General features: G+C 62.4%; 57 protein-coding genes (2 of these 57 cut by a window edge). 30 read left to right on the top strand and 27 right to left on the bottom strand.

Annotated features, from left to right (window positions below):
- A protein-coding gene (fusA, locus tag AC1RBA_RS03435; protein ID WP_230503051.1) for an elongation factor G crosses the window boundary here: on the bottom strand, positions 1 to 680 show its 5' portion. It extends 1,429 nt beyond the left edge of the window; 680 of the gene's 2,109 nt are visible here — the first part of the coding sequence; the start codon lies at positions 678 to 680; its stop codon lies beyond the left edge, outside the window.
- A gap of 286 nt (positions 681 to 966) precedes the next feature.
- Between fusA and AC1RBA_RS03430 the strand changes: the two genes are divergently transcribed.
- Positions 967 to 2,085 (top strand): phospholipase A, encoded by a 1,119-nt coding sequence (locus AC1RBA_RS03430; RefSeq protein WP_070311856.1) that lies wholly within the window; start codon positions 967 to 969, stop codon positions 2,083 to 2,085.
- 56 nt (positions 2,086 to 2,141) lie between these two features.
- On the opposite strand, the gene AC1RBA_RS03425 is transcribed toward AC1RBA_RS03430, so the two are convergent.
- The 10 genes from AC1RBA_RS03425 to mltG form a co-directional block, all read right to left on the bottom strand.
- Positions 2,142 to 2,339, bottom strand: a complete 198-nt coding sequence (locus AC1RBA_RS03425) for a hypothetical protein (protein WP_070218341.1) — start codon at positions 2,337 to 2,339, stop codon at positions 2,142 to 2,144.
- A gap of 152 nt (positions 2,340 to 2,491) precedes the next feature.
- On the bottom strand, positions 2,492 to 2,740 hold the full coding sequence (locus AC1RBA_RS03420) for a hypothetical protein (protein WP_070218342.1): 249 nt from the start codon (positions 2,738 to 2,740) through the stop codon (positions 2,492 to 2,494).
- Between the two features lie 99 nt (positions 2,741 to 2,839).
- A complete protein-coding gene (locus tag AC1RBA_RS03415) occupies positions 2,840 to 3,763 on the bottom strand; it encodes a class I SAM-dependent methyltransferase (protein WP_492416582.1) in 924 nt (307 codons plus the stop codon).
- 254 nt (positions 3,764 to 4,017) lie between these two features.
- Positions 4,018 to 4,668 carry an ankyrin repeat domain-containing protein gene (locus AC1RBA_RS03410; protein ID WP_492416580.1) on the bottom strand — a complete coding sequence of 217 codons (651 nt, stop codon included), beginning with the start codon at positions 4,666 to 4,668 and terminating at the stop codon, positions 4,018 to 4,020.
- Between the two features lie 16 nt (positions 4,669 to 4,684).
- Positions 4,685 to 5,464 (bottom strand): TatD family hydrolase, encoded by a 780-nt coding sequence (locus AC1RBA_RS03405; RefSeq protein WP_230503047.1) that lies wholly within the window; start codon positions 5,462 to 5,464, stop codon positions 4,685 to 4,687.
- Between the two features lie 92 nt (positions 5,465 to 5,556).
- Positions 5,557 to 6,189: a carbonic anhydrase gene (locus tag AC1RBA_RS03400; RefSeq protein WP_034756156.1), complete on the bottom strand. Its 633-nt coding sequence runs from the start codon at positions 6,187 to 6,189 to the stop codon at positions 5,557 to 5,559.
- A gap of 68 nt (positions 6,190 to 6,257) precedes the next feature.
- Positions 6,258 to 6,644, bottom strand: a complete 387-nt coding sequence (locus tag AC1RBA_RS03395) for a VOC family protein (RefSeq protein ID WP_492416578.1) — start codon at positions 6,642 to 6,644, stop codon at positions 6,258 to 6,260.
- A 106-nt stretch (positions 6,645 to 6,750) separates the two neighbouring features.
- Positions 6,751 to 7,779 carry a DNA polymerase III subunit delta' gene (locus tag AC1RBA_RS03390; protein ID WP_070302470.1) on the bottom strand — a complete coding sequence of 343 codons (1,029 nt, stop codon included), beginning with the start codon at positions 7,777 to 7,779 and terminating at the stop codon, positions 6,751 to 6,753.
- 16 nt (positions 7,780 to 7,795) lie between these two features.
- Positions 7,796 to 8,437: a dTMP kinase gene (gene tmk / locus AC1RBA_RS03385; RefSeq protein WP_492416575.1), complete on the bottom strand. Its 642-nt coding sequence runs from the start codon at positions 8,435 to 8,437 to the stop codon at positions 7,796 to 7,798.
- 24 nt (positions 8,438 to 8,461) lie between these two features.
- Positions 8,462 to 9,448, bottom strand: a complete 987-nt coding sequence (gene mltG / locus AC1RBA_RS03380) for an endolytic transglycosylase MltG (RefSeq protein WP_070288479.1) — start codon at positions 9,446 to 9,448, stop codon at positions 8,462 to 8,464.
- Between the two features lie 176 nt (positions 9,449 to 9,624).
- On the opposite strand from mltG, the gene ygfZ reads away from it, so the two are divergent.
- The 9 genes from ygfZ (at position 9,625) to AC1RBA_RS03335 (ending at position 19,453) form a co-directional block, all read left to right on the top strand.
- A complete protein-coding gene (gene ygfZ / locus AC1RBA_RS03375) occupies positions 9,625 to 10,740 on the top strand; it encodes a CAF17-like 4Fe-4S cluster assembly/insertion protein YgfZ (RefSeq protein WP_492416573.1) in 1,116 nt (371 codons plus the stop codon).
- Positions 10,741 to 10,747: 7 nt separating this feature from the next.
- Entirely contained in the window at positions 10,748 to 11,038 is a 291-nt protein-coding gene (locus tag AC1RBA_RS03370) for a DUF4936 family protein (protein ID WP_492416571.1), read from the top strand.
- The gene (locus AC1RBA_RS03365; RefSeq protein WP_492416570.1) at positions 11,029 to 11,766 is read left to right on the top strand and encodes an NRDE family protein; all 738 of its coding nucleotides are present in this window, start codon (positions 11,029 to 11,031) and stop codon (positions 11,764 to 11,766) included. Before AC1RBA_RS03370 ends, AC1RBA_RS03365 begins: the two co-directional genes overlap by 10 nt.
- 448 nt (positions 11,767 to 12,214) lie before the next feature.
- A complete protein-coding gene (locus tag AC1RBA_RS03360; RefSeq protein WP_492416568.1) occupies positions 12,215 to 13,222 on the top strand; it encodes a LacI family DNA-binding transcriptional regulator in 1,008 nt (335 codons plus the stop codon).
- 31 nt (positions 13,223 to 13,253) lie between these two features.
- Positions 13,254 to 14,738 (top strand): xylulokinase, encoded by a 1,485-nt coding sequence (xylB, locus tag AC1RBA_RS03355; protein WP_492417163.1) that lies wholly within the window; start codon positions 13,254 to 13,256, stop codon positions 14,736 to 14,738.
- A gap of 2 nt (positions 14,739 to 14,740) precedes the next feature.
- Positions 14,741 to 15,691 carry a transaldolase gene (gene tal / locus AC1RBA_RS03350; protein WP_409028676.1) on the top strand — a complete coding sequence of 317 codons (951 nt, stop codon included), beginning with the start codon at positions 14,741 to 14,743 and terminating at the stop codon, positions 15,689 to 15,691.
- A 65-nt stretch (positions 15,692 to 15,756) separates the two neighbouring features.
- Complete coding sequence (locus AC1RBA_RS03345; RefSeq protein ID WP_121669532.1) at positions 15,757 to 16,692, top strand: ABC transporter substrate-binding protein; 936 nt, start codon at positions 15,757 to 15,759, stop codon at positions 16,690 to 16,692.
- Between the two features lie 77 nt (positions 16,693 to 16,769).
- Positions 16,770 to 18,269: a sugar ABC transporter ATP-binding protein gene (locus AC1RBA_RS03340; protein ID WP_492416566.1), complete on the top strand. Its 1,500-nt coding sequence runs from the start codon at positions 16,770 to 16,772 to the stop codon at positions 18,267 to 18,269.
- 173 nt (positions 18,270 to 18,442) lie between these two features.
- Positions 18,443 to 19,453, top strand: a complete 1,011-nt coding sequence (locus AC1RBA_RS03335) for an ABC transporter permease subunit (RefSeq protein ID WP_070218357.1) — start codon at positions 18,443 to 18,445, stop codon at positions 19,451 to 19,453.
- Between the two features lie 349 nt (positions 19,454 to 19,802).
- On the opposite strand, the gene AC1RBA_RS03330 is transcribed toward AC1RBA_RS03335, so the two are convergent.
- From AC1RBA_RS03330 to AC1RBA_RS03315, 4 genes are all read right to left on the bottom strand, one after another.
- On the bottom strand, positions 19,803 to 20,228 hold the full coding sequence (locus AC1RBA_RS03330; protein ID WP_492416564.1) for a GNAT family N-acetyltransferase: 426 nt from the start codon (positions 20,226 to 20,228) through the stop codon (positions 19,803 to 19,805).
- A 60-nt stretch (positions 20,229 to 20,288) separates the two neighbouring features.
- Entirely contained in the window at positions 20,289 to 21,284 is a 996-nt protein-coding gene (locus tag AC1RBA_RS03325) for an NADP-dependent oxidoreductase (protein ID WP_492416562.1), read from the bottom strand.
- Between the two features lie 84 nt (positions 21,285 to 21,368).
- Entirely contained in the window at positions 21,369 to 21,671 is a 303-nt protein-coding gene (locus tag AC1RBA_RS03320; protein ID WP_070311871.1) for a Dabb family protein, read from the bottom strand.
- A 126-nt stretch (positions 21,672 to 21,797) separates the two neighbouring features.
- A complete protein-coding gene (locus AC1RBA_RS03315; protein WP_492416560.1) occupies positions 21,798 to 22,976 on the bottom strand; it encodes an acetyl-CoA C-acyltransferase in 1,179 nt (392 codons plus the stop codon).
- A 228-nt stretch (positions 22,977 to 23,204) separates the two neighbouring features.
- Here AC1RBA_RS03315 and AC1RBA_RS03310 point away from each other — a divergent pair, with 228 nt between their 5' ends.
- Positions 23,205 to 24,905 (top strand): MFS transporter, encoded by a 1,701-nt coding sequence (locus AC1RBA_RS03310; RefSeq protein ID WP_070218362.1) that lies wholly within the window; start codon positions 23,205 to 23,207, stop codon positions 24,903 to 24,905.
- 110 nt (positions 24,906 to 25,015) lie between these two features.
- Here the strand turns inward: AC1RBA_RS03310 and AC1RBA_RS03305 are convergent, their stop codons facing one another.
- Both AC1RBA_RS03305 and AC1RBA_RS03300 read right to left on the bottom strand, forming a co-directional pair.
- Positions 25,016 to 25,219: a hypothetical protein gene (locus AC1RBA_RS03305; protein WP_070218363.1), complete on the bottom strand. Its 204-nt coding sequence runs from the start codon at positions 25,217 to 25,219 to the stop codon at positions 25,016 to 25,018.
- A 115-nt stretch (positions 25,220 to 25,334) separates the two neighbouring features.
- Complete coding sequence (locus AC1RBA_RS03300; RefSeq protein WP_492416558.1) at positions 25,335 to 26,288, bottom strand: LysR family transcriptional regulator; 954 nt, start codon at positions 26,286 to 26,288, stop codon at positions 25,335 to 25,337.
- Positions 26,289 to 26,398: 110 nt separating this feature from the next.
- On the opposite strand from AC1RBA_RS03300, the gene AC1RBA_RS03295 reads away from it, so the two are divergent.
- The 3 genes from AC1RBA_RS03295 to AC1RBA_RS03285 all read left to right on the top strand — a co-directional run bounded on the left by AC1RBA_RS03295 (position 26,399) and on the right by AC1RBA_RS03285 (position 28,087).
- Entirely contained in the window at positions 26,399 to 26,638 is a 240-nt protein-coding gene (locus tag AC1RBA_RS03295; RefSeq protein ID WP_070288493.1) for a DUF2798 domain-containing protein, read from the top strand.
- Between the two features lie 101 nt (positions 26,639 to 26,739).
- The gene (locus AC1RBA_RS03290; protein ID WP_070288494.1) at positions 26,740 to 27,138 is read left to right on the top strand and encodes a VOC family protein; all 399 of its coding nucleotides are present in this window, start codon (positions 26,740 to 26,742) and stop codon (positions 27,136 to 27,138) included.
- 100 nt (positions 27,139 to 27,238) lie between these two features.
- Positions 27,239 to 28,087: an alpha/beta fold hydrolase gene (locus AC1RBA_RS03285; RefSeq protein WP_230503029.1), complete on the top strand. Its 849-nt coding sequence runs from the start codon at positions 27,239 to 27,241 to the stop codon at positions 28,085 to 28,087.
- Between the two features lie 147 nt (positions 28,088 to 28,234).
- Here the strand turns inward: AC1RBA_RS03285 and AC1RBA_RS03280 are convergent, their stop codons facing one another.
- Positions 28,235 to 30,322 (bottom strand): 3-hydroxyacyl-CoA dehydrogenase NAD-binding domain-containing protein, encoded by a 2,088-nt coding sequence (locus tag AC1RBA_RS03280; protein ID WP_492416555.1) that lies wholly within the window; start codon positions 30,320 to 30,322, stop codon positions 28,235 to 28,237.
- Between the two features lie 554 nt (positions 30,323 to 30,876).
- On the opposite strand from AC1RBA_RS03280, the gene AC1RBA_RS03275 reads away from it, so the two are divergent.
- Genes AC1RBA_RS03275 through AC1RBA_RS03260 form a run of 4 tightly spaced genes read left to right on the top strand, consistent with a single transcriptional unit; the run spans position 30,877 to position 35,814 of the window.
- Positions 30,877 to 32,940 (top strand): methyl-accepting chemotaxis protein, encoded by a 2,064-nt coding sequence (locus AC1RBA_RS03275; protein ID WP_492416553.1) that lies wholly within the window; start codon positions 30,877 to 30,879, stop codon positions 32,938 to 32,940.
- Positions 32,941 to 32,943: 3 nt separating this feature from the next.
- Complete coding sequence (locus tag AC1RBA_RS03270) at positions 32,944 to 33,768, top strand: CheR family methyltransferase (RefSeq protein ID WP_492416551.1); 825 nt, start codon at positions 32,944 to 32,946, stop codon at positions 33,766 to 33,768.
- Positions 33,765 to 34,295 (top strand): chemotaxis protein CheD, encoded by a 531-nt coding sequence (locus AC1RBA_RS03265; protein ID WP_492416550.1) that lies wholly within the window; start codon positions 33,765 to 33,767, stop codon positions 34,293 to 34,295. The genes AC1RBA_RS03270 and AC1RBA_RS03265 overlap by 4 nt, the downstream gene beginning before the upstream one ends.
- A complete protein-coding gene (locus AC1RBA_RS03260; RefSeq protein ID WP_492416548.1) occupies positions 34,282 to 35,814 on the top strand; it encodes a chemotaxis protein CheW in 1,533 nt (510 codons plus the stop codon). The genes AC1RBA_RS03265 and AC1RBA_RS03260 overlap by 14 nt, the downstream gene beginning before the upstream one ends.
- Before the next feature lie 6 nt (positions 35,815 to 35,820).
- Here AC1RBA_RS03260 and AC1RBA_RS03255 read toward each other — a convergent pair whose 3' ends face one another.
- A complete protein-coding gene (locus AC1RBA_RS03255) occupies positions 35,821 to 37,473 on the bottom strand; it encodes a 3-(methylthio)propionyl-CoA ligase (RefSeq protein ID WP_492401257.1) in 1,653 nt (550 codons plus the stop codon).
- 136 nt (positions 37,474 to 37,609) lie between these two features.
- On the opposite strand from AC1RBA_RS03255, the gene AC1RBA_RS03250 reads away from it, so the two are divergent.
- From AC1RBA_RS03250 to AC1RBA_RS03220, 7 genes are all read left to right on the top strand, one after another.
- Positions 37,610 to 39,166 (top strand): protein adenylyltransferase SelO, encoded by a 1,557-nt coding sequence (locus AC1RBA_RS03250; protein ID WP_083293576.1) that lies wholly within the window; start codon positions 37,610 to 37,612, stop codon positions 39,164 to 39,166.
- A gap of 9 nt (positions 39,167 to 39,175) precedes the next feature.
- Positions 39,176 to 39,577, top strand: a complete 402-nt coding sequence (gene msrB / locus AC1RBA_RS03245; RefSeq protein ID WP_070288499.1) for a peptide-methionine (R)-S-oxide reductase MsrB — start codon at positions 39,176 to 39,178, stop codon at positions 39,575 to 39,577.
- A gap of 74 nt (positions 39,578 to 39,651) precedes the next feature.
- Positions 39,652 to 40,281, top strand: coding sequence for a septation protein A (locus tag AC1RBA_RS03240; protein WP_230503023.1), 630 nt, complete (start codon positions 39,652 to 39,654; stop codon positions 40,279 to 40,281).
- Positions 40,278 to 40,580, top strand: a complete 303-nt coding sequence (locus tag AC1RBA_RS03235) for a BolA family protein (RefSeq protein ID WP_225317325.1) — start codon at positions 40,278 to 40,280, stop codon at positions 40,578 to 40,580. Before AC1RBA_RS03240 ends, AC1RBA_RS03235 begins: the two co-directional genes overlap by 4 nt.
- A 113-nt stretch (positions 40,581 to 40,693) precedes the next feature.
- Positions 40,694 to 41,473 carry a peptidylprolyl isomerase gene (locus tag AC1RBA_RS03230; protein WP_070218374.1) on the top strand — a complete coding sequence of 260 codons (780 nt, stop codon included), beginning with the start codon at positions 40,694 to 40,696 and terminating at the stop codon, positions 41,471 to 41,473.
- Between the two features lie 111 nt (positions 41,474 to 41,584).
- Complete coding sequence (locus AC1RBA_RS03225; RefSeq protein WP_070288500.1) at positions 41,585 to 42,361, top strand: peptidylprolyl isomerase; 777 nt, start codon at positions 41,585 to 41,587, stop codon at positions 42,359 to 42,361.
- A 68-nt stretch (positions 42,362 to 42,429) separates the two neighbouring features.
- Positions 42,430 to 43,110 carry a DNA alkylation repair protein gene (locus tag AC1RBA_RS03220; protein ID WP_492416545.1) on the top strand — a complete coding sequence of 227 codons (681 nt, stop codon included), beginning with the start codon at positions 42,430 to 42,432 and terminating at the stop codon, positions 43,108 to 43,110.
- Here the strand turns inward: AC1RBA_RS03220 and AC1RBA_RS03215 are convergent.
- On the bottom strand, positions 43,073 to 43,768 hold the full coding sequence (locus tag AC1RBA_RS03215; protein ID WP_492416543.1) for a TetR/AcrR family transcriptional regulator: 696 nt from the start codon (positions 43,766 to 43,768) through the stop codon (positions 43,073 to 43,075). The genes AC1RBA_RS03220 and AC1RBA_RS03215 overlap by 38 nt on opposite strands.
- Before the next feature lie 107 nt (positions 43,769 to 43,875).
- Here AC1RBA_RS03215 and AC1RBA_RS03210 point away from each other — a divergent pair, with 107 nt between their 5' ends.
- Positions 43,876 to 44,580, top strand: a complete 705-nt coding sequence (locus AC1RBA_RS03210; RefSeq protein WP_492416541.1) for a DAPG hydrolase family protein — start codon at positions 43,876 to 43,878, stop codon at positions 44,578 to 44,580.
- Between the two features lie 6 nt (positions 44,581 to 44,586).
- Here AC1RBA_RS03210 and AC1RBA_RS03205 read toward each other — a convergent pair whose 3' ends face one another.
- On the bottom strand, positions 44,587 to 45,480 hold the full coding sequence (locus AC1RBA_RS03205) for a GNAT family N-acetyltransferase (protein ID WP_492416539.1): 894 nt from the start codon (positions 45,478 to 45,480) through the stop codon (positions 44,587 to 44,589).
- A gap of 167 nt (positions 45,481 to 45,647) precedes the next feature.
- On the opposite strand from AC1RBA_RS03205, the gene ypfJ reads away from it, so the two are divergent.
- Positions 45,648 to 46,541: a KPN_02809 family neutral zinc metallopeptidase gene (gene ypfJ / locus AC1RBA_RS03200; RefSeq protein WP_121669549.1), complete on the top strand. Its 894-nt coding sequence runs from the start codon at positions 45,648 to 45,650 to the stop codon at positions 46,539 to 46,541.
- Between the two features lie 44 nt (positions 46,542 to 46,585).
- On the opposite strand, the gene AC1RBA_RS03195 is transcribed toward ypfJ, so the two are convergent.
- The 5 genes from AC1RBA_RS03195 to AC1RBA_RS03175 form a co-directional block, all read right to left on the bottom strand.
- A complete protein-coding gene (locus tag AC1RBA_RS03195) occupies positions 46,586 to 47,665 on the bottom strand; it encodes a TIGR03118 family protein (protein ID WP_492416538.1) in 1,080 nt (359 codons plus the stop codon).
- 107 nt (positions 47,666 to 47,772) lie between these two features.
- Positions 47,773 to 48,537 carry a substrate-binding periplasmic protein gene (locus AC1RBA_RS03190; protein WP_070292299.1) on the bottom strand — a complete coding sequence of 255 codons (765 nt, stop codon included), beginning with the start codon at positions 48,535 to 48,537 and terminating at the stop codon, positions 47,773 to 47,775.
- Positions 48,537 to 49,403 (bottom strand): carboxylating nicotinate-nucleotide diphosphorylase, encoded by an 867-nt coding sequence (gene nadC / locus AC1RBA_RS03185; protein WP_070218382.1) that lies wholly within the window; start codon positions 49,401 to 49,403, stop codon positions 48,537 to 48,539. The genes AC1RBA_RS03190 and nadC overlap by 1 nt, the downstream gene beginning before the upstream one ends.
- Positions 49,400 to 50,533 carry a quinolinate synthase NadA gene (gene nadA, locus AC1RBA_RS03180; protein WP_070218383.1) on the bottom strand — a complete coding sequence of 378 codons (1,134 nt, stop codon included), beginning with the start codon at positions 50,531 to 50,533 and terminating at the stop codon, positions 49,400 to 49,402. Before nadA ends, nadC begins: the two co-directional genes overlap by 4 nt.
- Positions 50,534 to 50,743: 210 nt before the next feature.
- On the bottom strand, positions 50,744 to 52,342 hold the full coding sequence (locus AC1RBA_RS03175; RefSeq protein ID WP_034756044.1) for an ABC-F family ATPase: 1,599 nt from the start codon (positions 52,340 to 52,342) through the stop codon (positions 50,744 to 50,746).
- A 210-nt stretch (positions 52,343 to 52,552) separates the two neighbouring features.
- Between AC1RBA_RS03175 and AC1RBA_RS03170 the strand changes: the two genes are divergently transcribed.
- The 3 genes from AC1RBA_RS03170 to AC1RBA_RS03160 all read left to right on the top strand — a co-directional run bounded on the left by AC1RBA_RS03170 (position 52,553) and on the right by AC1RBA_RS03160 (position 54,342).
- Complete coding sequence (locus AC1RBA_RS03170) at positions 52,553 to 53,101, top strand: DUF2939 domain-containing protein (protein WP_492416535.1); 549 nt, start codon at positions 52,553 to 52,555, stop codon at positions 53,099 to 53,101.
- Positions 53,102 to 53,175: 74 nt separating this feature from the next.
- Complete coding sequence (locus AC1RBA_RS03165) at positions 53,176 to 53,847, top strand: hypothetical protein (RefSeq protein WP_492416533.1); 672 nt, start codon at positions 53,176 to 53,178, stop codon at positions 53,845 to 53,847.
- Between the two features lie 48 nt (positions 53,848 to 53,895).
- Positions 53,896 to 54,342: a GNAT family N-acetyltransferase gene (locus AC1RBA_RS03160; protein ID WP_492416531.1), complete on the top strand. Its 447-nt coding sequence runs from the start codon at positions 53,896 to 53,898 to the stop codon at positions 54,340 to 54,342.
- 59 nt (positions 54,343 to 54,401) lie between these two features.
- Here AC1RBA_RS03160 and AC1RBA_RS03155 read toward each other — a convergent pair whose 3' ends face one another.
- Positions 54,402 to 54,797: the 3' portion of a DUF3334 family protein gene (locus tag AC1RBA_RS03155; RefSeq protein ID WP_070218387.1), read on the bottom strand. 297 nt of this gene lie beyond the right edge of the window; the window shows 396 of its 693 coding nt (coding positions 298–693); its start codon lies off the right edge, out of view — the gene reads right to left on this strand; the stop codon is at positions 54,402 to 54,404.

The raw sequence follows: 54,797 nt of genomic DNA, 5'->3' as shown, positions 1-54,797 counted from the left end.
GCAGCGTGCTCGACCAGGTGCTCGTGCCACTCCCGCGCCTGCGCCAGCAGCTCGGCGGGAATCTCTCCATAGCTGAACTGCACTCCCTGGCTGGCGTCGTCCCAGGTGATGGCGCGCATTTTCAGCAAGTCGATGACGCCCGTGAAATGCTCTTCGGCGCCGATGGGCAGCTGGATGGGCACCGCCACGCCCTTCAGGCGCTCGGCGATCTGCTTGCGCACGCGCAAGAAATCGGCCCCCACCCGGTCCATCTTGTTGATGAAGGCGATGCGCGGCACATGGTATTTGTTGGCCTGGCGCCAGACGGTTTCCGATTGCGGCTGCACGCCGCCGACGGCGTCGTAGACCATCACGGCGCCGTCGAGCACGCGCATCGAACGCTCGACCTCGATCGTGAAATCCACGTGGCCGGGCGTATCGATGATGTTGATGCGGTGTTCGGGGAAGTTGCCGGCCATGCCTTTCCAGAACGCCGTGGTGGCGGCCGAGGTGATGGTGATGCCCCGTTCCTGCTCCTGCTCCATCCAGTCCATGGTGGCGGCGCCATTGTGCACTTCACCGATCTTGTGATTGACCCCCGTATAAAACAGGATGCGCTCGGTGGTGGTGGTCTTGCCGGCGTCGATATGGGCGCTGATGCCGATGTTGCGGTAGCGCTCGATAGGTGTTTTGCGGGTCATCACAATCTCCATGGCTAGCCCCGGCACGACTGTGTTTGCGCCGGTTTTCCAGTGTAGCAGACATCGATTTTGGCGGTAGCGGGTAACCGATTTTTACCATGCGCGCAACACTGACATTAACGCGCACGCGCGTTGCACAGGACAAATAAGAGTTTCGGCTATACTTTCAACTTTATTAATCCAGCAAAGATTAATCAAAATCAATACGCACGGTGAATTACCGTGCAAGGCGACGCCGCCGGCATGCAGCCCAGGTGCGCACCGAATGACATGCCCCACTCAGCCTATGACCATCCAACTAAGAAAAATAATCCTCTCCTCCCTGCTGGCGTCGCCGGCGCTGGCCATGGCCGGCGAACTGGAACAGCAAATGCAGCGTTGCGCCGTGCTTGGTGACGCCAGCGCCCGCCTGGGCTGCTTCGACACCCTGGCCAAGGCGGCGGAAAAAGCCACCATCGCCGCCGGCGGCGATCCTGCCACCGCTGCCGTGGCCCTGGCAGCGGCTGCCGAGGTCGCTCCCATCACGCCCGTCAGCCCGCCGGGCGTGGCCACGCCGGACGCCGTCAACGCCGCCATCCCCGCCATCGCGCAGGCTGGCGCGGCGCCGCCGGAAGCACCGATTTCGCGCACCCAGCAATCGTGGGAACTGAACGACGCTTCGAAGCGGGGCCTGTTCAACTTCCGCCCGCACCGCGACACTTATCTGTTGCTGGCCAATTACAGCGACGCCTCGAACGACGAACCGTTCCAGGATTTCACGCCGGCCGGCATCAAGAGCCAGCACGTGGAATTGACCTTCCAGCTGAGTTTCAAGATGAAACTGCTGGAAGACATCGCCGGCACGCCCATCGACATGTGGTTCGGCTACACGCAGCAAAGTTTCTGGCAAGCGTATAACCGCAAGGCTTCGAGCCCTTTCCGCGAGACCAATTACCAGCCGGAGCTGATGCTGATCTTGCCGATCAACAAGAATTTCGCGGGCCTGGAATTCAATTACCTGAACCTGGGCCTCGTGCACCAGTCGAATGGACAGACCTCGACTCTGTCGCGCAGCTGGAACCGCGTGTATGCCGAGCTGGGCGTGGAAAAAGACAACCTGGCCGTCACGGGCCGCATCTGGCACCGCCTCGACAACAGCGCGACGGACAATGACAATATCGACATCACCGATTACATGGGGCATGGCGACTTGCGCGTGAGCTACCGCAACAAGGGCCATGAATACGCCGTGACGGCGCGCCGCAATTTCAGCAAGAAGCATGGCTCGATGCAGGCCAGCTGGGCTTTCCCATTGAAAGCCAACCTGAAAGGCTATCTGCAGCTGTTCTCCGGCTATGGCCAGAGCCTGATCGACTATAACTATTCGCAGAAATCGATCGGCGCCGGTTTCATGGTCGACCTGTAAGCAGTACACGCATAAAAAATGGCGCCGACGGCGCCATTTTTTATGGGGAATCCAGTTTAATGCCGCCCGCCACCGAGCACGCGTGCCGGCAGCATGACGATGGCGCGCAGCAATTCGAACACGCCTTCCACGCCGATGCCGATCAGGCGAAATGGCAGCAACAGCAGCCAGGCCAGCGGATACAGCACGAGAGCCAGCAAGGCCAGGGGCCAGCACACCAGCAAGAGCAGCAGCCACAGCACGAATCCCAGCATCGCGTTCCCCTCGAATGAAATGTGCGGAGCAAGCCGTGCTTGCCCCGCTACCGTGACGGCACTATAGCCAAGCGCCGCAGGGGCGGCAACGGCCGTGCGACGAACTGCGTGCTACGGGGATGAACGGTGCAAAAACGGGAATGAACGGGGGCTTACTGGCCGACGCAAATCACTTTCGTGATGTACTCGTGCGCGTTCGGCTTCTTGCTGGCGGCCCATTTGATGGCCTGGTTGGCCTCTTCGATGGTCAGGATGGAAGCCTTGTCCTTCGACTTGATGAAGGACACGCCTTCAAACACGCCTTCCTTGCTGCGCATTACCTTGGCAAACACGGGCGGTTTGGTCTCGCCGTCGCTGATTTTGTTCTGTTGCACGAGGTAACGCTGATCGATCTGTTCCATGATAATAAAGCTGTCCAGTGGTAATAGACGGAATATACCCTGAATGGACAAACGCCGCAGGATGAAATCGCTGCGGCGTTATCTTTAAATCAATGATACTCAGGCGTAGACGGCGTTCTGTGTGGCAGGCTGCAGATTCACGTCATAGATCACCTGCGCGCGGATCGACGTTTCCAGCGAGGGGATCGAGCCGCCCGCGCGGTACTGGAAGCTCACCTGCAGCACGTCGCCCGCCTTCACGGCCACCGGCGCGGCCAGCGGCAGGCACATGTAGTGGTTCAGCCAGTCGATGGTGGTCGAGCGCTCGGGCACGACGGCCAGGATATTCTTGGTGACGAAACGCAAGGCGTTCAAGGTGCCGCTGCGCTCGACGACGAACTTGCCGTCGAAACCGAACACGCTGTCCGTCGGCTGGCTGAAGTCGATGATGCTGTAGACGGACGGCGGCGCCAGTTCCAGCACGCCCGGGTGGATGGCCGTGGTTTCCTGGAATTGCACGATGGGCGCATAAAACCCCTCGAAATCGTATTCCTGCTGCATCGGCTGCACGGCCATGATGACGGCCTCGGGCAGGAAGATGGGCAGCGGGCCGCCGAAGCGGGCCAGGTAGCGGCGCTTGAACGATTCGATCACTTCCACCTGCTTTTCGCGCAGCATGCCCACATGGATCATTTCGCAGATGACCACATCGACGTGCTCGGGCGGCAGGTATTCGAAGGCGTCCGCATGGACGACTTCGACTTTTTCACCGTTCGGGTTGAGCGCCAGCATCTTGCGCGCTTCCTGGACCATGTCGGGATTGAACTCCACGCACCAGACCTTGTCGGCGCGCGCGGCCGCAAACCACGACAGCACGCCCGTGCCGCCTCCCAGTTCCAGCACCTTCATGCCGGGTTTCACCGCGTAATCGATCGCCGACTTAAACCCGTGCATGCGGTTCTGGTCCATCAACATATTGTGGTGGTAATGGACGGGGATAAATTGCCCCAGGTAACAACTCTCGATTTCTCGTTCATTCAGCATGTCTGTCCTCTTGGAGTCTGGCTCCGATGGCCGATCGGTTTTGTCATTCCAGAAAGCAGTGATATCGCACGGGCTGCGCGAGGGGCGGCGACAATACAGCCGGCGCCTGACGGTGGTGTGATGGCCCATGCGAACAATCTCCTGATTAATGCGACACGATCATTATCGTTAATCGCCAGGGAGAACAAAGGGCTGAGGTGAGAGGCAATTCCATGCCAGTTTCAGCGCTGGCATGGAAAATATTATCAGAACAACTATTTACGGGCAGCGCGCGCCTTCTGGGCCGCTTCGATGATGGCGACCACGCCCGGCTTGTCGCCGGCCTGGGCGAACTGCACGGCCGTCCAGCCATGGTCGCTCTTCAGGGTGGCGTCCGCGCCCCAGGACAACAGCAGCTTGACGGCGCCCTCCTGTCCTTCGCGGGCGGCAAACATCAGCGGCGTGATATTGGCAGGCGCGCGCGCATCAACGACGGCGTCGCGGTCGAGCAATATCTTCATGATGGGCAAGTCGCCCGCCGAGGCCGCATAGTGGAGCGCCGTCCAGCCGCTCTGGTTGACCTTGGCACCCTTGGCCAGCAAGGCGTTCACCGCGTCCAGCTTGTGCTTGTAGGCGGCCATCATCAGCGCCGTGTTGCCGTTGGCCGAACGGGCCTCGATATCGATGCCGGGTGCGTCGAGCAGCAGCTTGAACACCTTGTCCGCATCATCGCGCAGGGCCAGCACGAGCGGAATGTCGCCCCGCTGCGCGTCAGGCTGGTTCGGATTCATGCCGTCAGCCAGCATGCCGCGCACGCCGCTGTCGTTGTTGACGGAGACGGCGCGGAAGAAGGCATCCGGTTCCGGCGCCGCCTGGCCGGTCGCCGCCCAGCACAGCAGCATCGCCGCAGCGAGTTTTTTCATCATGTCGGACCTTAAAAAGTTACGGCAACTGATTGAATAGCTTGAAGAAATTGTCCGTCGTCTGTTTCGCCACCTGGTCCAGGGGAATGCCTTTCAGGGTCGACAGGTACTCGGCCACGTGGGCCACGTAGCCCGGTTCGTTCATGCGGCCGCGGAACGGCACGGGCGCCAGATACGGCGAATCCGTCTCGATCAGGATACGCTCGAGCGGCACTTCCAGCGCCACGGCCTGCAAATCCTTGGCGCTCTTGAACGTGACGATGCCGGAAAACGAGATATAGAAACCCATATCGATGGCGGCGCGCGCCACTTCCAGCGATTCCGTAAAGCAATGCATGACGCCGGCCACGCCGCCGTCGGCCACGCCCGCGCCCTCTTCGCGCATGATGCGTATCGTGTCTTCGCTGGCCGCTCTTGTGTGAATAATCAAGGGTTTACGGGTGATTCTTGAAGCTTTGATGTGAGTGCGGAAACGCTCGCGCTGCCACTCGAGGTCACCCGTCAGGCGGAAATAATCGAGGCCCGTCTCGCCGATGGCGATGATCTTCGGATGGTCGGCCAGGCGCACCAGGTCGTCCACGGACGGTTCAGGCGTGTCCTCGTAATCGGGATGCACGCCAACGGAGGCAAAGATATGCGGATACTGCTCGGCCAGGGCCAGCACCTGCGGAAAGTCCGGCAAGTCGACGGACACGCACAGCGCGTGCGTCACCTTGTTCTCGGCCATCTTGGCGAGGATCTCGGGCATGCGAGCGGCCAGCTCGGGGAAATTGATATGGCAATGGGAATCGATATACATAAGGCGGGATTGTACCGGAGGGAGCAAAAACTGGCAGGGGAACGGCGGCGGCGCGCATCCCCTGCCGGGGCGGTTCGGATGCTGGCAGCCGATTACATCTGCGAGGCCGGATGTTCGGCCAGTGGAACGAAGTTGCCGGTCGATTCGTCGAGCGCGTCGAGCGAGCCGTTCTCGATGTCGTACACCCAGCCATGCAGGGTCAGGCGATGCTGCGCCATGGCCAGCGCCACCGAGGGATGCGTGCGCAGGTTATTCAGTTGCGCGACCACGTTGGCGCGCACCATGCCGTCGATGCGCGACTGCTCCGTCGGATGGTCGACCGATTCGTTGATCATGCGCGCAGCATCCGCATGGTGCAGCCAGCTGCGCACGGCCGGCATGTGATCGAGGCAGGCGCAGGTGGCGATTGCCTTCATCGCGCCGCAATCGGAATGGCCGCAAATGACGATGTCGCTCACGTTCAGGGCGGACACGGCAAACTCCACCGTGGCGCTGACGCCGCCCGGCTCCGGGCCGTACGAAGGCACGATGTTGCCCGCGTTGCGGATCACGAAGAGTTCGCCCGGCTCGCGCTGCGTCACCAGTTCGGGCACCATGCGGCTGTCCGAGCAGGAAATGAACAGGGCCTTCGGGGTTTGTCCTGTGGCCAGGGTCTTGAACAACTCGCGGCGCTCAGGAAAAACCTCTTTTTGGAAACGTAGGAATCCAGCAATAATGTCGCGCATAATCAATAGGGATCGTTATCTGAGCCGGTATTATCGCTGAATGGCGCAGGTTTCGCCTATTGCCCCGCCTACTGCCCTTCTGGCGGCTGCCACAGTTCCACCTTGTTGCCCTCGGGATCGATGACCCAGCCGAACTGGCCGTATTCCGAGTCGGGCGCCTTGTCCAGCACCGTGCAGCCTTCGTCGCGCAGCGCTTGCAGCAGCGCGTCGAGGTCGTCGACCCGGTAATTGATCATGAAGGACGCCTTGCCGGGCGCGAACTGCTCGCTGTCCTTGGCCGCCACGGACCAGATGGTGGTGCCGCCAGTGGACTGGCCAGCGGCGTCCGTCCAGGTGAAGGCGGCGCCGCCCCAGGGCTGCACGTCCAGGCCCAGGTGGCGCTGGTACCAGGCGCGCAGCGCGGCCGGGTCTTGCGCCTGGAAAAAGATGCCGCCGATGCCAGTGACTCGTTGCATGCACGCCTCCGTTGCTGTTCAGTGCCTTGACTGTAACACCGGGGGTCAAGCGTGGCAAACGGCGCAGAGATAATTTACATTAACTCAGTAACGCAAACTCTTGATTTCATTGGCAACTTGACGCGTAGTCTAGCAGCATGTCTTCGAGGAACAGCTTGGGCGACAAAGGGTGTTCGGCAATCGCGCGGCGCTCATTCGCCGCCTTGATGGCGGCCATCAGGCGGCTGACGTTGATGCGCCCGGCCAGCGCTTCCAGTTCGCGCCGGTGGCGCGGGTAGTAGCGGATGGTGCCGGACAATTTAACGGAAAACACGTCGTACAGCCAGCGCTGGAGCGATGCCACGAGCGGCGCCAGCGGCGCCTTCTGCAGTTTGTCGGCCGCCTTCAGGGCCGCTTCCACGCCGGGATTGGCCAGCACTTGCAGCAACTGTTCCGTTTCCTCGCGACCACCCGATTCGGACTGGGCCAGCGCCGCCAGTGGCGCGCCGCCCTGCTCGCGCAGCCAGCTGTCCGCATCGTTCAAGCCTTGTTGCTTGAGCCACGTCAAGGCTTGCTCGTGGCTGGGCATGGGCAAGGCAAATTTCCTGCAGCGCGACAAGATCGTCGGCAGCAGGCGGTCCAGGCTGTTCGAGGCCAGCAGGAACAAGGTGCCCGGCGGCGGCTCTTCCAGGGTCTTCAGCAAGGCGTTCGAGGCGGGCGTGTTGAGCGCCTCGGCCGGGTACAGCACCACCACGCGCAAGCCTTGCCGGTGCGTGGAAATGTTCATGAAGTCGGCCAGGTTGCGGATCTGTTCGATCTTGATGTCTTTCGACGGCGTCTTGGTCTTGGCGCTTTTCTTCGCGCCCTCGCCCTCTTCGCCGTCGTCGGCCACCTCGTCTTCCAGCGCTTCCGGACGCACGCGGCGGTAATCGGGATGGTTGCCCTGGCTAAACCAGCCGCACGAGGCGCAGGCGCCGCAGGCATGGCCGTCGGCGCGCACGTCTTCGCACAGCAGCGCTTGCGCAAAATGCTCGATGAAGTCGGCCTTGCCGATGCCTTGCGCGCCATGGAACAGGATGGCGTGCGGCATGCGCGGGCGCAAGGCTTGCAATTGCTGCCACGCGTCCTGTTGCCACGGATACAGAGAACTGGTCATATCTTCTTCTTTTAAATCAGCGCGTTACAATGCTTTGTGCAAGCAATACATCAAGCAATTGCGCGAGCTGCACCTGGATGTCGGCAATGCTTTGCGTGGAATCGATGATGCGGAAACGCTGCGGGAACTGGGCCGCACGGCGCAAATACTCATTGCGCGTGGCGGCAAAGAAATCCGATCGCTCCTGCTCGAATTTATCCAGTGCGCGCGTCGCATCCAGGCGGGCTCTAGCCACGGCCAGCGGCACATCGAACAGGAATGTGATGTCCGGCTGCAAATGCGGGTGCACCCACGCTTCCAGCTGCTCCATCTTGCGCAAGTCCATGCCCCGGCCGCCGCCCTGGTAGGCGAAGCTGGCATCGGTAAAGCGGTCGGAAATGACCCACTCGCCCCGTTCCAGGGCGGGCGCGATGACTTGCGCGATGTGTTCGCGGCGGCTGGCGAACATCAGCAAGGCTTCCGTTTCCAGGTGCATCTTTTCATGCAGCAGCAGTTCGCGCAGCTTTTCGCCCAGGCTGGTGCCGCCCGGTTCGCGCGACGAGACGAGGCTCACGCCCCGCTGCCGCAGGTAATCGGCAACAAAGCCGATATGCGTCGACTTGCCCGCGCCGTCGATGCCTTCGAAGGTGATGAAGCGCGGTTGATAGTGTTGTGTCATGAAGCTCTTGATTTGATAAGGATATTAGCGCTGGTACTGGTTCACGGCGCGGTTATGGTCGGGCAAGTTGGCCGAGAACTGGCTGGTGCCGTCGCCGCGCGCGACGAAATACAGCGCCTGCGTGCGGGCCGGCGCCAGCGCCGCCGTCAGCGATTGCGCGCCAGCCAGGGCGATCGGCGTGGGCGGCAAGCCGCCGCGCGTGTAGGTATTGTACGGGGTGTCCGCTTCCAGGTCGCGTTTGCGGATCTTGCCCTGGTAGTTGTCGCCCATGCCATAGATCACGGTGGGGTCCGTCTGCAGCAGCATGCCCGTCTTCAGGCGGTTGACGAAGACGCCGGCGATCATGGCGCGCTCGGACTTTTGGCCCGTTTCCTTTTCCACGATGGACGCCATGATCAGCGCCTCGTACGGGTTTTTATATGGCAAGGCCGGATCGCGCTTGTCCCACGCTTCGGACAGGCGGCCTATCATGGCCGCGTGCGCCTGCTTGAAAATCTGCATTTCGCTGGCGCCCTTGGCGAACAGATACGTGTCTGGGAAGAACAAGCCTTCCGGCAGCACATATTCGGGGCTGATCTTCGCCATCAGTTCCTTGTCGGACAGGCCCACGGTATCGTGCTTGAGACCAGGATGGCTGGCCATGGCCATGCGCATCTGCCTGAAGGTCCAGCCTTCGATGATGGTCAAGGATTCCTGCGCGAACTCGCCGCGCGCCAGTTGCGTGATCAGACGCTGCGGCGTCGTGCCCGGCTTCAGCTCGTAGGAACCGGCCTTGATCTTCGAGGTCTTGCCTTCGATGCGCGCCAGCATGTTGAACAGGATGGGCACGATGGGCACGCCCGCGTCCGCGATCTGCTGGCCGGCCGCATGCGCACCGCTGCCGGGTGCAATCGTAAACGGAATCGCTTCGCCGTCCGTGGTGATGGGCTGCTGCGCCCAGTACACAAAAGTACCGCCCACGCCGATGGCGGCGATGACTGAACTGACTACAAGTTTTTTAAAGAAAGCCATTGTTCCGATTCTTGTGATGCACTCGCTGGCGGGCAGCGCGCGCTTGTTATGATCGTTCATTTGTGAAGCAAGTACGCGCAAAGCGGCGCCAACACTGGCAATCTTGCCGCTGCCGACGCAATCTGCGCGACATCACTATAATGAACCCGTAATGATAATGCTTAATCGCTGATCTAATGGAAATTATGAATAACTGGAATCAATTTTTAACTGCCCAAGGCGCCCGCCCCGCTGCCACCGATGGCGCGCCTGACGGCACCGCTCCCATCGCCGCCGCCCCTATCGCCGATTTTGGCCAGTCCCTGACAGTGTCCCAGCTGCAAGAAGGTTTTGTCGCGGCCATCACGGACCAGGGCTTGATCGGCTTGAACGGCGACGAGGCAGCCAGTTTCCTGCACGGCCAGCTGACCAATGACGTGGAACACCTGAACCAGGAGCAAGTGCGCCTGGCCGGCTACTGCACGCCGAAAGGCCGCCTGCTGGCCAGTTTCCTGATGTGGCGCAACGCCACCACCATTTATCTGCAATTGCCACGCGCCATACAGCCCGCCATCCAGAAGCGCCTGCAGATGTTCGTGCTGCGCGCCAAGGCCAAGCTGCACGATGCATCGTTTGATGAAGCCAATCAAGTTATCCTGGGCCTCGGCGGCACGCAAGCCGGCGCGGCCCTGTCCGCACTGTTTGCCACCCTGCCCGCCGCGCCGTTCAGCAAGGTGGACCACGCGCTGGGCACCCTGCTGCGCGTGGCCGATGCCTTCGGCAGCGCCCGCTATGAATGGCTGACGTCGGCCGCCACAGCGCGCGACGTGTGGCCGCAGCTGGCTGAGAAACTGGCCAAGGGCGGCAATGACGCCTGGCAATTGTCGGACATCCATGCGGGCATCCCGCAGATCACGGCCGCCACGCAAGAGCAATTCGTGCCGCAGATGGTCAATTTCGAGCTGCTGGGCGGCGTCAATTTTAAGAAAGGCTGCTACCCGGGCCAGGAAATCGTCGCGCGCAGCCAATACCTGGGCAAGCTCAAACGCCGCACCACCCTCGTGACCGTCGCTGACGCAAGCGTCGTGGCCGGTGGCGAACTGTTTGCCGTCAGCGACCCCGAGCAACCTTGCGGCATGGTCGTCAACGCGGCGCCCAACGGCAGCGGCGGCATCGACGCCCTCGTTGAAATGAAACTGGGGGCAATCGAAGAAGGTTCAAGCGCCGCCGGCGCCGTGCGCTACGGCTCGGCCCAGGGTGCGGCCGTGCATTTCCTGCCCATGCCTTACGTGCTTGACGCACTCGACTTGTGAGAATGCCATGAAAGATTTGTACATTTATTATCAGGTCAAGGAAGAGCACGCCCAGGCGCTGGAAGCCAGGGTCCGCGCCTTGCAGACGAAATTGGCGGCCGCGTCCGGCGTAGCGCCGCAACTGAAGCGCCGCCCCGAAGCCAAGGATGGCTTGCAGACGTGGATGGAAATCTATCCCGTCGTCGGCGAAGGCTTTGCGGACTTGCTGGCCGCTGCCGCCGAGGAGGCGGGCTTGCTGGCCCTGACGGCCGGCGCGCGCCATACGGAAGTGTTCATGGATTTGCCCCCATGTGCCTGATCGTTTTTGCCTGGAAAGTCAATCCGCACATCCCGCTGATTGCCGCCGCCAACCGCGACGAATTCTATGAACGCGCCAGCGCCCCCGCCGGCGCCTGGCCCGAACACCCGCAAGTGTATGCGGGCCGCGACCTGCAAGCGGGCGGCAGCTGGATGGGCATCACCCAGGCCGGCAGCGGCAGCTCGCGCTTTGCCGCCATCACGAACATTCGCAGCCCGCAAGACCGCAACCCGGACGCTCCCTCGCGCGGCGCCCTGGTGGCGGACTATTTGGCCGGCAACATGTCGCCGCAAGACTATATCGCGCAAATCCGCACCGGCTGCAAAGCCTACAACGGTTTTAACCTGGTGCTGGGCGATGCCACTACGCTGATCTGGTTTTCCAACCGCGGCGATGGCGATGCGCGCAATGGCCAGCCTTTGGAGCCAGGCATCTACGGCCTGTCGAACGCTCTGCTCGACGCGCCGTGGCCGAAGGTCCTGAAGACCAAGGCCCAGTTCGCCAGCCTGCTGTGCCAGGGCGCCCCCGACGAGGCCTACTTCGACATGCTGGCCGACACCACGCGCGCCCCGGACTTCCGTTTGCCCGACACGGGCGTGCCGCTCGACCTCGAGCGCGTGCTGTCCGCCGTCTGCATCGACACGCCGGGCTACGGCACGCGCACGTCCACCGTCGTCAAACTGTTCCCGGACTCGCCCGGCGAATTGCATGAGCTGGTGATCCAGTAGGTCGGGTTAGCGCGCAAGCGCGTAACCCGACACCACCAGCGCCCTCAACTGGCATCACCACCGTCCCCGATGTCGGATTACGCGCTCCTCCGGCGCGCTAATCCGACCTACGCAAGCTTTCCCTATCCTCATCGAAAACCCATCCATCATCGCCGCGCAGAAAAAAGAAAACGCTTGCATTAGCGCGCAAGCGCGTAACCCGACAACACCAGCGCCCTCAACCGGCATCACCACCGTCCCCGATGTCGGATTACGCGCTTCTCCGGCGCGCTAATCCGACCTACGCAAGCTTTCCCTATCCTCATCGAAAACTCACCATCCACCCATCCGCACAAAAAAAGAAAGCGCTTGCGCAAGCGCTTTCTTTTGTTTACGATAGATTCCAACGCGGCGACACAGCCGCACACTATCGCAGCACACAATAAGAATAAAACCATCAGGAGACACCATGGCCACCATGGAAGATGTAGCGCGGGCGGCGGACGTATCGTTGTCGACCGTTTCGCACGTACTCAACGGCACCCGCAAGGTCAGCCCGAAAACCGTCGCCGCCGTCAACGCGGCCATGCAGCAGATCGGCTATGTGCCGAACATGCTGGCGCGTGCCCTGGCCGGCTCCTCGTCGGGCACCATCGGCGTGGCCATTTCCGCTTTCACCAATCATTACTTCAGTGAAACCGTGCGCGCCATCGAGGCCGCTTGCACGCGCCACGGCTTGATGATGCTGTTTTCCGATACGCATGACGATCCCGAGCAGGAACTCAAGGTGGTGCAGAACCTGCACCAGCGCCGGGTCGACGGCATCGTGCTGGCGCCTTCGGGCGACTCGCACCATCGCACGCTCGACTATTTAAACAGCAACAAGATCGCTTCCGTGCTGGTCGACCGCATGTCGCCCCAGCCGTTCGACCAGGTGGGCGTGGAAAACATCGAGGCGACGGCGCAGCTGGTCAGTCACCTGATCGCGGCCCACGGCCACCGCCGCATCGGCTTCATCGCGGGCGCACCCGGCCTGTCCACGACGCACGAGCGTATCGACGGCTACCGCCTGGCCTTGCAGCGCGCCGATATCGTTTTTGACCCCGCACTGCTGCGCTCGGGCGACTCGAATCTGGAGCGCAGCGGCGCGGCCACGCGCGAACTGCTGGCCCTGCCTGCTGGACAGCGCCCGACGGCCATCGTGGCCGGCAATAACCTGATGACCATCGGCACCATGCACGCCTTGCGCGACGCACAGATTGCGGTACCACAAGACGTCGCGCTGGCCGGCTTCGATGATTTCGACTGGGCCGATTACTTCAGCCCCCGCCTGACCGTGATGGCGCAGCCGCTCGAAGAGCTGGGCGCCATGGCCGTCGACCTGTTGATCGACCGTATCGCCAACCCGGGCCGCGCCCAGCATGTGCAGCGTTTGTCGCCGACCTTGCGCGTACGCAACTCCTGCGGCTGCCCCTGACCTTTCACTGTAAATCAACATGCATCCAGCGATTTCCCTCGGTATCGACCTCGGTACCTCCGAACTGAAAACCGTGCTGATGGACGGCACGGGCGCCGTGCGCGGCCAGGCCTCCGTGCGCATCGATACCAGCCGCCCACAGCCGGGCTGGTCCGAACAGTCGCCGCAGGACTGGTGGGCCGCCTGCGTCAACGCGCTGGGCCAGCTGCGCACCGGCTGGCCGCAGGACTACGCACGCATCGCCTGCATCGGCCTGTCGGGCCAGATGCATGGCGCCGTGCTGCTCGACAGCAACGACAAGGTGATCCGTCCCGCCATCCTGTGGAACGACGCGCGCGCCGAAGCCGAAGCGGCCAGCCTGGCACGCGACTATCCCGCCTACGCGGACGTAACGGGCAGCCTGCCCATGGCGGGCCTGACGGCGCCGAAACTGCTGTGGCTGCAAACGCACGAGCCTGACGCGTTCGCCGCCATCGCCTGCCTGCTGTCGCCCAAGGATTATCTGCGCCTGCGCTTGACGGGCAACAAGGTCACCGACATGTCCGACGCGGCCGGCACCCTGTGGCTGGACGAGGCCAACCGTGCCTGGTTCGCCCCCATGCTGGCCGCTTGCGGCCTGGTGCCCGAACAGATGCCGGCGCTGGCCGAAGGCGACGCAGCCACGGGCACCGTGCCGGCCGCCGTCGCCGACCAGCTGGGCTTGCGGATGGACGTGGTGGTGGCCGGTGGCGGCGGCGACAACCCCGTCTCGGCCGTGGGCATCGGCGCCGTCAACGGCGGCGACAGTTTCATTTCGCTGGGTACCAGCGCCGCCATCGTCTCCGTCACCGAGCAGCCGCTGGGCAACCCGGCCGGCGGCGTGCACAGCTTTTGCCACGCCCTGCCCGGCCGCTGGTATGCGATGGGGGCGATCCTGTCCGGCGCCAGCTGTTTGCGCTGGGCCACTGGCGTGCTGGGCCAGCCCGACGAGGCGGCCCTGCTGGCGCTGGTGGAAAGCGCCGTGCCGCTCAACACGGCCATCGCGCCATCCGCCCCCCTGTTCCTGCCCTATCTATCGGGCGAGCGCACGCCGCACAACGACCCGCAGGTGCGCGGCGCCTTCCTGCAGCTGGGCCACGACAGCACGCCGGCGCAGCTCGGCTACGCCGTGCTCGAAGGCGTGGCGTTCGCCTTGCGCGACGCCATGGCGGCCGTCACCTCGACCGGTGCCGTGGTGCCACACTGCATGCTCGTGGGCGGCGGCGCGCGCAGCCAGTACTGGGCGCAGCTGCTGGCCAATGTGCTGGGACGCGACATGCGCACCTTGCACAACAGCGAACTGTCGGCCAGCCTCGGTGCGGCCAAGCTGGGCTTTGCCGCCATCGGCGACGCCAGCCTGCTGACGCAGGGCTTGCCCATCAAAAACACTTTCCTGCCCGATGCCGCGCACAGCGCAGCCTTGAGCATCCGCTACGGCCGCTACCGTAGCCTGTTTCCCGCCGTACAAGCTCTGCACCAACTCAGTGATAAGGAATAGCAATGAATCAGCTGCAACAATTGAAGCAACACAGCACCGTCGTCGCCGACACGGGCGACTTTTTGCAACTGGCCCGTTTCGCGCCGCAAGACGCCACCACCAATCCGTCGCTGATTTTAAAAGCCGTGCTGCAGCCCGATTACGCGCCCTTGCTGGAAAGCACGGTCGCAGCCCACAAGCATGCCTCGCTCGACGACATCGTCGATCAGGTGCTCGTGCGCTTCGGCCTGGAAATTTTAAAGGTCGTGCCGGGCCGCGTGTCGACGGAAGTCGATGCCCGTTTGAGCTTTGACCGCGATGCCACCGTGGCCCGCGGGCGCCGCCTGATCGCCCTGTACGAGCAAGCCGGCATTGGCCGCGAGCGCGTGCTGATCAAGGTCGCCGCCACCTGGGAAGGTATCCAGGCCGCGCGCGAACTGGAAAAAGATGGCATCTTTTGCAACCTGACCCTGCTGTTCGCATTTTGCCAGGCCGTCGCCTGCGCCGACGCGAAGGTGCGGCTGATTTCGCCGTTCGTGGGCCGCATCTACGACTGGCATAAAAAATCGCTGGGCGCGGCATGGGACGAAGCGGCGCGCAGCCTGTCCAACGATCCAGGCGTGCAATCGGTCACGCGCATCTTTAATTACTACAAGCAACATGGCATCGCCACGCAAGTGATGGGCGCCAGCTTCCGCAACGTGGGACAGATCACGGCCCTGTCCGGCTGCGACTTGCTGACCATCAGCCCTGACTTGCTGGCCAAGCTCGAAGCGTCCAACGAACCGTTCGAGCGCGCGCTGGGCGCCGACCTGGGCGCGGCGCAGCCGGCCGTCACCTACGACGAGGCGGCCTTCCGCTACGCCCTGAACGACGATGCGATGGCCACCGAGAAGCTGGCCGAAGGCATCCGCGGCTTTGCCGTCGATGCGGGCAAGCTCGATGCCATGATCGAGAAATTACGCAGCCAATAAGTTTGCACCCGGTTTTTCACCCGTAGCACCGTTTGTTTTTACAATAAAAACCCTTGGAGATCCTCATGAAAAAAGTCATTACCGCCACCCTGCTGCTGTCCGCCGCCTGTGGCGCCTTCGCCGCCGACAAACCGCTGAAATCGATCGGCGTGAGCGTGGGCGACCTGGCCAACCCGTTTTTTGTCGCGATTGGCCGCGGCGCGGAAGAAAGCGCGAAAAAGCTGGGCGGGCCCGGCGTGAAAGTCACCACGGTGTCCAGCAAGTATGACCTGAACACCCAGGTGGACCAGATCGAAAACTTTATCGCCAACAAGACCGACATCATCATCCTGAACGCCGTCGATTCCAAAGGCATCGCCCCGGCCATCAAGAAAGCGCGCAATGCGGGCGTGGTCGTGATCGCCGTCGACGTGGGCGCCGTGGGCGCTTCGGCCACCGTGATGTCCGACAACACCATGGCCGGCGACGTGTCGTGCGCCTACCTGGCCAAGCAGATCGGCGGCAAGGGCAATGTGGTGATCCTCAACGGCCCGCCCGTCACCTCCGTGATCGACCGCGTCAATGGCTGCAAGAAAACCCTGGCCGCGTTCAAGGATATCAAGATCCTGTCCGACAACCAGAACGCGGGCGGCAGCCGCGACGGCGGCATGACCGTGATGTCGAACCTGCTGACGGCCCATCCGAAGATCGACGGCGTGTTCGCCATCAACGATCCGACGGGCATCGGCGCCGAACTGGCAATCAAGCAATCGAAACGTACGGACGTGAAACTGATCACGGCCGTCGATGGCGCGCCCGATGGCCAGAACGCCCTGAAAAACAAGGCCGGCCTGTTTGCCGCCACCTCGGCGCAAAATCCGTACCGCATGGCGACCGATGCCGTGCAGATGGGCTACGACATCATGAACGGCCGTACGCCGAAGCAGACCATGGTGCTGTTGCCGACCCCGGCCATCACCAAGGAAAACGTCGCCACCTACACGGGCTGGGTAAAGAACTGATCTGCCTGACCTGAACCACGTGGCGCCGCCGGCCAGTTCGCGGGCGGCGCCAGTTTCACCAGCAAGGAAGGACAGTCATGAGCGACAATATTATTTTTGAAATGCGCGGCATCGAGAAGCGCTTCGGCGCCACGCGCGCGCTGCGCGGCGTGCACCTGACGGTGCGCAGCGGCGAAATCCATGCCGTGATGGGAGAGAATGGCGCCGGCAAGAGCACCCTGATGAAGATTTTATCGGGCGTGTACACCCCCGATGCGGGTGAAATCCTTCTCGACGGCAAGCCGATCAAGATCCGCAACCCGGGCGAGGCCCGCGCCTTGGGCATCAACCTGATTTACCAGGAACTGAGCGTGGCCAAGAACATGACGGTGGCGCAGAACGTCTTCATGGGCAGCGAGCCGCAAGGACCGTTCTGGACCGTCAAGGGCGGCGAGATGCGCGCGCGCACGAACGCCATCCTGGCCGACCTCGGTTCCCGTTTCGACGCCGACACCATGGTCTCGACCCTGTCGATCGCCGAGCAGCAGCAGGTGGAAATCGCCCGCGCCCTCGTGCACGAAAGCCGCATCCTGATCATGGACGAGCCCACTGCCGCCCTGTCCGACCGGGAAACAGAACAATTGTTCCGCATCATCGAAGAACAGCGCGACAAGGGCCTGGCCGTGCTCTACATCAGCCACCGCATGGCCGAGGTGGAACGCCTGGCGCGCCGCATCACGGTGCTGCGCGACGGCGCCTATGTGGGCGAACTGGGCAAGGATGAGCTGGATCAAAAGAAAGTCGTGCAAATGATGGTGGGCCGCCCCGCCGACGACTTCTATGCGCACCAGCGCCGCACCACGCGGGGCGCCGAGCGCTTGCGCGTGGAAAACGTGGGCGGCGGCAAGGTCAAGCCCGCCTCGTTCGCCCTGCATGCGGGTGAAGTGACGGGACTTGCCGGCCTGGTCGGTGCGGGCCGCACGGAACTGGCGCGGCTGATCTTTGGCGCGGACAAGAAACAATCGGGGCAAGTGTGGCTCGACGGCCAGGAAGTGCACATCCACCGGCCGCTGGCGGCGATTCGCCACGGCATCGGCTACCTGCCGGAAGACCGCAAGAGCCTGGGCTTGTTCATGCAGTTGTCGGCCATGGAAAACATGTCGATGAATATCCTGTCCAAGCATGCGACGGCGGGCGTGGTCAACCGTGGCGCCCTGACCCAGCTCACGCGCGAGGCGATTGCCAACCTGAACGTCAAGGTCTCGGGCCCGGACGGCATCGTTGGAGGCTTGTCTGGCGGCAACCAGCAGAAAGTCTTGCTGGCGCGCTGGCTGGCCATCGCCCCCAAGGTGCTGATCCTCGACGAACCGACGCGGGGCGTGGACGTGGGCGCGAAGAGCGAAATCTACAAGATCATCCACCAGCTGGCGGACGCGGGCACGGCCGTCCTGTGCATTTCCAGCGAACTGGCCGAGCTGGTCGGCATCTGCGACCGCGTGATGGTGATGTGCGAAGGACGGCTGACGGGCGAAGTGACGGGCGACGATATCACGCAGGAAAACATCCTCGCTTACGCTACCCAACTGGAAGCGGCATAAAAACACCTATCAAAACCTACTGCGCATCGCGGGTCGCGGTTTCCGATGCTCACTGACTCGGCGTCCCCGTGCTTCGCACAGTTCCGCGTCTCAACCACAACCCACTTCCGCTCGCTACGGTTTTGTTAGGCGTTTTAAGAATACGCCTTAAATAATCATTCAGGAGATAGACCATGACAACGAGTACCACCCGCGGCGCGGCACGCGCCGGCGAACCCTTCAATGCCTCGAACCTGATGCGCCGCCTGGGCATGCTGCCCGTGCTGGTCGTGCTGTACCTGGCCATGTATGGCCTGACCGTGTATTTCTCGGCCGACGGCACGTCCACGTTCATGACCAGCAACAACACCATGAACATCTTCCGCCAGGTATCGATCAACATCGTGCTGGCCTCGGGCATGACTTTCGTCATCCTGACCAGCGGCATCGATTTATCGGTCGGCTCCGTGCTGGCCGTCTCGGCCGTGGCAGGCATGCTGATGTCCTTGTCTGCCCAGTTCGCCGGCTTTTCGATTCCCGCGTTTCTGATCGTCGGCTTGCTGCTGGGCGCGCTGAACGGCGTGCTGGTCGCCCTCGTCGGCCTGAACCCGTTTGTCGTGACCCTGGGTACCATGACGGCCCTGCGCGGCGCAGCCTATCTGCTGGCCGACGGCACCAGCGTGCTGAACACGGAAATCCCGAGCTTTGAATGGATGGGCAACGGCAGCTTCCTGGCCGTGCCCTGGCTGATCTGGCTGGCCGCGGCCGTCGTGCTGCTGACCTGGTTTATTTTGCGCAAGACCACATTGGGCCTGCATATCTACGCCGTCGGCGGCAATATCCAGGCGGCACGCTTGACGGGCATCAAGGTCGGCCTCGTGCTGATGTTTGTCTACACCATCAGCGGCCTGTTCGCGGGCCTGGGCGGCGCCATGTCGGCCAGCCGTCTGTATGCGGCCAACGGCAACTGGGGCACGGGTTATGAGCTGGACGCCATCGCGGCCGTCGTGCTCGGCGGCACGAGCCTGATGGGCGGCGTCGGTTCCGTCTGGGGCACCGTCATCGGCGCGCTGATCATCGGCGTGATGAACAACGGCTTGACGATCCTGGGGCTGTCGTCGTTCTGGCAGTATGTGGCGAAAGGTGTCGTGATCGTGCTAGCCGTGATCCTCGACAAATGGCGTCAGAGCCACGCGCAGAACTGATGGTGCTGGTGGTGTCGCGTTACGCGCTTCGCGCTAACCCGACCTACCATAGCCGCCATAGGCCGGCGTAGGTCGGATTAGGCCGCAGGCCGTAATCCGACAACACCTGATGATGCTGGTGGTGTCGCGTTACGCGCTTCGCGCTAACCCGACCTGCCATGGCCGCCACAGGCCGGCGTAGGTCGGATTAGGACCGAAGGGCCGTAATCCGACAACACCTGATGGTGCTGGTGGTGTCGGGTTACACGCTTCGCGCTAACCCGACCTGCCATGGCCGCCACAGGCCGGCGTAGGTCGGCGTAGGTCGGATTAGGCCGCAGGCCGTAATCCGACAACACCGGAAGCACCGTTAAAACACCAGCCGCATCTCCACATGCGCAATCCCCGCCTCTTCAAATTGTTCCCCCTGCTGCACGAAACCGTGGCGCGCATAGAATGGCGCGGCCACGGTTTGCGCGTTCAGCACCACCGCCGCATCGCCGCGTTCGCGCGCCTTGTCCATCAGCAAGGTCAAAATGGCGCCGCCCACGCCGGTGCCGCGGCCCGGCTGGCGCACGGCCATGCGGCCGATGTGGCCATCGGGCAATAGCCGGCCCGTGCCGACGGCATTGCCCGCGTCGTCATAGGCCACGGCATGCAGGCAGACGGCGTCCATGTCGTCGAGTTCGATCTCGGCCGGCACTTTCTGTTCATCGACGAAGACTTCAAAACGGATGGCGGTGGCATCAAGGCCCAGGGTGGCCCAGTCGCCGAGGCGGATGGTGTGCTTGGTCATGGTGTAATGTAGAAAGAAACAGGCCGTTATTGTCGCACGGCCTGCCTTTCGAGAGGGAGATCAGCTGAGCTTGACCAGCTGCTTGCCGAAGTTACGGCCTTTCAACAGGCCGATGAAGGCTTCGGGCGCGCTGGCCAGGCCCTCGGCCACGGATTCGCGGAATTTCAGCTTGCCCGTCGCCACCAGGGTACCCAGCTCCGCCAAGCCTTGCGGCCAGAATTCCGGCTGCTCGGAAACGATGAAACCGCGCATGGTGAGGCGGTTGGTGAGGATGAAGCGCGCATTGTTGAGCGGCGTCGGTTCGCCGTTGTAGCCGGCTATCCAGCCGCACAGGGCCACGCGGCCAAACGCGTTGGTGCGCGCCAGGGCCGCGTCGAATACGGCGCCGCCCACGTTTTCAAAGATGGCGTCGATGCCGTCCGGCGTGGCAGCCGCCAGGTCGGCTTCCAAGTTGCCCGCCTTGTAATCGACGCAGGCATCAAAACCCAGCTCGTCGACGACATACGCGCACTTCTCCGCCCCGCCCGCGATGCCGACGACCCTGCAACCTTTCAATTTCGCCAGCTGGCCCACGACGCTGCCCACGGCGCCGCTGGCGGCCGATACCACCACCGTTTCGCCCGCTTTCGGCGCCATGATCTGGTTCAAGCCATACCATGCCGTCATGCCCGGCATGCCGACGGCGCCCAGGTAGGCCGACGCGGGGATGTGCGTCGTATCGACCTTGCGCAGCATCGTGCCGTCCGACACGGCCACTTCCGTCCAGCCCAGGGTCCCCACCACCGTGTCGCCGACGGCGAACTTTGGATGCTTCGACTCGAGCACCACGCCCACCGTGCCGCCGATCATGGTTTCATCGAGCGCTTGCGGCGCCGCATAGCTTTTATTCGTGCTCATGCGCCCGCGCATGTAGGGGTCCAAGGACAGATACTGGTTACGCACCAGCAATTCACCCTCCTTAATGGCGGGAATGTCTTTGGTTTCCAGGCGGAAGTTATCCGGCTGCACTTCTCCCGTGGGACGCGAGGCGAGGACGATGCGTTGGTAGGTGGTCATAAGGGTTCCTGTTTGTGGGGTGAATTCAGAATTTAGCCCGTAACGCAAGAGCTGGGGTCAGACCCGGCGGGTCTGACCCCGGATTTACACTTCGTAATCCATGCATTGCCGTGCTTCGCGCACCGCCCCAAAAAACGGCTTGATTTTCACGTGCTCGGGATGGTTCTGGTAGGCATCGAGCGCTTCGCGGCTGGCGAACTCGCTGTACAGGACGATGTCGTAGGTCGCTTCCAGGCCCGGCTGGGCCACGGCTGCCTCGAATTTCACAATGCCGGGGACCAAATCCGAACAGGAATCGAGCAGGGCTTTCAGTTTCAGGGCATTCGTGGCGCGGTCGGCGCCTTCGGCGTGGTCTTTGAGTTTCCAGAAAACGATGTGCTTGAGCATGGTGGCAGCTGCTTGTTTATTAATGAACCATTACTGTACCCGCTATCGGCGCGCCTTGCAGAAAGTGAGCGGCAAAAGAAAACGGGCGGCACTCAGGCCGCCCGCAGACTGGCTGTCAAGCAAGCATCACAGCACTTCGAACAGCCCCGCCGCGCCCTGCCCGCCGCCGATGCACATGGTCACCACCACGTATTTGACGCCGCGGCGCTTGCCTTCGATCAAAGCGTGGCCCGTCAGGCGCGCGCCCGACACGCCGTACGGGTGGCCGACGGCAATCGCGCCTCCGTTCACGTTCAGGCGGTCCATGGGGATGCCCAGGGTGTCGGCGCAATACAGCACTTGCACGGCAAACGCTTCGTTGAGTTCCCACAGGCCGATGTCGGCCACCGTCAAGCCCGCCTTTTTCAGCAGTTTCGGAATCGCGTACACGGGACCGATGCCCATTTCATCGGGTTCGCAGCCGGCCACGGCAAAGCCGCGGAAGATGCCCAGCGGCTGCAGGCCTTTCGCTTCGGCCACTTTCGCGTTCATCACGATGGCCATGGACGCGCCGTCGGAAAACTGGCTGGCATTGCCGGCGCTGATGACGCCGCCGGGCATGGCGGGGCGGATCTTCGCCACGCCGTCATACGTCGTATCGGCACGGATGCCTTCGTCGGCGGCAATCGTCACTTCGCGCGACACCAGCATGCCGCTGGCCTTGTCGGCCACGCCCATGACGGTGGTCATCGGCACGATTTCCGCGTCGAACAGGCCGGCCGCCAGGGCGCTTGCTGCGCGCTGCTGGCTTTGCGCACCGTAGGCATCCTGGCGCTCGCGCGAAATCTGATAGCGCTTGGCCACGGTTTCGGCCGTCTGCAGCATGGGCCAGTACACTTCCGGCTTGTGCTGCTGCAGCCAGACTTCCCTGTACATATGCGTGTTCATTTCATTTTGCACGCAGGAAATCGATTCCACGCCGCCGGCCGCATAGATATCGCCTTCGCCCGCGATGATGCGCTGCGCCGCCAGGGCGATGGCCTGCAAGCCCGAGGAACAGAAGCGGTTGACGGTCATGCCGGCCGTGGTGACGGGGCAGCCGCCGCGCAAGGCCACCTGGCGCGCGATATTGCCGCCCGTGGCGCCTTCGGGGAAGGCGCAGCCGACCAGCACGTCTTCCACTTCTTCCGCCTCGATGCGCGCGCGCTCGACGGCGGCCGCCAGCACATGGCCGCCCAGGGTGGCGCCATGCGTCATGTTGAACGCGCCCTTCCAGGACTTGGCCAGGCCCGTGCGGGCGGTCGATACGATGACGGCTTCATTCATGCTGTGTCTCCTTGTGGGGATATTATTGGGTGGGGTGTCTGCGGAATGAGAATAGCACATTTAAGTACGGTCGTTCGCAAAGTTGGAATGATCGGCAATTTGTAAGCTTGGTGTAAGTTTCAAGCAAGCATGACGTAAGGTTCGGAGAACACACTCGCCCCAAGCTGTTGCAAGAATGGTCAAAAAGACCTCGGCACCAGTTCACTATAAAACATAGGGAGACAAACCATGGCATCACCATCCGGCTCGGCCGACGTACGGAAAATGTCCACCAAGGGAACGCCGATTACGCCCGAGGAACGCAAGGTCATCTTTGCATCCTCGCTCGGCACCGTTTTTGAATGGTACGATTTTTACCTGTACGGTTCGCTGGCATCCATCATCGCCAAGCAATTCTTCATCGGCGACCCCACCACCACCTTCATTTTCGCGCTGCTGGCCTTTGCCGCCGGCTTCATCGTGCGTCCGTTCGGCGCGCTGGTCTTCGGCCGCCTGGGCGACATGATCGGCCGCAAGTACACTTTCCTGATCACGATTCTGATCATGGGCGGCTCCACCTTCATCGTCGGCTTGCTGCCGGGCCATGCGTCCATCGGCATCGCCGCACCGATCATCCTCGTCATCCTGCGCATCCTGCAAGGCCTGGCGCTGGGCGGCGAATACGGCGGCGCAGCCACCTATGTGGCCGAGCACGCGCCTGAAGGCAAGCGCGGCGCGTTCACGGCGTGGATACAGACGACGGCAACGCTGGGCTTCTTCCTGTCGCTGATGGTCATCCTGGGCACCCGCCTGGCGACCGGCGAGAAGGATTTCGAGGCGTGGGGCTGGCGCATTCCCTTCCTCGTTTCCGTCATCCTGCTCGGTATTTCCGTGTGGATCCGCTTGGCCATGAATGAATCGCCGGCATTTGCCAAGATGAAAGCCGAGGGCAAGACCTCGAAGGCGCCGCTGACGGAAGCGTTCGGCAAGTGGAAAAACCTGAAGATCGTCATCCTGGCCCTGATCGGCCTGACCGCCGGCCAGGCCGTCGTCTGGTACACGGGCCAGTTCTACGCCCTGTTCTTCATGATCCAGACCCTGAAAGTGGACCTGGCCACGGCCAACGTGCTCGTCGCCATCGCCCTGCTGCTGGCCACGCCGTTCTTCCTGTTCTTCGGCAGCCTGTCGGACCGCATCGGCCGCAAGTACATCATCCTCGGCGGCTGCCTGATCGCCGCCCTGACCTACTTCCCGATCTTCAACGGCCTGACCCACTTCGCCAATCCGCAGCTGGAAGCTGCACTGAAGAACTCGCCAGTGGTGGTGGTGGCCGATCCCGCTTCCTGCCACTTCCAGTTCAACATGACCGGTACCAAGAAGTTCCCGTCGTCGTGCGACATCGCCACCGGCTTCCTGTCGAACAGCTCGGTGAACTACACGAAGGAAGACGCGCCAGCGGGCAGCATCGCCAAGGTACGCATCGGTGCGAAGGAATTTACCTCGTTTAACGCCGTCATGACGCCGGACGGCCTGAACTTCGATGCCGAGAGCAAGGCCCATGAAGCAGCGCTGAAGAAAGAAATCGGCGCCGGCATCAAGGAAGCGGGCTACCCTGCGAAAGCCGATCCGGACCAGATCAACAAGCCGATGGTCGTCTTGCTGCTGTTCATCCTGGTGCTGTACGTGACCATGGTGTATGGCCCGATCGCCGCCATGCTGGTGGAAATGTTCCCGACGCGTATACGTTACACCTCGATGTCGCTGCCCTACCATATCGGTAACGGCTGGTTCGGCGGCTTGCTGCCGACCACGGCCTTCGCGCTGGTGGCCTTCAAGGGCGATATCTATTACGGCCTGTGGTATCCGATCGTCGTCGCCCTGGCGACTGTCGTGATCGGCACCCTGTTCGTCAAGGAAACCAAGGACAACAATATCTACGCCGACGACTGATCCGATGCAAGCCCCGGCCGCCAGGCCGGGGCCCGCAAAGCAAAACGCCGCTGACTCGTCAGCGGCGTTTGTTTTTTTAAGCAGCGTATGCGGCGCAGGCGGCGGCAAGCCTATTTTTCGCTCTTGCCCTTTTTCAGCTGGTCGCGCTGCTGCACGTATTCCTGGTAGCTGGTCTGGTTGCGCTTGCGGCAGGCGTTGCGGTCGTCGAAATTATTAAGGCTGTTGCAATACTCGCCGATCTTGTCCCGGTTCGCGTCATACAGTACTTCGCAGCCAGTGATGGCCAGCAAGAAGGGAACGATCAGATATTTCATTGCTACTCTCATGGATAGGGACGGATTGCGCGAAAAAACACCAGATTGCCCGCTGGATAAGCGTGCAGCTTTATCTTAACGCGATCCTGGCGAAAAGTACAAGCGCTCGGTATTACTAAATAGAAAGGATTCCCGGCGTGCCGCGCGCCAGGGCAGCCACCTCATCGGCACCGGCATCCTCATTCAACAGCGGGTTGGCCGCCGCAAACGCCGCCAGGTGCTCGAGCAGCACGCGCACGCGGGCCGGCAGGTAGCGCCGCTGCGTCCACACGGCATACACATGGCGCGGCTGCGGCATCCAGTCGGGCAGCACGCGCACGAGCGAACCACGCGCCACCTCGTCGCGGCACTGCAAAAGCGGGCACAGCAAGATGCCGATGCCTGCATCGGCCATCTCCACGGCCAGGCGCATTTCGTTGACGCGCAGGCGCGCCTGCGGCTCGATCAGCATTTCGGCGCCGTCGCCGGGCCGCCGCAAGCGCCAGCTGCGCAGCGGTTCGGCCACGATCAGCTCGTGCTTTTCCAGTTCCTGCAAGTCGCGCGGCACGCCCGCGCGCGCCAGGTAGCCGGGCGCGGCCACCATCACCAGCGCGGCGCTGCCCAGGCGGCGCTGCATCAGCGAGGAATCGTCGAGCGCGCCCACGCGGATGGCCAGGTCGGCGCCGCTGCCCACGAGGTCTTGCAGCAGGTTCGACAGTTCCAGTTCCAGGCGGATGTCCGGGTATTTCTGCATGAAGCTGACCCAGGCCGGCGTCAGCAAGCCGCTGGCAAAGTTGACGGGCGCCAGCACGCGGATACTGCCCGAAACGGCCGACAGGCTGGCGTCGAGCTGCTGCGTCGCCTGCCGCAAGGCATGCACCAAAGGACGGCACTGCTCGTAGTATTGCCAGCCTTCCGCCGTCGGCTGCAGGCGGCGCGCGCTGCGGTTCAGCAAACGGTAACCGAGCTGGCTTTCCAGCTTCTGCAGCCGGCGCGTGACGGTGGCGGCGGGCAAGTCTTCCTTGACGGCCGCCGCATGCAGGCTGCCCGCCTCGACGATGGCGACAAACAGGGCTAGGTCATCGAGCATGATTCGTCAAGCATGATTGCATTTTCGGAATTTGAAATTAAAAATATGGCTCTAGTATAGATTGCTGCAAGTTGTTACGCTGCATATCTTCACCATTTTGAAAGTGTCCCATGTCCGACGCCCTGCGCCTGCGCTGCGTATTTGCCTTCCTGATGTCGCTGCTCATGACCCTGCTGATGAGCGCCTGGGTCACCTGGCTCAATATCGGCTTGCAGGCGGACTTCCTGCCCCGCTGGCGCCATGCCTTCTTTGCCGCCTGGCCCGTGGCCTTCTGCGCCGTGATGCTGTTCGCGCCCCGCGTGCAGCTGATGAGCCGCAACATCGTGGCGCGGCTCGCCCGCCACCCTTAACCGGCAGTCAACCAGCAACGGTATCACTCGGTCACTGCCGCCCACGGCCGCCCTGATCCGGGCTATGCTATGGCCGTCCTGTTTTTTACAGCGGAGTGCCCATGCTCGATCACGTATCCCTCACCGTCAGCGACCTGGAACGCGCCGAGCGCTTCTATGACGCCGTCTTTGCCGCGCTCGACGTGCCCAAGGTAGGCAGCGACCATGCCAACGCCTGGATAGGCTACGGCGAGCGCAGCGATGCACAGCACCCCGAGCGCAGCTACTTTTCCGTGCGCCTGGGCCCGCAGCCCGACGACGCGCCGCGCCGCCACTGCTGCTTCAAGGCCCCCTCGCGCGCGGCCGTGGAAGCGTTTTGGCAGGCCGGACTGGCGCATGGCGGCATCGACCTGGGCGCGCCCGGCCTGCGCCACTATCACGCCAGCTATTACGCGGCCTTTCTGTTCGATCCGGACGGCAACCGGATCGAAGCCGTCTGCCACCGCGCCGAGGCCGGCTGACAGGTGGGGAAATCCGGCTCTGTTCGGCATTTCCACTTCGAGACGATTTGCCTATAATGGCTGGCACGCCATACCGGTCCGTGAACAAAGAAGGAGATTCATGCATCATCTATTCGTCGGCCGCCCCGCGCGCACCATGCTCCTCTCCAGCGCCGGCTTGCTGCTGGCAGGCTGTTTTTCCGGCTGCTCTCTGTTTCCATCCGCCCCGGCCACGCCAGGTGTGCCGGCCACTGCGGCCCTGCCCGACGCCAGCATCGCGTATACCCTGAGCGGCCAGGACGGCTTGCCCGTCGTGTTCCAGTCGGCCATGGGCGACGGCAAGGATGTATGGGCCAAGGTCGTGCCGGAAGTCGCCCGGCAGCACCGCGTGCTCGTCTACGACCGTCCCGGCTATGGCGACAGCCAGAAGACCACCACGCCGCGCGATCCCTGCACCATTGCCGCCCAGCAGCGCGCCCTGCTGGCGCAAGCGGGCCTGAAGCCGCCGTATGTGCTGGTCGGCCATGGCCTGGGCGGGCTGTACCAGTACGTGTATGCCAGGCTGTACCCGCAGGACGTGGCCGGTCTGGTCCTCCTCGACCCCACGCACCCGCAGCAGTGGAACCGCCTGCAGACGGACGCGTCCACCTACGCCATGCTCGTGAAGACGCGGCGCAAACTCATGTTCAACAGTACGGAATCGGCCGAATTCGATGCCCAGACGCAATGTCTGCAACACGTCGACATGAACAGCCCGCTGCGCGTGCCCGCCATGCTGCTGGTGCGCGACAAGTTCGGCATCGAGGAAATGGGCTCGTTTGAAAACGTGGTGCGGGCGCAGGAAAAGGATTGGCAGCGCCTGTCCGGCGCGCCGGCCATCGAGCGCATCACGGGCGCCGGCTATTACATCCAGAAAGACAACCCCGTCATCGTCAACGAGGCGGTCAAGATGGTCGCGAAGAAGAAGTAAACATGCTTGCTGGCGTCCGTGGTGGTGTCGGATTACGCGGCGTGCCGCCGCTAATCCGACCTACGCCTCTACGAGGGCTCAAGAGCCGGGTAGGTCGGATTAGCGCGGCAAAGCCGCGCGTAATCCGACAATATTGTTGGCGTCGGCTTAGCTATTGAAACCCTTGCCTTCGCCCGCCAGCTTCACCAGCAGCGGCGCCGGCGTCCACGCTTCGCCGTGGCGGCCTTTGGCGTAGCCGGCGATCGTATCGAGCACGTTCGGCAAGCCCACCGTGTCCGCGTAGAACATCGGGCCGCCGCGGAACAGCGGGAAGCCGTAGCCCGTCAAATACACCATGTCGATATCCGAGGCGCGCAAGGCGATGCCCTCTTCCAGGATGCGCGCGCCTTCATTGACGAGCGCATACACGAGGCGTTCGACGATTTCCTGGTCGCTGATCTTGCGCCGCGTCACGCCGATGTCGGCGGAATGCTGGACGATCATGGCGTTGACCTGTTCCGACGGATACGCCTTGCGGTCGCCCGCCTTGTAGTCATACCAGCCGGCGCCCGTCTTCTGGCCGTAGCGCCCCAGTTCGCACAGCAGGTCGGCCGTCTTCGAATACGTGACGTCCGGCTTTTCCACGTAGCGGCGCTTGCGGATGGCCCAGCCAATGTCGTTGCCGGCCAGGTCGCCCATGCGGAACGGACCCATGGCAAAGCCGAATTTCTCGACGGCCTTGTCGACCTGCTCCGGCAAGCAGCCTTCTTCCAGAAGGAAACCGGCCTGGCGGCTGTATTGCTCGATCATGCGGTTGCCGATAAAGCCGTCGCACACGCCCGAGACGACGCCCGTCTTCTTCAGCTTTTTCGACAGCGCCAGCGCCGTGGCCAGCACGTCCTTGCCCGTTTCCTTGCCACGCACGATTTCCAGCAGTTTCATGACGTTCGCCGGGCTGAAGAAATGCGTACCGATCACGTCTTGCGGACGCTGGGTGAACGCGGCGATCTTGTCCAGGTCCAGGGTGGACGTGTTCGAGGCAAGGATGGCGCCCGGCTTCATGACGGCGTCAAGCTGCTTGAAGACGGTTTCCTTCACGCCCAGTTCTTCGAACACGGCTTCGATGACGATGTCGGCTTGCGCGATGTCGGCATACGCCAACGTGCCGCTGACCAGCGCGATGCGCTGCTCGGCCTTCTCTTGCGTCAACTTGCCCTTCTTGACCGTGTTTTCATAATTCTTGCGGATCGTGGCCAGGCCTTTGTCCAGCGCTTCCTGCTTCGTTTCCAGCAGCATCACGGGAATGCCCGCGTTGGCGAAGTTCATGGCGATGCCGCCGCCCATGGTGCCGGCGCCCACGATGGCCGCGCTGGCGATCGTGCGCACGGGCGTGTCGGCCGGCACGTCGGGCACCTTGCTGGCGACCCGTTCGGCAAAGAAGGCGTGGCGCAGGGCTTTCGATTCCGGCGACTGCACCAGTTGCATGAACAGTTCGCGCTCGTACTTCAAGCCATCGTCGAATTTCATCGTCACGGCGGCCGCCACGGCGTCCACGCATTTGAGCGGTGCGGGGAACGGGCCGGACATGGCTTTGACGGTATTGCGCGAAAACTGCAGGAACGCTTCATGGTTCGGGTAATCGACCTTGCGCTCGCGCACTTTCGGCAGCGGGCGCACGTCGGCTATCTTCGTGGCGAAGGCCACGGCGGCGGCCAGCAAGTCGGCGCCGGGGGCGATGACTTCGTCGAACAGGGCCGTGCCGGCCAGTTTTTCGGACGCCACGGGCGTGCCCGAGACGATCATGTTGAGGGCCATTTCCAGGCCCAGCACACGCGGCAGGCGCTGCGTGCCGCCCGCGCCCGGCAAGATGCCGAGTTTGACTTCCGGCAAGGCCATCTGCGCGCCAGGCGCGGCCACGCGGTAGTTGCAACCGAGCGCCAGCTCCAGGCCGCCACCCATGCAGACGCTGTGGATGGCCGCCACGACAGGCTTGGTCGACTGTTCGACGACGTTGATCAGGGTGTGCAGGGTCGGTTCCGTGAGCGCCTTGGGCGAATTGAATTCCTTGATATCGGCGCCGCCCGAAAAGGCCTTGCCGGCGCCCGTGATGACGATGGCTTTGACGGACTCGTCCTCCAGCGCCTGGCGGATGCCGGTCACGGCGGCCGTGCGCGTCGCCAGGCCCAGACCATTGACGGGCGGATTGGCCAGGGTAATGACGGCAACGGCGCCGTTCACTTGATATTCAGCACTCATGTCTCTTCCTTATTGGTTTTGCTCAACGTATGAGGTGGTTGCAAGGGATGAAGCTTTACTATACCGCATAAAAGAACGCTCGTATTATTTTTGTCGTGTGCGCGCGGCCGCCAGCATGCTACGCCATGGTACAACATCGTTTGCGGATCGATTCTGCTGCCGACAGCAAACTCCGGCAGAAGCTATCAATTGGATATTCATTCAAATAACAAAACCGCAATAATAATAACGTCGTTTTATTCTGCGAAGGAATGCGTTTGTGATATGCCGGCATGGGGTAATTACGACAATTCTTACATTATTTATTCCCTCCCCTTGTTTTTCGCCAGACGCTGGGGAATAATAAAATTATTGATTCAAATCAATACTCTACAATTTATCTCCTATAGGCCAAGCGCAGAAAAAACATGGGCGGCAGTTCATTGCGCACATTCTCACCGATTGTCACCAAATCACGGCCGATGCAATGACATTTTTTCCTTATACGGATAGCAGAAAAATAATAACAACAGCCTTATCGCCCCCATTCCTCTTCTCATATCGAAGGACATACTATGGACGCAGCCAGCCATGTCAGCCCCACGCAGGATCTGGACTTAGAAGCGATAAATACTGCATTGAACCGTGTCCAGGCCGTCATCGAATTCGAACTCGACGGCACCATCCTGCATGCGAATGACAATTTCCTGCGTGTCGTCGGATACAGCCTGGCCGAGGTGCAAGGCAAGCACCATGCCATCTTCTGCGATCCCCAGTATGTAAAAACGGCCGAATACGCCAACTTCTGGGCCAAGCTGGCACGCGGCGAATTCGACCAGGGCGAATACAAGCGCCGCGCCAGGGATGGCCGCGAAGTGTGGATCAACGCTTCCTACAACCCCATCCTCGACGCGGACGGCAAACCGTATAGAGTCATCAAGTTCGCCACCGACATCACGGCCAGCAAGCACCGCAACGCCGATTATGAAGGCAAGATCGACGCCATCAGCAAGGCCCAGGCCGTGATCGAGTTCCGGCTCGACGGCACCATCATCCGCGCCAACGACAATTTCCTCAAGTCCGTCGGCTACACGCTCGACGAGATCGAAGGCAAGCACCACCGCATGTTTTGCGAGCCCGAGTACGCCAAGAGCGCGGAGTACGCGCAGTTCTGGCAAAAACTGGGCAAGGGCGAGTTCGACGCAGGCGAATACAAGCGCGTGACCAAGGACGGCCGCGAAATCTGGCTCAATGCCTCGTACAACCCCATCTTTGACGCGGAGGGCCGCCCCTTCAAGGTGGTCAAGTTCGCCAGCGATGTGACGGCCCTGAAAAAGCGCAATGCCGAATACGAAGGCAAGGTCAGCGCCATCGGCAAGGCGCAGGCCGTGATCGAATTCGATATGCAGGGCAAAGTGCTCGATGCCAACGGCAATTTCCTCGCCGTCATGGACTACGACTTGAGCGATATCCAGGGCGAACACCACCGCATGTTCTGCGAGTCCGAGTATGCGGGCAGCGCCGAGTACAAGAAGTTCTGGCAAAAGCTCAACCGGGGCGAATTCGACGCGGGCCGCTACAAGCGCCTGGGCAACCATGGCAAGGTGGTGTGGATACAAGCGACCTACAACCCCATCCTGGACCTGAACGGCAAGCCGTATAAAGTGGTCAAGTTCGCCATCGACATCACGGACCAGGTGAACCTGGAAAACAGCATCCAGGCCAAGGCCGCCAACGACAGCCGCAAGGTCAATGCCCTGCTCGACTCGGTGGCGCGCGCGGCGCAAGGCGACCTGACCTGCCATATCGTGCCCGAAGGCGGCGAACCGATCGATTTGCTGGCCGGCGGCATCAGCAAGATGATCGTCGACTTGCGCGGCGTCATCGGCAACGTGGTGTCGGCGGCCAACGGCTTTGCCGAGGCTTCGCACACCATCGCCGAACGGGCCACGGGCGTAGCCGTGGGCACGCAGGCGCTGGGGGCCACGGTGGAAGAAATGAACGCCTCCATCGACGGCTTGACGTTTTCCATCAATTCCATCGCGGAAAACACCTCGAACGCCGATTCGCTGGCGAAAGCCACGCAGCAGGAAGCGGAATCGGGCGCGCGCGCCGTCGCCAAATCGATCGAAGCGATGGACCTGATCAACCGCTCGTCGGAAGACATCGGCGAAATCGTCAAGGTCATCAGCGAAATCGCCAACCAGACCAACATGCTGGCCTTCAATGCGGCCATCGAGGCGGCGCGCGCGGGCGAGCACGGCCTGGGCTTTTCCGTCGTCGCCGACGAAGTGCGCAAGCTGGCCGAGCGTTCCTCGCAGGCGACCAAGGAAATTTCCAAGCTGATCAACGAATCCGTCAAGCGGGTGTCCACCGGCAGCGAGATTTCGCGCCAGGCCAGCGATGCCTTCGACAAGATCGTCTCGGGCGTGGCCAAGACCACGCTGGCCATCTCCGATATCTCGAAGGCGGCCAACGAGCAGCTGCTGACGGCGCGCGAAGTGTCGACGGCGATCCAGTACATCGCCGAGGAAACGGAAAAGTCGGCCGCCAACTGCGACAGCATCGCCCGTTCGACGGATGGCTTGAACGAGCGCGCGGGCAGCCTGAACCAGACTGTCTCCGGCTTCGTGGTGTAGGCCATGAGCCACGCGGCCACCTTGACGCCCGAGGTGCTGACGACGCTGATCGCGCTGGTGCGCCAGCATACGGGCATCGCCATGACCGCGCGCAAGAGCGTCTTGCTGGAACGGCGTTTGCAGCCACGGCTGCATGCGCTGTCCCTGCACAGCTACCAGGCTTACCTGGACCGGGTGGCCAGCGACCGCGACGAGGTCGCCCATTTCATCGACCTGGTGACCACCAACGACACCCTGTTCTTCCGCACGCCGCAGGTCTGGGACTACTTCCGCGACCGCTACCTGCCCGCCTGGGCGCGCGCCCATCCCGACGGCTGCCTCGCCATCTGGTCGGCGGCGGCCGCCAGCGGCGAGGAGCTGTATTCGATCGCCATGCTGTGCGAGCAATTCAAGCTGCAAGCGCCCGCCTTCCGCTATCAGATCCTGGCCAGCGACATTTCGCAGCAGATCCTCGCGGCGGCGAAGGCCGGCCAGTACAGCGGGCGCTCCGTCGAGCGCATCCGGTTGTCGCACCCGGACTTGCTGCGCAAATATTTCTCGCCCGCGCCATATGGCGTCAAGGTCAACGACGAGCTGCGGCAGCACGTGAGCTTTGCCCAGCATAACTTGCTCGAAGCGCTGCGCCCGGCGCGCCAATTCGACCTGGTGTTCCTGCGCAATGTACTGATTTATTTCGACGCGGAGCACCAGGAAGCCGTGCTGCGCCAGACGCGCCTAAGTCTCAAGGATGAAGGCCGGCTGATCTTGGGCGAGTCGGAAACGATCGCCCGCCTCGGTACCGGCTATCAGTTCGAATTTCCCATGATTTACAAGGCGGGTAGCGCATGAGCATCATCATCGAACATGGCCTGGCGCCGCAACATGTTGGCATGGGGCAACTTAGCGTCGGTACGCATGGAGAGCAGCTGCAAGCCTTGCTCGGCTCCTGCATCGGCATCGGCTTCATCTGGAAGAACGGCCCCTGCTGCGGCCTGGCCCACTGCTTGCTGCCGGAAGCGCCCGGTGCCGAGCATGCCCTTGGCGCCCGCTATGTGAGCCAGGCCGTGCCCTCGCTGCTGCGCCTGATGGGCGTGCGCCAGGCCGATTATGCCGATATCGACGTGGTGCTGGCGGGCGGAGCCAGCATGTTCGGCCCCGCCCACGTCCATGGCCGCCTGCAGGTGGGCCGGCAAAACGCGGAAGCGGCGCAAAAATACCTTGCCCAGTGCGGCTTGCACGTCAGTTTTTGCGCGCTGGGAGGCCGCCACGGCCGCCAGCTGCTGATCGATTGCGCCCGGCACAGCTACGCCGTCACCGAGGTGGTGGCGCCACCCGAATGGATTCCACGCAAGGAAGGCGCATATGGATATGCATGAAGCGACGGGCTTGCAGGCCCATGGCGCAAGCGACACGGCCGCCGAACTGTTCGGCTCCTTCCACCTGGGCGGCGATGAATTCGCCCTGCCCGCCAGCTGCATCCGCGAAGTGGTGAACTACCCTGCGAAAGTCACGGCCCTGCCCCTGTCGCCCGCGTATCTGGAAGGCATGTTCACCTTGCGCGGCAGCGTCATTCCGGTGGTCAACCTGGGGCGCTTGTTCCGCGCCGACGCGCCGCGCGCCGTGGCCACGGACAAGATCGCCATCCTCGATTTCCAGCAAGTACTGATCGGCATCGTCTTCCAGGATACGGGCGAAATCCTGCGCGTGCCCGCCAGCGCGCGCAGCGCCCTGCAATATGCGGCCGGCGACAGCCAGGCCGTCATCGCCGGCACGATTTTGCTCGACGGCGGCGCGCGCCTGCTGCAGATACTCGACCCGCACGCCCTGCTGCGCATCGAAAACGTGCCCCACGTACTGGCCCTGCAGGCGACGGGCGCCAAACTGAGCACGGCCCGCTACCATGCGCAAAGCGAACGCCGGCAATGCGTCAGCTTCCATGCGGCCGGCGCCACGTTTGCCTTCGAGATGCTGGCCATCCAGGAAATCATCAAGGTGCCGGAACTGCACAGCTCCCTGCTGAAAAACGAACTGTGCCTGGGGCGCATGCATTTCCGCGGCAACCAGGTGGCCGTCGTCGACTTCGGCGCCCTGCTGCAGGCGCCTGCGTGCAGCAAGGCGGCCAGGGAAGCCGCGCCGGACCAGCGCGTCATCGTCGTGCGCCTCGACGGCACGACCGTGGGCTTCCTCGTCGACTCCGTCGACAGCATCGTGCATTTCTTTGGCGACCAGGTGTTGCCGATTCCCCTGCTGAGCAAGGCGCGCGCCGCCATGTTTGCCGGCTGCATCACGAAAGAGGGCTTGGGCGACATCATTTTCCTGAACCACAAGGACATCCTGTCGCAGGCGGAGATCGTCGAGATGCGCGACGGCCACGCGCGCCTGTACCCGGCCGACACGGAAACGGGCGCCGCCACGCACAAGGCGCGGCGCCGCGTCTACATCACGTTTACGGTGGAAACCCGCTTCGCCGTGGAAATCGGGCAAGTGCGCGAAATCATCGATTTCAGCCACGCCATCACCACGCCGCCGGGCATGCCGGCCTGCATGCTCGGCATGCTCAACTTGCGTCAGCAAATGATCAGCATCATCGATCTGCGCCAGCTGTATGCGATGCCGGCCCTGCCGGACGCCAGCAGCGGCAAGATCTTGATCGTGGAACGGGGCGCCGAACGCTACGGCTTCCTCGTCGACCATGTCGACAACATCATGACCATCTCGGACAGCCAGCGCTTTGCGGCGCCGCAAATCATCCGCACGGGAGAGCACGACGACTTGCGCAGCGAAATGGATGAAATGATCGACATCGGCACGGATGCGCAGCGCCAGACCCTGTCCGTCTTCCAGTGCGATCATCTGCTGGAAAAGCTGGAGACGGCGCTGCCGCGAGCGGCCTAGCTTGCCTTACATCCCCGGCAACTGGTGTCCCTTGAACTGTTCGCGCAGCTTGTTCTTCTGGATCTTGCCCGTCGCGCCCATGGGCAAGGCGTCGATGAACAGCACGTCGTCGGGCGTCCACCACTTGGCGATCTTGCCCTCAAAGAACTGCAGCAAGGCGTCGCGCGTGACCGTCATGCCGGGGCGCAGCACCACGACGAGCACGGGACGCTCGTCCCATTTCGGGTGGAACACGCCGATGCAGGCCGCCTGCAGCACGGCCGGGTGGGCCATGGCCAGGTTTTCAAGGTCGATGGTGCCGATCCACTCGCCGCCCGACTTGATCACGTCCTTGCTGCGGTCCGTGATCTGCATGTAGCCGTCCGCATCGATGGTGGCCACGTCGCCCGTGGGGAACCAGCCATCCTGCAGCACTTCGCCGCCCTCGTTCTTGTAGTACGAGGAAATGATCCACGGCCCCTTCACCAGCAGATGGCCATACGCCACGCCATCCCATGGCAATTCCTTGCCGTCATCGTCGACGATCTTCATGTCCACGCCGTAGATCGCGTGGCCCTGCTTTTGCAGGATCTTGCGCTGCTCGTCCTTCGGCAAGTCCAGGTGCTTGGTCTGCAAGCCGCCCGCCGTGCCCAGCGGCGACATTTCCGTCATGCCCCAGGCGTGGATGACCTCGATGTCGAACTTGTCGATCAGGGTATCCATCATGGCCGGCGGGCACGCCGCGCCGCCGATCACCGTGCGGCGGAAGGTGGAAAACGTCAAGTTATTCTGCAAGGCGTGGTTCAGCAAGCCCAGCCAGACGGTGGGCACGCCGGCCGAGAACGTCACTTTTTCCGCCTCGAACAATTCATACAGCGACTTGCCGTCCAGCGCCGCGCCGGGAAACACCATGCGCGCGCCGGACAGGGGCACGGAATACGGCAAGCCCCAGGCGTTCACGTGGAACATGGGCACGACGGGCAGCACCGTGTCGGAGGCGCGCACGTTCAGGGCGCTGGGCATGGCCGACGCATACGCGTGCAGCACGGTCGAGCGGTGCGAATACAGGGCGCCCTTGGGATTGCCCGTCGTGCCCGACGTATAGCACAGGGTGGCGGCCGAGTTCTCGTCGAACAAGGGCCATGCGTAGTCGTCCGAATGCGTGGCGATCAAGTCTTCATAGCACAGCAGGTCGGGGATGGTGCTGCTGGCGGGCATCCGCTCGCGGTCGCACATCAGCACGAAATGGCGCACAAAGGTGCAGTCGGCGGCGATTTTCTCCACCACGGGGAGGAAGGTCAGGTCGAACAGCAAGACCTGGTCTTGCGCATGGTTCGAGATGTAGGCGATCTGGTCGGGGAACAGGCGCGGGTTAATCGTGTGCAAGACGGCGCCCGAGCCGGACACGGCATAGTAGGCTTCCAGGTGGCGGTAGCCATTCCAGGCCAGGGTGGCGACCCGGTCGCCCATGCCGACGCCGAGGCCATGCAAGGCATTGGCCAGCCGGCGCGCGCGCTGGTGGCAATCGCGGTAGGTGTAGCGGTGCATATCGCCTTCCACCCGGCGCGAAATGATTTCGCTGCCGCCATAATGACGCGCTGCAAACTCGATAATGCTGGAAATCAGCAGGGGCTGATTCATCATCTGGCCCATCACTGGACTCAAGGGGAATGCCGACATCGTGTCTCCTGGGGTAGCTACTCGGTTATTGTTGGAATTGACAGATTTTTCCTAGTTTCGTACGGTCGTGCGGAAATCGTCAACGCATTTCGATATTGCGCTGCAGCATGGAATTTTTGATTCCGTTTCCAGCCGCATGGGCAAGCGCCACGCGCCTTGGCGCGGTGCGGTAAAATCGCATTCCAGGCTGGCGCACCTTGCCGGTCCACCTTATTTGACTGGAATTGCCATCACCGCTCATACCTTACCACTGGATAACGCCTTTGCGGCCTTGCCGCCCGCGTTCTATACGCGCTTGATGCCCACGCCCCTGCCCGCCCCATATTTCGTGGCCGCCAGCGCCGCCGCCGCCGCCCTGATCGGCCTCGATGCGGCGCGTCTGGCCGAGCCTGATTACGTGGCGCTGCTGGCCGGCAATGCGGTTGCCGAGCGCTCGCAGCCCCTGTCGGCCGTGTATTCGGGCCACCAGTTCGGCGTCTGGGCCGGCCAGCTGGGCGACGGCCGCGCCATCCTGCTGGGCGATATCGCCACAGCGAGCGGCCCCATGGAACTGCAGCTGAAAGGCGCCGGCGCCACGCCGTATTCGCGCATGGGCGACGGGCGCGCCGTGCTGCGCTCGTCCATCCGCGAATTCCTGTGCTCGGAAGCCATGGCGGCGCTCGGCATTCCCACCTCGCGCGCGCTGGCCATCATGGGTTCGCAGCAAGGCATCATGCGCGAAACGGTGGAAACGGCGGCCGTCGTCACGCGCATGGCGCCCACGTTTGTGCGCTTCGGCTCGTTCGAACACTGGTTTTACCGCAAGCAGCCGGACGAACTGAAAATCCTCGCCGATTACGTGATCGACAGTTTTTATCCCGAGTTGCGCGCCGCAGCAAATCCATACCAGGCCTTGCTGGCCGAGGTCTGCGTGCGCACGGCGCACATGATCGCGCAATGGCAAGCCGTCGGTTTCATGCATGGCGTGATGAATACGGACAATATGTCGATCCTGGGCCTGACGCTCGATTACGGCCCGTTCGGCTTCATGGAAGCGTTTGACGCGGAACACATCTGCAACCATACGGACCAGCAGGGACGCTACTCGTATGCCAACCAGCCGCAAGTGGGCCACTGGAACTGCTATGCGCTGGGCCAGGCTTTGCTGCCCTTGATCGGCGAAGTGGAACTGGCGCAGGCGGCGCTGGACACGTACCAGGGCGCGTTCGCCGAGAAAATGAATAGCTTGCTGCGCGCCAAGCTGGGCTTGCAAACGAGCCAGGACGGCGATACGGCCCTGTTCGACAGCATGTTTGCGCTGATGCAAGCCAATCATGTGGATTTCACGAACTTCTTCCGCGCCTTGTCTACACTGCAGGTAGCGGCGCCCGAACATGACACCATGCTGCGCGACATGTTCATCGACCGCCCCGCCTTCGATGCGTGGGCAGCACAATACCGCGCGCGCCTCTTGCTGGAAAACAGCGTCGATGCCGAACGGCAAGCGGCCATGAACGGCGTCAACCCGAAATACGTGCTGCGCAACTATCTGGCGCAAGTGGCCATCGAGAAAGCCCAGCAGCAGGACTACACGGAAGTGGCGACATTGCTGGAAGTTTTGCAAAAGCCATTTGACGAACAGCCCGAACACCAGCACTATGCGGCCCTGCCGCCCGACTGGGCCAGCCACCTTGAAGTCAGTTGCTCATCCTGAGGAGTCATTATGACCACGAATAAAGTCAAGAAAACCGACGCCGAATGGCGCGCCATGCTCGACTCGATGCAATACGAAGTCACGCGCCACGCGGCCACGGAACGGGCCTTCACGGGCAAGTTCTGGGACCACCATGAACACGGCATCTACACCTGCGTCTGCTGCAACACGCCCCTGTTCGCGTCGGACACCAAGTTCGACTCGGGCTGCGGCTGGCCCAGCTACTTCCAGGCGCTGGACCCGGCCAACGTGACGGAAATCACCGATCGGAGCCACGGCATGCTGCGCACGGAAATCGTCTGCGCCGTCTGCGACGCCCACCTGGGCCACGTCTTCCCGGACGGCCCGCCGCCGACCGGCTTGCGCTATTGCATCAATTCGGCCTCCTTGCGCTTCGATCCGCAGCCTTGATCTGGCGATGGCTTGGGCGTTACTCCTAAGCCATTCCTAAGATGATTCTAATAAGACCAGTGTAAAGTCTCGCCATGAAATTTCTATTCGACCTATTCCCCCTGATTGCCTTCTTCACCGCCTTCAAATTGGGCGGCATGTATGAAGCGGCCACGCACGATTTCGTGCAGCAATATTTGTCCGGCTTCGTGTCTGGCGGCCTGATCAAGGCCGACCAGGCGCCGTGGATACTTGCCACCCTCGTCGGCATCGTCGCCACAGCTTGCCAGGTCAGCTATCTGCTGCTGCGCGGGCGCAAGGTGGACGGCATGCTGTGGCTGTCGCTGTTCATCTTTGTCGTGTTCGGCGGCGCCAGCATCTATCTGCATGACGATTTCTTCCTGAAATGGAAGCCGACCCTGATCTACTGGCTGTCCGGCCTGGCCCTCTTGATCGCCTACGTGGGTTTCAAGAAAAACCTGATCCGCAAGACCATGGAAGCGCAAGTGCAGTTGCCCGATGCCGTCTGGAACCAGCTGCTGGCCGCATGGATCATCTTCTTTGGCGCCATCGGCGCACTGAACCTGTTCGTCGCCTTCGTGCTGTACAAGGGCGACATGGCCGCCTGGGTCAGTTTTAAAGCGTTTGGCGCGACGGGCATCTTCTTTGCCTTCATCGTGGCGCAAACCCTGTTCCTGGCCAAACATATCAAGGAAGACGCATGATGAGCTCCACCACTGAAAACACCGCGCCGGAAACGCGCATGCAGCGCATTCGTACCCGCCTGGAAACGGCACTTTCCCCTCTGGAATGCGTGCTGGAAGACGACTCGGCGCGCCACCGGGGCCATGCGGGCGCCGCCTCGGGCGGAGGCCATTACAATCTGCGCATAATTTCTAGTCAATTTGAGGGGCTCAGACTCGTCATGCGTCATCGACTGGTGTATGATTCCGTGCACGATATGATGCATAATGAGATACATGCATTGGCGATTGTGGCCCTGGCGCCGTCCGAAGTAGTGTAAGGACGGCGTTTTTGGCGTACCGGGGCGACTTGGTATGCCATTTGCCGCAAGCGCCATGCACGCGTTTTCTTCCCATGCGTTTTTTACGAAACTTTCCCTAACAGGATTTAATAATGACTTTTAAGCCAGCCCGCTTGCTGATCGCACTACTCGCCGTTGTCGCGGTACCTGTTTTTGCGCAAAATGTTGCCGTTGTTAATGGCAAGCCTATCCCATCGTCGCGCGTTGATGCAGTCGTCAAGCAAGTCGTCGCCCAAGGCCAGCAACCGGATTCGCCGCAACTGCGCGAAATGATCAAGAAAGACTTGATCGGCCGTGAAGTGCTGATGCAAGAAGCGGAAAACAAAGGTTTCGGTAAAGATGCAGCAGTCAAGCAGCAAATCGAGAACGCACGCCAAGCCATCGTCATCAACGCCCTGGTCGGCGACTACCTGAAAAAGAACCCGGTCAACGACGCTGAAATCAAGGCCGAATACGACCGCTTCGTGGCGCAGACGGGCGACAAGGAATACCACGTACGCCACATCCTCGTGGGCACCGAAGCAGAGGCGAAAGACATCATCGCCAAGCTGAAAGGCGGCGCCAAGTTCGAAGATCTGGCCAAGCAATCGAAAGATACCGGCTCGGCCGACAATGGCGGCGACCTGGACTGGGCAGCCCCTTCGTCGTTCCCGAAAGTGTTCTCGGACGCCTTCGTGAAACTGCAAAAAGGCCAGGTTACCGACACCCCGGTGCAAACGCCTAACGGTTTCCACGTGATCAAGCTGGACGACACCCGCGCGGCAAAACTGCCGACCCTGGAAGAAGTCAAGCCACAGATCGCCGAAGCGCTGCAGCAAAAGAAACTGCAAGCGTATCAGGAAGAAATGATCAAAAAAGCGAAAGTTCAGTAAGAACTGACCTCCCCGGCGCCCTTTTCGGCGCCGGTCGTGTATTCTGCGCCTGAATGCGCACTGCGCGACAGTCGCGTATATCGATTTTTAGTATATTTATTAGGAATGAACATGATTTTGAAGCCAGCCCGCCTGATCTTAGCCCTGGTCGCCGTAGCCGCGATCCCTGCGTTCGCGCAAAACGTGGCCACCGTGAATGGCAAGGCCATCCCATCGTCGCGCGTCGACCAGGTCGTCAAGCAAGTCGTCGCCCAAGGCAAGCAAGCCGATTCGCCGCAATTGCGCGAAGCCATCAAGAAAGACCTGATCGGCCGCGAAGTGCTGATCCAGGAAGCCGACAAGCAAGGCTACGGCACGCGTCCGGAAGTCAAGTCGCAGATCGACAATGCCCGTCAAAGCATCATCATCAATGCCCTGCTGGCCGACTACGTCAAGAAGAACCCTGTCAAGGACGCTGAAATCAAGGCCGAATACGACAAGTTCAAGGCACAAGCGGGCGACAAGGAATACCATGCACGCCACATCCTGGTCGCTACCGAAGCGGAAGCGAAAGACATCATCGCCAAGCTGAAAGGCGGCGCCAAGTTCGAAGAACTGGCGAAAGTGTCGAAAGACGGTTCCGCAGCCAATGGCGGCGACCTGGACTGGGCTAGCCCGGCTTCGTACGTCAAGCCATTCTCCGACGCCATGGTCGCCCTGAAACCAGGCCAGGTCACGCAAACGCCCGTGCAATCCCAATTCGGCTTCCACGTGATCAAGCTGGAAGAAACCCGTCCGACGAAGCTGCCGGCACTGGAAGAAGTCAAGGGCCAGGTAGCCGAGTCGCTGCAACAGAAAAAACTCGCCGCCTACCGCGATGAACTCATGAAAAAAGCCAAGATTCAGTAATATTGGATCGGCATGAAAAAGCGCTCCCGGTGAGCGCTTTTTTTACGCCTGAAAGAAAGCGAGATGCCATGAATCTACATGCAGAATTGAAAGCCGCGCTGGAAGCGGCCGCCGAACCGGGCCGCGCAGCGCCCATGCAGGCGTACATGCGCGGCCAGTTCGTGTTCCTGGGCGTGGCGGCACCGCAGCGGCGGCTGGCCACCAGGGGCTTGCTGGCGGGCTTGAAAGGCGTGGGGGCCGAGGTGCTGCTGGAACATGCGCAACTACTGTGGCAGCAGCCAGAGCGCGAATACCAGCATGTGGCGCTCGACATGCTGGCCCTGCACCGGCGGCAACTGGGCGTCGAACACCTCCCCGCCCTGCTCGGCCTGGCGCGCCAGCGCGCGTGGTGGGACAGCGTCGACGGCATGGCGGGCATCGTGGGCGAGGTGCTGCAGGCGGAGCGCCAGCGCGGCGGCGATGGCCATGCGCACATGGATGGCGCCTTGCGCCACGAGGACCTCTGGCTGCGCCGCATCGCCATGCTGCACCAGCTGGGCTGGCGCGCCGACACGGATGCCGGCTGGCTGTTCGGCGCGGCGCTGGCGCTGGCCCACGAAGACGAGTTTTTCATCCGCAAGGCCATCGGCTGGGCCTTGCGCGATTACGCGCGCCACGCCCCGACAGAGGTGCTAGCGTTTGCCACAGAGCACCGCCAACGACTCTCTCCCCTCAGCTACCGCGAAGCGCTGAAGCACCAGCGACCTTGAACGACTGGCCGCCCAGCAATCGCAGCGCCGCGTCGATGCGGGGTGCCGCATCCCAGGCCGGCACGGGCGCCAGCAAGCCCAGCGCCATCTGCCGCAGCGGCTCGGCGATCACCATGGCCAGCAGCAAGCCGGCCAGTTCGTGCCCATCGTGCCCATCCTGCAGCACCAGATGGCCGCGCGCGGCCTGGCGCTGCAACCACTGGGTCAGCAAGGCCGTGCCCCGCTCGATGCCGTTGCGCTGATACACGGCCAGCAAATCGGCGCGGGCGGGAAACTCCGTGCACAGCAGACGGAACAGGCCCACGGCGTCCGCCGTCAGCACGCGCGCGGCCATCGCCTGCAAGACCTCCTTCAATAATGGCAGGACCTCGCCCGGCGCGGCCGCATCGTGCGCCATGGCGGGCAGGAACGCATCCGTCCAGCCGCGCACTACCAGGGCCACGAGTTCCTCGCGGTTGGCCGCATACTGATACAGCGACTTCTTTGCCATGCCCGCGTGGCGCGCCACCGCTTCCATGGTCGTGGCCGCATAGCCTTCATTCAGCAGCAGCCAGGTGGCCGCCTGCACGGCCGCATCGCGCGCCTCCTCGGGCGGACGCGCCGGACGGCCCCGTCCACGCACAGCCTTGCTCTCTGCCTTGCTCTCTTCTTCCTGCATGCCGGCTCCAAGCTTGATCGATGGGCAATTTTACACTGAAACACATTTAGGAAACGTTATTCGTTTCTTTAATATATAATTGGCTCACCCCAACAAAGGAGAACGACATGACGAGCTACACGCACAATGCATTCCCATGGAGCATCACCGGCACGGGCGACTTGCTCGACCCGTTCCCGCTGCACCTGGAAACGGGCATCACGCGCCTCGACGATGGTTGCCTGCTGGTGGCGGCGCGCACCGAGCTGCACGGCTGCAGCGGGCGCATGCTGGACTGGTGGTTTACGTTTTTCGAAACGACGCAGCACATCAAGTGGTGGCATCCGCACGACCACGTGGCCCATCACGGCTGGAACAATGCATGGAAAAAGGGAGAAAGCTATTACGGCGCCTCGATCGAGGCGGTGGAGTCGCTGGGCGATATTCCACCCGTGAAAGCCAAGCTGAAGTTCCATGATCCGAAGGAGGTCTTCGACCCGGTGCAGCTGCAGCAGGCAAGGGACAGCGGCGCCCTGTCGGCCGCCATCTGCGCCCGCATCGGCTTTGGCGATTACGTCGTGCTCGACCCGTACGGCGATCCGCTCGATGGCGAAATGCTGCACCTGACGCGAGACACGCCGACGGGCTGCGTGCTGCGCAGCCGCTTCTTGCTGGGCCGCAACAGCCTCAATCCCGTGCGCGACGTGCCCGACGTGCTGGGCCTGAATTTGCTGCGCCATTGCTACAGCGAATTTACCTATCTGTCGCGCTTTTTACCGTCGCTGTACTACGGCGAGCACGCCAATGGCGAAAAGGCGCCGCTGCCCTGGTAAAGAGCCTTACAGCCGCTTGTGCATGCGCGCCAGCGGCAGTTTGATCGCGTTGGGCAAGTCGAGGTGAAAATCTTCCGTGACGGAAAAGCCGCTGGCCAGGTACAACGGCACGCCGGGCAAGGTGGCGGCCAATTCCAGTGCCGTAAAACCCGCGGCCCGCGCCTGCCGTTCGCAATGGCGCATCAGCATGCTGCCCAGGCCCTGGCGCGCCGCGGCCGGTTCCACGAAGAAGGCGCGGATGCGGCCCGGCTGGCTGGCCGGATCGAGCAGCGGGTCCGGCCCGCTCTTCGCGCGGTCGGCACCGTACAGGGTGGCGCGCCGGCTCCAGCCGCCGCAGGCCAGCATGACGCCATCGCGTTCGATGACGAAATACGTGCGGTCGGCAACGAGCTGCGTATCGACGCCGAACACGTGGCGCGTCACGGCCTCGGCCTGTTCCAATGTATAGAATCCCGCGCTCAGCGCCACGCCGGAACGGGCGATCAGCGCATTCATTGCAGGCACGTCGGCCGGCAGCGCCACGCGCAGGCGCGTCAACGCGCCAAAGCTGAACCAGGCACGGCGGATGCGGCCCCGCTCCACCTCATAGGTCGCCACCAATTCCTGTGCCGAGACCCCATCGTCCGTGTCGCCATGGACGATTTCATGATCGATCACCAGCTTGCCGCAGGCGATGCGGTTGAGCAACTGCGCCCGGGGCCGGCTTGCCGCGAAACGGGCCGCGAAACGGGGGCCGATCTGCGCGCTGCCCGTGGCCAGCAAGGTATCGGGGTGCTGGAATTGCTTTGCGTCATCGGCGTAAATGGCCAGCAAGGCGGCCACGTCGTGGGCATTATAGGCGTCCAGTTGGGCCTGGACCACCGCCGTGGGCAAAATGCGTGTATCGTTGGCAAGCGCCATGCGTGTACCTGTTGTGGAGTCGATGGAAAGTTGCAAAGGGTAACATTGTCGCACCTGTCGCGGCGTCGTTTACTGCGATAATAACAAGATTCGTCGCAAGTGGCATATTGAGGCGTCATCCATCAACCGTAGAGCGCAATCGCACAAGCACAGCAGGAGTAAATATCATGAAATGGGAAGGCAATCGCGAAAGCGACAATGTGGAAGACCGCCGTGGCGAAGATGGCGGCGGGGGCGGCGGTGGGGGCGGCTTTGGTTTTGGCGGGCGCTCGATCGGCATCGGCACCATCGTCATCGCCCTCGTCGGCTCGTATGTGCTGGGCGTCAATCCCCTGACCCTGCTCAACCTGCTCAGCGGCGGTGGCGGCCAGGTCAGCACCCAGCAAAGCCAGGCCCCGGCGCGCCAGCCGCCCGAATCGGACGAGATGGCCCGCTTCGTGAAAACCGTGCTGGCCGATACGGAAGACACCTGGGGCGCCCTGTTCAAGGCCGAAGGCGGCAGCTATGTGAAGCCCAAGCTGGTGCTGTTTTCCGGGAGCATCCCGACGGCCTGCGGCACGGGCCAGAGCGCCAGCGGGCCCTTCTATTGCCCCGGCGACCAGAAAGTCTATCTGGACCTCGACTTCTTCAATCTGATGCAACAGCGCTTCAAGGTCTCGGGCGAGTTTGCCGAGGCCTACGTGATCGCGCATGAGGTGGGCCACCACGTGCAGAACCTGATGGGCTTGTCCGAGAAGGTCGACAATGCGCGCCGCACGGCCTCCGAACGCCAGGCCAACGCCATGTCCGTGCGCCTGGAATTGCAGGCCGATTGCTTTGCCGGCGTGTGGGCATTTCACGCGAACCAGGACCGCAAGATCCTGGAACAGGGCGACGTGGAAGCGGCCCTGAAAGCGGCCACGGCCATTGGCGATGATGCGCTGCAGCGCCAGTCGCAAGGCCATGTCGTGCCGGACTCATTTACGCACGGCACCTCTGAGCAGCGCGTGCGCTGGTTCAGCAAGGGCATCGAGAGCGGCCAGATTGCCCAGTGCAATACGTTCGAGGCACGCCAGCTGTAAAGATCGCCCCCGTGCCGCCCTGCGCGCGCACGGGGAAGTTGCTTCTACTTCAAATCGATGCGCCCGTATTGCCCATGCGTCTCGTCATCCGGCCCGGCCGCATAGAACAGCGTATTGACGGGCTGGCTGTTGAGGCCATTGCCGAAGGCGATGCCCCACAAGCCATCGATCGTCAGCGGCGTGCCATCGGTCTTGAGCAGCACGCCAGCGGCGGTACCCGTGTCGGGGTCATAGGCATTGATCTTGCCATCGCCAAAATTCCCTATCAACAACATATTGCTGGCCGTGCCGAAATCGGCGGGCGCCAGTGCCATGCCCCATGGCGCATTCAGGGCGCCGCCGCTCACCAGCCGCTTGATCAGTGTGCCGCCCGTGTCATACACGTTCACGATACCGAGGCCGGCGCCGGCCTCTTCATCGTCGCCGCTGGCTTCCCGCTTCGCGTAGGCGACATAGATGCGCTCGCCAATGGCCTGGATGCCGAACGGCGCATAGCCGGCCGGCAAGCCGGGGTCGCCGAATGCGCCAGGCAGGGCGACCCTGGCGAAGCCGGCATCGAAGACGTCGACGCGCCCGTTGTGGAAATCGGCCGCATACAGGTAATTGGCGCCCGCATAGCGCGAAATGGCCAGGCCCTTGTAGACGCTGCCGCCCGCGCTGCCGTCGAACACGACCAGGGCCGTCGTCGGGCTGACCGTGGGCGACCAGGCGGAAATAGTCCCGCTTTCGCTGGCGAAGATGAAGGGGCTGGGCGCCGTCACGCCGTTCTGGCTCAGCTTGAAGTCCTGCGTGCCGTTGAAGACGATGCCCGTGGGCCCTGCCGGCGTGCCGACCACCAGCGATTGCGGCACGCCGTTGCCATCGTACAAAGTGGACTTCGCCGTGCCATTCGCGGCCACCCAGACGAAACCGCGCGGGTTGAAGGCCACGCCCCAGGCGTTGACGAGGTTGGGGTCCGTGTGCGCGGCCGGCACGGCGGGCGTGTCCGACACCAGGCTGGTGGCCGCATAGGCGCTCACGGCCGGTGGATGGTGATGATGGCCGCCGCCGCAGGCAAACAGGGCCGCGGCCAGCGCGATGACGAAACCGGTGCAGATCAGTTGCTTGATGCGGTGCGTATCCATGGCATTCCCCTCGGCGTGATGGGCAGTATCGTGCTGCCTGCTTTCAGGGTAGAACCGGGCCATGGAGCATGCTTGAGGCGTGTCAAGCGCGGCAAAGATAGCCAGTGTCAGGGTATGCTGACGTCGTAGCGCTTGCCCAGTCGTTTCAATTCGCCCGTCTCGATCAGGTTATTCAGTTCCTGGTCGAACTGCAGCCGCAGCCTGTCGAAAGCGGGTGAGCGTGGATAGGCAAAATAGCCGTTTTGCAGTTCGATGATTCTGGGCAGCGGTTTCACCTGGCGGCCATAGCCGAGACGGGCGATGACGGGGTCGGTATTGCGGCGGTTGCTGATGAACACGTCGACGTGGCTGTGCACCAGCATCTTCAAGCCATTTTCCACATTGTTGGCCACGCTGACCTGCAGGCCGGGCCGCACGCGCTCCCAGTCCGCGCCATAGGCCCAGCCATTGAGCAGCACCACCCTGCGGTTCTTCAGTGCCGCGTAATCGCCATCCCAGCCGAAACTGGCGTCCTGGCGCGTATAAAAGACCATCTGGTCCTGGTAGAACGGCTTGTCGGAAAACGCCATGCTGGCGATGCGCTCGGGCGTCTTGTAGGGACCGATGAGGATATCGGCCTGGCCCTGCACCAGCATGGCTTGCGCGCGCGCCCACGGCACCATGCGAAAACGCACGGTGTTACCCGTGCGCGCCGCCATCACGCGCAGCAGTTCCGCGCCCAGGCCGCCGTATTCGCCGCTGTCCTGATATTCGAACACGCGTTCGAACTGCGCACCCACGGCCAACAGCTCGCGCGCCGGCGCCGGCAAAGGCACGGCAAACGCCGGCCACAGCAGCGCCAAGGCCAGCAGGCGCCGCCCCGCTCTTCTCATCAGCCGACGATGCGCAAAGAGTAATCGGTGGCCCGCACGTCCTTCGTCAGGCTGCCGATCGAGATGCGGTCCACACCCGTTTCGGCGATGGCGCGCACGGTGTCGAAGTTAATGCCGCCCGACGCTTCGAGCAAGGCGCGGCCGTTGGTGAGGGCCACGGCCTCGCGCATCATGTCGTTGCTGAAGTTATCGAGCAAGACGGAGACGGCGCCCGCGTCCAAGGCTTCCTGCAATTGCGCCAGGGTTTCCACCTCAATCTGCACGGGCACGCCCGCATCGAGGTTGCGCGCGTTTTCCAGGGCTTGGCTGACGCCGCCTGCCGCCGCGATATGGTTTTCCTTGATCAAGATGCCGTCGTACAGGGCCAGGCGCTGGTTCTTGCCGCCGCCAACGCGCACCGCATACTTTTGCGCCAGGCGCAGGCCCGGCAAGGTCTTGCGCGTGTCCAGGATGGACGCCTTGGTGCCGGCGATCACATCGACATACCGGCGCGTCGCCGTGGCGACGGCCGACAGCAGCTGCAGGAAATTGAGGGCGCTGCGCTCGGCCGTGAGCAAGGCGCGCGCCGGCGCTTCAATCGTGCAGACGACGCTGTCGGCCGTCATCATGTCGCCTTCGGCGTAATGCCAAACGATGTCGATGCTGCGGTCCAGGCTTTTCATGATGCCTTCGAACCACGGCGCGCCGCACAGCACGGCCGCTTCGCGCACGATGACACGGGCCGTGACGATGTGGTCGGGCGGCACGAGCTCGCCCGTCAGGTCGCACTGGCCCACGTCTTCCAGCAAGGCGGCCAGCAGATTGCCCTCGAACGCGCGCGCCAGGGCCGGATCGAAGGGAGCGAAAGAATTAACGAGGGTACTCATGCTGGACCGATTCCTTGGAACAATGTGGTTTCTTTTGCCAGGTCTGCGCCCGGCTTGAGGCCCGCCTTCTTGGCGGCGGCGAAGTCGAGCATGCGATTGATCGAACGCACGGCCAGCTGGCCGACGGCGGGATCGACGTGGATTTCGTTGTGCATGTTTTCCAGCGTTTGCGCCAGGTTCAGCAAGCCGTTCATGGCCATCCACGGGCAATGCGCGCAGCTTTTACAGGTGGCGCTGTTGCCGGCCGTGGGCGCTTCGATGAAGCGTTTACCTGGCGCGGCCGCGCGCATCTTGTGCAGGATGCCGTTGTCGGTGGCGACAATGAACGTGTCCGTGTCCATGGTTTGCGCTGCCGCAATCATTTGCGACGTCGAGCCCACCATGTCGGCCAGGGCCACCACGTTGGCGGGCGACTCCGGATGCACGAGCACCTTGGCTTGCGGATACTCTTCCTTGAGCAAATCGAGTTCGATGCCCTTGAATTCGTCGTGCACGAGGCAGCTGCCTTGCCACAGCAGCATGTCGGCGCCCGTTTCCTTCTGGATGTAGGAACCCAGGTGCTTGTCGGGCGCCCACAGGATTTTCTTGCCCTGCGCATGCAGGTGGGCAACGATGTCGAGGCCGATCGACGACGTCACCATCCAGTCCGCGCGCGCCTTGACGGCCGCGCTGGTGTTGGCGTAAACGACGACCGTGCGGTCCGGATGGGCATCGCAGAAGGCCGTGAATTCATCGACCGGGCAGCCGAGGTCGAGCGAGCAAGTCGCGTCGAGGTCGGGCATCAGGACGGTTTTTTCGGGACTGAGGATCTTTGCCGTTTCGCCCATGAAGCGCACGCCGGCCACGACGAGGGTCTTGGCCGGATGGTCGCGCCCGAAACGGGCCATTTCCAGCGAGTCGGAGACACAGCCGCCCGTGGCTTCGGCCAGGTCTTGCAGGTCGGCATCTACGTAATAGTGGGCAACGAGCACGGCTTCGCGCTCGATCAGCAGGCGCTTGATGCGCGTGATCAGTTCGGCTTTTTCAGCCGGGGACGGCGTCGCTGGCGTGCGTGCCCAGGCGTGGGCAGTGCAGCTGGCTCCGTCTTGTGGATGTTCGTACTCGACGGATTTGATGGCTAAAGTTTGCATGGCTGTGTCAAACAAAAACGGGATAGACCGGCACGATTGCAATGAAGCAGGTGCGCCGGAACGAATGAACCGCGGCGCGTCGGTGTGGTGCTCGGTGGTTTGCCTTGTAATGTCGGATTACGCTACGCTAATCCGACCTACATGGCCTGCCTACTAGCGTAGGTCGGATTAGCGCACAGCGCGTAATCCGACCCAACGTGAGCGTACCAATTAATCGATACCCTGGCTCTTGAGGTAATCCTCGTAATTGCCGCGGTAATCGACCACTTCATCTTCCTTGATTTCGATGATGCGGTTGGCCAGCGAGGACACGAATTCGCGGTCATGCGACACGAAGATCAGGGTGCCCGCGTATTTTTCCAGCGCGATGTTCAAGGATTCGATCGATTCCATGTCCATGTGGTTGGTCGGCTCATCGAGCATCAGCACGTTGTGGCGGCCCAGCATCAGCTTGCCGTACATCATGCGGCCCTTTTCACCACCGGACAGTACCTTGACGGCCTTCTTGACATCGTCGCCGCCGAACAGCAAGCGGCCCAGGATGGAACGCACGGCCTGGTCGTCGTCGCCCTCTTTCGTCCACTGGCCGATCCAGTCGGTCAGGTTCGTGTCTTTGGCGAAATCTTCCGTCGGATCTTGCGGCATGTAGCCGACGTTGGCGTTTTCCGCCCACTTCACGCGGCCCTGGTCTGGCTGCAGGCCGGCGATGTCGCCCGCGATGCAGCGCAGCATGGTGGTCTTGCCGGCGCCATTGGCGCCGATGATGGCGATGCGCTCGCCCGCTTCGACCATGATGCTGAAGTTCTTGAACAGCTGGCGATCAAAACCTTTCGAGATGTTCTCGACTTCCACGGCCAGACGGTGCAATTTCTTTTCGCCGTCGAAGCGCACGAACGGGTAGGCGCGCGACGATGGCTTGATGTCGTCGACCTTGATCTTTTCGATCTGCTTGGCGCGCGACGTCGCCTGGCGGGCCTTCGATTTGTTGGCGGCGAAGCGGCGCACGAATTCCTGCAGTTCCGCAACCTTGTCTTTCGCTTTCGCGTTGTTGGCCAGCTGCTGGTTGCGCGCCTGCGTCGAGGCGAACATGTATTCGTCGTAGTTGCCCGGATAAATCTTCAGGGTGCCGTAATCCATGTCGGCCACGTGGGTGCAGACCTGGTTCAGGAAGTGGCGATCATGGGAAATGATGATCATGGTGGAGTTGCGCTCGTTGAGCACGTCTTCCAGCCAGCGAATCGTGTTGATGTCCAGATTATTCGTCGGCTCGTCGAGCAGCAGGATGTCCGGATTCGAGAACAGCGCCTGCGCCAGCAGCACGCGCAGCTTCCAGCCTGGCGAGACATTGCTCATCGGGCCTTGATGCAGGTCAATGGCGACACCGGCGCCCAGCAGCAGTTCGCCGGCGCGCGATTCGGCCGTGTAGCCGTCGTATTCGGACACTTTGCCTTCCAGCTCGGCCGCCTGCATGTAGTCGTCGTCCGTCGCTTCCGGGTTCGCGTAGATCGCGTCGCGTTGCTGGATGGCGGCCCACATTTCCGTGTGGCCCATCATGACCACGTCGAGCACGCGCATGTCTTCAAACGCGAACTGGTCCTGGCGCAGCTTGCCCAGGCGCTCGTTGGTGTCGAGCATGACGTTGCCGCCGGATGGGTCCAGGTCGCCGCCCAGGATTTTCATGAACGTCGACTTGCCGCAGCCGTTGGCGCCGATCAAGCCATAGCGGTTGCCGTCGCCGAACTTGACGGAGATATTCTCAAACAATGGCTTGGCGCCAAACTGCATCGTAATATTTGCTGTAGAGAGCATGTGATATTGGGTCTTTATTCAGTTAAAACAGCTAGTTAAATACTTTTCTCCCATTATACAGCACCCACCCTCATCACTCTATAGCGGTCCGCCTAGGGCGACCGGAGCACATGTGGAGAAATAATGGCAAGAAAATATGATTGCCGTATTTTAATTTAACGGATACGCTGCGGGGCATCCGTTTCCACACCTCCATCTCACAGGCTTCACTTGAAAAAAATCACCATCGCCGCGGCCGTGGCCGCCATTGCCATCGCCGCCACCGTCTACGCGTCGCCGTACTATGCCTTGCACCAGATCAAGACCGCCCTGGCCGAGCGCAATGCCGAGGCCCTGGCCGGACACGTGGACTTCCCCGCCCTGCGCGCCAGCGTCAAGACGCAGCTGGAGGCGAGCATGGCGCGCAGCATCGCGGCGACCGCCGGCAGCGATAACCCGCTGGCCGCGCTGGGCCAGTCGATCGCCGGCGCCATGCTGGGCAAGATGGTCGATGCCATGGTCTCGCCCGCAGGTGTCGTCGCGCTGGTCAACAAGAGCGCCGTCAGCCCGCAAGCGGGAGCCGCAGGCGACGCGGACGCACCCGCCGATGGCGCCCGGAAAAAAGCCGCGTATTCCGCAGGCTATGCCGGCCTGAACACCTTCGTCGTGCGCGCACAAGACGGCAATGCGCAGGACGGCGCACTGGTCCTGCAGCGCCATGGCGTGTGGGGCTGGAAACTGAGTTCGATCGAGATTGCGTCGGCGATGGCCGCACGTTAAAGGAAAGGAACGCGCATGCGCAGGCGATCTGAGACACAATGCGTGTCATTTTGCCTCGGATTGCAGGAAATTTCATGCTGAAACATACGGCTTTATCGCTGGCAATGGCCCTGGCCTGCGCCACGCCATTGGCCCACGGCCTCGATGGCACAGCCGGGAGCAGCCACTCCGTTGCCTCGCGCATGCAGGCGGAAACGTCCAGCGCGGCCGACCCCGACGCCCCCGCGCCACTGCCCGTGCCCAGCGATATCTCGCTGGCCGAACTGGAGCGCCGCCTGGCGCTGGGCCAGGCGCAAACCGCCGAAAAACACTATGCCAGCGCGCTCGATCCGGCCGTGCTGAGTACCTTGGCGCAGCAGATGGGGTGCCACGATATCGCCGGCGTGCATCCGTTCGGCTTGCCGCTCGATCAAGCGCAGCCCACCGTGCTGAGCGGCGCCCACCTGCTGGCGCGCTGCCCGGACCGCGCTTACGTGACGATCACGGCGATGTCGATGGCGGGCAAGGCGGGCAAGCGCGCCTCCCTCAACCCGCAGACGTTCAGGCACACGGTCGATGGCCGGCCCGCGCGGCGCCTGTATTACAAGGCGCCCAACGGCCGCCAGAAGGAATCGCTGACCATCATCGATGGCAGCTATGCGTATGCGCTCGAATACTGGTCGCTCGATGACAGCCAGCACAGCGGCATGGTGGGCATGCGCCGCATGGAAACATTGACGTTGCCGCAACAAGACGGGCAAAAATAGCCGAAATACTGTATATTCATACAGTTATCAGCTATTTTCCTGCCCGCCATGCCCGCCAACCCGCAGCACGCCTTGCCCTACACCATTTCCGTCAGCGCCACGATCGATGCGGAGGTCGAGCAAACCATCCTCGACGGCTTGAACGCCTACAACGATGCGATCACGGGATACCAGGACAGGCAGGTGTTGAGCGTGGTCGTGCGCGACCGCGACAGCCAGCGCGTGCTGGGCGGCGCCATGGGCCGAACCTCGCTGGGCCTGCTGTTTCTCGATTTGTTTTATTTGCCCGCCGCCTTGCGGGGGCTGGGACTGGGCAGCCAGGTACTGGCGCAGTTCGAGGAGGAAGGCCGCCGGCGCGGCTGCGCCTCGGCGGTGCTGTACACCATCAGTTTCCAGGCGCCCGAATTTTACGAGCGCCGCGGCTGGCGCCGCTTCGGCGACATCGCCTGCAGTCCCGAAGGCACGAGCCGTATCTTCATGAGCAAGACCTTGTAGGCTGTCAACGGCAGCGGCCGGCGGCAAACCGGCCGCCAGCCGCTCTCCGATACCGCTGCTTACATGCCCAGCGATTTGAGCAGGTCGGCGTTGTCGTCGTCTTCCGGTTCCGCCGCAGGCGCCGGGGCGGCGTCGCGTTCGCGGTTCGCATACTCGCTATCCATCAGCGAATCGGCGTCGATTTCGCGCGAATCGAAATCGTGCAGTTTGATGAACTCGGTACGGTCGATCGCCAGTTCCAGATAGAAAATATTATTCTTTTCCGTATAGAAAGTGACGCGGCGCATTTCCGGGCGGTCCAGCGGCGTGTCGACGCTGAGCATCACCTGCTTGTTCAGCACCAGCATCTTCGGCTGGCTCTGGGTGATGTTCGTTTGCAGCTCGCGCCGCACCTTGCCCGTGAAGTCGCCGACGATCTGGTTCATCAGTTCGCCCATGATGTTCGACACTTCGTC

The sequence above is a fragment of the Janthinobacterium sp. GW823-FHT03B06 genome (assembly GCF_058796955.1).
Note: the sequence above shows the minus strand (reverse complement) of the source record. Positions and strands in the feature narration are given on the sequence as shown.

Excerpts from the sequence above, each read along its gene's own strand:
- AC1RBA_RS03430 (WP_070311856.1), top strand. The coding sequence starts at position 967 with ATGACCATCCAACTAAGAAAAATAATCCTCTCCTCCCTGCTGGCGTCG.
- AC1RBA_RS03425 (WP_070218341.1), bottom strand. The coding sequence starts at position 2,339 with ATGCTGGGATTCGTGCTGTGGCTGCTGCTCTTGCTGGTGTGCTGGCCC.
- AC1RBA_RS03420 (WP_070218342.1), bottom strand. The coding sequence starts at position 2,740 with ATGGAACAGATCGATCAGCGTTACCTCGTGCAACAGAACAAAATCAGC.
- AC1RBA_RS03415 (WP_492416582.1), bottom strand. The coding sequence starts at position 3,763 with ATGCTGAATGAACGAGAAATCGAGAGTTGTTACCTGGGGCAATTTATC.
- AC1RBA_RS03410 (WP_492416580.1), bottom strand. The coding sequence starts at position 4,668 with ATGATGAAAAAACTCGCTGCGGCGATGCTGCTGTGCTGGGCGGCGACC.
- AC1RBA_RS03405 (WP_230503047.1), bottom strand. The coding sequence starts at position 5,464 with ATGTATATCGATTCCCATTGCCATATCAATTTCCCCGAGCTGGCCGCT.
- AC1RBA_RS03400 (WP_034756156.1), bottom strand. The coding sequence starts at position 6,189 with ATGCGCGACATTATTGCTGGATTCCTACGTTTCCAAAAAGAGGTTTTT.
- AC1RBA_RS03395 (WP_492416578.1), bottom strand. The coding sequence starts at position 6,644 with ATGCAACGAGTCACTGGCATCGGCGGCATCTTTTTCCAGGCGCAAGAC.
- AC1RBA_RS03390 (WP_070302470.1), bottom strand. The coding sequence starts at position 7,779 with ATGACCAGTTCTCTGTATCCGTGGCAACAGGACGCGTGGCAGCAATTG.
- tmk (WP_492416575.1), bottom strand. The coding sequence starts at position 8,437 with ATGACACAACACTATCAACCGCGCTTCATCACCTTCGAAGGCATCGAC.
- mltG (WP_070288479.1), bottom strand. The coding sequence starts at position 9,448 with ATGGCTTTCTTTAAAAAACTTGTAGTCAGTTCAGTCATCGCCGCCATC.
- ygfZ (WP_492416573.1), top strand. The coding sequence starts at position 9,625 with ATGGAAATTATGAATAACTGGAATCAATTTTTAACTGCCCAAGGCGCC.
- AC1RBA_RS03370 (WP_492416571.1), top strand. The coding sequence starts at position 10,748 with ATGAAAGATTTGTACATTTATTATCAGGTCAAGGAAGAGCACGCCCAG.
- AC1RBA_RS03365 (WP_492416570.1), top strand. The coding sequence starts at position 11,029 with ATGTGCCTGATCGTTTTTGCCTGGAAAGTCAATCCGCACATCCCGCTG.
- AC1RBA_RS03360 (WP_492416568.1), top strand. The coding sequence starts at position 12,215 with ATGGCCACCATGGAAGATGTAGCGCGGGCGGCGGACGTATCGTTGTCG.
- tal (WP_409028676.1), top strand. The coding sequence starts at position 14,741 with ATGAATCAGCTGCAACAATTGAAGCAACACAGCACCGTCGTCGCCGAC.
- AC1RBA_RS03345 (WP_121669532.1), top strand. The coding sequence starts at position 15,757 with ATGAAAAAAGTCATTACCGCCACCCTGCTGCTGTCCGCCGCCTGTGGC.
- AC1RBA_RS03340 (WP_492416566.1), top strand. The coding sequence starts at position 16,770 with ATGAGCGACAATATTATTTTTGAAATGCGCGGCATCGAGAAGCGCTTC.
- AC1RBA_RS03335 (WP_070218357.1), top strand. The coding sequence starts at position 18,443 with ATGACAACGAGTACCACCCGCGGCGCGGCACGCGCCGGCGAACCCTTC.
- AC1RBA_RS03330 (WP_492416564.1), bottom strand. The coding sequence starts at position 20,228 with ATGACCAAGCACACCATCCGCCTCGGCGACTGGGCCACCCTGGGCCTT.
- AC1RBA_RS03325 (WP_492416562.1), bottom strand. The coding sequence starts at position 21,284 with ATGACCACCTACCAACGCATCGTCCTCGCCTCGCGTCCCACGGGAGAA.
- AC1RBA_RS03320 (WP_070311871.1), bottom strand. The coding sequence starts at position 21,671 with ATGCTCAAGCACATCGTTTTCTGGAAACTCAAAGACCACGCCGAAGGC.
- AC1RBA_RS03315 (WP_492416560.1), bottom strand. The coding sequence starts at position 22,976 with ATGAATGAAGCCGTCATCGTATCGACCGCCCGCACGGGCCTGGCCAAG.
- AC1RBA_RS03310 (WP_070218362.1), top strand. The coding sequence starts at position 23,205 with ATGGCATCACCATCCGGCTCGGCCGACGTACGGAAAATGTCCACCAAG.
- AC1RBA_RS03305 (WP_070218363.1), bottom strand. The coding sequence starts at position 25,219 with ATGAAATATCTGATCGTTCCCTTCTTGCTGGCCATCACTGGCTGCGAA.
- AC1RBA_RS03300 (WP_492416558.1), bottom strand. The coding sequence starts at position 26,288 with ATGCTCGATGACCTAGCCCTGTTTGTCGCCATCGTCGAGGCGGGCAGC.
- AC1RBA_RS03295 (WP_070288493.1), top strand. The coding sequence starts at position 26,399 with ATGTCCGACGCCCTGCGCCTGCGCTGCGTATTTGCCTTCCTGATGTCG.
- AC1RBA_RS03290 (WP_070288494.1), top strand. The coding sequence starts at position 26,740 with ATGCTCGATCACGTATCCCTCACCGTCAGCGACCTGGAACGCGCCGAG.
- AC1RBA_RS03285 (WP_230503029.1), top strand. The coding sequence starts at position 27,239 with ATGCATCATCTATTCGTCGGCCGCCCCGCGCGCACCATGCTCCTCTCC.
- AC1RBA_RS03280 (WP_492416555.1), bottom strand. The coding sequence starts at position 30,322 with ATGAGTGCTGAATATCAAGTGAACGGCGCCGTTGCCGTCATTACCCTG.
- AC1RBA_RS03275 (WP_492416553.1), top strand. The coding sequence starts at position 30,877 with ATGGACGCAGCCAGCCATGTCAGCCCCACGCAGGATCTGGACTTAGAA.
- AC1RBA_RS03270 (WP_492416551.1), top strand. The coding sequence starts at position 32,944 with ATGAGCCACGCGGCCACCTTGACGCCCGAGGTGCTGACGACGCTGATC.
- AC1RBA_RS03265 (WP_492416550.1), top strand. The coding sequence starts at position 33,765 with ATGAGCATCATCATCGAACATGGCCTGGCGCCGCAACATGTTGGCATG.
- AC1RBA_RS03260 (WP_492416548.1), top strand. The coding sequence starts at position 34,282 with ATGGATATGCATGAAGCGACGGGCTTGCAGGCCCATGGCGCAAGCGAC.
- AC1RBA_RS03255 (WP_492401257.1), bottom strand. The coding sequence starts at position 37,473 with ATGTCGGCATTCCCCTTGAGTCCAGTGATGGGCCAGATGATGAATCAG.
- AC1RBA_RS03250 (WP_083293576.1), top strand. The coding sequence starts at position 37,610 with ATGGGCAAGCGCCACGCGCCTTGGCGCGGTGCGGTAAAATCGCATTCC.
- msrB (WP_070288499.1), top strand. The coding sequence starts at position 39,176 with ATGACCACGAATAAAGTCAAGAAAACCGACGCCGAATGGCGCGCCATG.
- AC1RBA_RS03240 (WP_230503023.1), top strand. The coding sequence starts at position 39,652 with ATGAAATTTCTATTCGACCTATTCCCCCTGATTGCCTTCTTCACCGCC.
- AC1RBA_RS03235 (WP_225317325.1), top strand. The coding sequence starts at position 40,278 with ATGATGAGCTCCACCACTGAAAACACCGCGCCGGAAACGCGCATGCAG.
- AC1RBA_RS03230 (WP_070218374.1), top strand. The coding sequence starts at position 40,694 with ATGACTTTTAAGCCAGCCCGCTTGCTGATCGCACTACTCGCCGTTGTC.
- AC1RBA_RS03225 (WP_070288500.1), top strand. The coding sequence starts at position 41,585 with ATGATTTTGAAGCCAGCCCGCCTGATCTTAGCCCTGGTCGCCGTAGCC.
- AC1RBA_RS03220 (WP_492416545.1), top strand. The coding sequence starts at position 42,430 with ATGAATCTACATGCAGAATTGAAAGCCGCGCTGGAAGCGGCCGCCGAA.
- AC1RBA_RS03215 (WP_492416543.1), bottom strand. The coding sequence starts at position 43,768 with ATGCAGGAAGAAGAGAGCAAGGCAGAGAGCAAGGCTGTGCGTGGACGG.
- AC1RBA_RS03210 (WP_492416541.1), top strand. The coding sequence starts at position 43,876 with ATGACGAGCTACACGCACAATGCATTCCCATGGAGCATCACCGGCACG.
- AC1RBA_RS03205 (WP_492416539.1), bottom strand. The coding sequence starts at position 45,480 with ATGGCGCTTGCCAACGATACACGCATTTTGCCCACGGCGGTGGTCCAG.
- ypfJ (WP_121669549.1), top strand. The coding sequence starts at position 45,648 with ATGAAATGGGAAGGCAATCGCGAAAGCGACAATGTGGAAGACCGCCGT.
- AC1RBA_RS03195 (WP_492416538.1), bottom strand. The coding sequence starts at position 47,665 with ATGGATACGCACCGCATCAAGCAACTGATCTGCACCGGTTTCGTCATC.
- AC1RBA_RS03190 (WP_070292299.1), bottom strand. The coding sequence starts at position 48,537 with ATGAGAAGAGCGGGGCGGCGCCTGCTGGCCTTGGCGCTGCTGTGGCCG.
- nadC (WP_070218382.1), bottom strand. The coding sequence starts at position 49,403 with ATGAGTACCCTCGTTAATTCTTTCGCTCCCTTCGATCCGGCCCTGGCG.
- nadA (WP_070218383.1), bottom strand. The coding sequence starts at position 50,533 with ATGCAAACTTTAGCCATCAAATCCGTCGAGTACGAACATCCACAAGAC.
- AC1RBA_RS03175 (WP_034756044.1), bottom strand. The coding sequence starts at position 52,342 with ATGCTCTCTACAGCAAATATTACGATGCAGTTTGGCGCCAAGCCATTG.
- AC1RBA_RS03165 (WP_492416533.1), top strand. The coding sequence starts at position 53,176 with ATGCTGAAACATACGGCTTTATCGCTGGCAATGGCCCTGGCCTGCGCC.
- AC1RBA_RS03160 (WP_492416531.1), top strand. The coding sequence starts at position 53,896 with ATGCCCGCCAACCCGCAGCACGCCTTGCCCTACACCATTTCCGTCAGC.